The sequence below is a fragment of the Mycetocola sp. Y171 genome (assembly GCF_056713165.1).
In genome coordinates this window covers 1,015,236-1,071,691 of the sequence record NZ_JBWYGX010000002.1, presented here as the reverse complement: position 1 = coordinate 1,071,691, position 56,456 = coordinate 1,015,236, and the positions used below count along the sequence as shown (strand labels likewise).

Genomic DNA, 56,456 nt, shown 5'->3' with positions numbered 1-56,456 from the left:
GGGCCACCGAGGAGGACGACGACACGGTCGACGGCCGTTTCGGCAGGCGGGGGAAGCAGAGGATCGAAGACACCGGCCCGCTGACGAAGAAGCGGATGGAGACGATCGACGACGACTTCGCCTCGGCAGCCCAGGACTTCATCGGGCGTGCCCACGACGCAGACACGCCGTTCTTCGTCTGGATGAACACCACGCACATGCACTTCAGGACGCACCCGAAACCGGAGAGCGTCGGACAGGCGGGGCGGTGGCAGTCCGAGTACCACGACACGATGATCGATCACGACAACCTCGTGGGCGACCTGCTCGATCAGCTCGATGAACTCGGCATCGCCGATGACACCATCGTCATCTACTCCACGGACAACGGCCCGCACATGAACAGCTGGCCTGATGCAGGCATGACACCGTTCCGGAGTGAGAAGAACACCAACTGGGAGGGTGCATTCCGCGTCCCGGAGATGGTTCGCTGGCCCGGCCGCATCCCGGCCGGTGTCGTATCGAACGAGATCATCCAGCACCACGACTGGTTGCCGACGTTCCTCGCCGCCGCCGGAGACACGAGCGTCGTCGATGAACTCAAGGAGTCGAAGACGATCGGCGACACGACGTTCAAGGTACACATCGACGGCTACAACCTTCTCCCGTTCCTGACAGGCGAGGTGGACGAGAGCCCGCGCAAGGGACTGGTGTACTTCTCCGACGACGGAGACGTCGTCGCACTGCGCTTCGACAACTGGAAGATGGTGTTCATGGAGCAGCGCACGGCCGGCACCCTGGCCGTGTGGGCGGATCCGTTCGTCCCGCTGAGAATTCCGAAAGTGTTCAACCTGCGGACGGATCCGTTCGAGCGCGCCGACATCACGTCGAACACCTATTACGACTGGCTTCTCAACAACGCCTACCTGGTCTACGCAGGACAATCGATCATGACGAAGTTCCTCGTGACGTTCGTGGAATTCCCCCCGCGTCAACGCGCCGCCAGCTTCAGCATCGACCAGGCGGTGGAGAAGCTGGAGACCATGCTCGCCGGTGGGGACTGACGGAACAGCGGATGGCGTCACTCACCGAATCATCGATGACGAACCACTCTCGCGCATCCGCCGACTTCATTTGGCTCGATGGCGGCGAATTCACCATGGGCACCGACGGGCTCTACCCGGAGGAGGCACCCGCCCATCGTGTACGGGTCGGCGGATTCCGGATCAGCCCGACCGCCGTCACGAACCGGGAGTACGCCGCGTTCGTGACGGCCACCAGGTACCGGACCGTCGCCGAACGACCTCTCGACCCCGCCGATTTCCCCGGTGCTCCTGCCGAGAACCTCGTGCCGGGGTCGATGGTGTTCACCGGTACCCCTGGACCAGTCGACCTGCGACACCTGAGTCAGTGGTGGGCGTGGACACCTGGGGCGAACTGGCGGCGCCCGTTCGGGCCGGGGTCGACGATCGGGAACCGTGCGGAGCATCCTGTCGTGCACATCGCCTACCAGGATGCCGAGGAGTATGCGGAGTGGGCAAAGAGCCGCCTGCCAACGGAGGCCGAATGGGAGTTCGCAGCGCGAGGCGGGCTGGACGGAGCGCGGTACACGTGGGGCGACGAGCCCGAGCCGCCCGATCAGCCTCGCGCCAACTACTGGCACGGCGAGTTCCCCTGGCGAGCTAACCCCGGCTACGGGTCGACGGCCCCAGTGGGTTCGTTTCCCGCCAACGGCTACGGGCTGTTTGACATGTCTGGCAACGTCTGGGAGTGGACGTCGGACTGGTACCGGGGGTACGAAGCCGGGCACGGCTGTTGCGCTCCCGAGAACCCCAGGGGAGGGAGCAGGGAGGCCAGCATCGATCCTGCCGAGCAGTTCCCCGTGCCCAGGAAGGTCGTGAAGGGCGGATCGTTCCTCTGCGCCGACAGTTACTGCATGCGCTATCGCCCCGGCGCCAGGCGCCCGCAGATGGTCGACACCGGCATGAGTCACGTCGGGTTCAGGTGCGCCAGCTGAATCGCATCCGCGGCTTGTGATCACCCGGAGCGGGGGATGCCCGGTCGGTCTCCCACGCGAAGAATGACGGCAACCAGACGTTCCGTGCCTCTGCGAGGAGCGTGGCCGGGAATTCCGAGCGGAAGGGGCCGAGATGCCCAACGGTGAGGCGAAGGGCAGCGAGGTCGAAGCGCCCCCGTTCAACGGCCGTCTCGCCCTCCTGCTCGCGATGGCGATGTTCGTGCTCGTGGTCGACACATCCATCATGAACGTGTCGATCTCGGCCGTCGTGGAGGAGATCGGTGTCGCCGTGAGCGATGTGCAGTCCGCGATCGCCCTCGAGGCGCTGGTCTCCGCGGCGTTCATCCTCATCGGCAGCAAGGTGGGCGACCTCATCGGGCGCAAACGCGCATACGTGATCGGGCTGCTCGGCTACGCAGTGGGGGCCCTGGCCATGACCCTCGCTCAGTCCATCCTCCCGATCATCATCTTCTGGGCCGTCATCGGCGGACTTGGAGCATCCCTCCTCCTGCCATCGATGCAGTCGCTCATCCACGGAAATTTCCAGGGCGCACACCAGCAACGCGTCTACGCGCTCGTCGGCGCATCCGCGGCGATCGCGGCCGCTGTCGGTCCACTTATCGGCGGCTTCATCACGACGTTCCTGTCGTGGCGTGTCGCCTTCCTGCTCGAAGCCGTCATCATCGCCATCGTCCTCTCCGGGATCAAACTCGTGCACGACGTGCCGTACACGGGGAGCAGGGAGATCGACTTCGTCGGCGCTGTCCTCTCCGTCGTCGGAATGGGCGGCATCGTCCTCGGCATCCTGGTCTGGCAGGAAGGCGGGGACCGCGTCGCCCTCCTGATCGGGGTGGGCGCCATAGCCCTCGCCGGTCTCGTTCTCTGGCTGGTCAGACGCAAACGACGCGAAAAGGCGACGCTTCTGGATCCGGAGCTCTTCCGCGTGAAGACGTTCCGGTTCGGGATCTCGCAGCAGATGCTCCAGCAGATCGCGCTCGGCGGCACGATGATCGTGCTGCCGCTCTACCTCCAGATGGTGCTCGAGTACAACGCGATGCTCGCCGGCCTGTCGATCGCGCCGTTGTCGCTGACCATGTTCGGGGTAGCGATGCTCGCAGGAAAACGGGTAGGAAGACGCAGACCGGCCATCCTCGTCCTGTGGGGTTTCGCGCTCCTCGTTGTCGGCCTGGTGATCCTCATCCCGATCATCCCGCGCGCAGACAGCGGATGGTGGATGGTCGTGCCGCTCGTCATCGCCGGGGCCGGTGTCGGACTCCTCGTCTCCCAGCTCAACAACTACACGTTGTCGCCGGTCTCGGATGAGCGTGTCAGCGAGGCCGCCGGGGTCAATTCCGCTGCCGGCTCATTCGGGCTCTCGTTCGGACTGGCGTTCGCAGGGGCCATCATGCTCGCGGCCCTCGCGCCGGTCTTCAGCACCATGGCCGAGTCGAGCGCCGTTCTCCCGGCGAGCGAGCAGCAGCAGGTCGCAGAGGCCCTCGACAGGGATGCTCAGATCCTCAGCACCACTCAGCTCGAGGAGCAACTCGCCGGTCAGCCTGAGGAGATCCAGGACGAAATCATCCGGATCAACACGGACGCCCGTGCCATCGCACTCCAGATCGCGCTCCTGATCCCGATCGTCGCCGGGCTGGTCGGCTTGTTCCTGTCGACCAGGATGTTGAGGATCCCCGATCCGAAGCCGGCGGGGGACGGAGCAGGGATGCTCATCGGTTGAGGCGCTGAGGGCGTTTCGCCGCACGAACAGAGACGGCATGGCGATTTCGCGCCATGCCGTCTCTGTTCGGTGACCGGTGGTTACGACCGGGAGGGCGTGTTCTCGCGCTCCTTGGTGTCGGCGGCGTCTGCTGCCGGCCTCCGGGCATCCGCGAGCTGGGCCGCCTCGAGCTCTTCGGCTTCCTCACCGCCGATGGCCTCACCGCGGGCAACGAGACCCGCGACATCGGAGAGCTTGATCTGCTTGAGGAACAGCGACAGAAGGAACGCCAGCCCGATGAAGGGGAGGAGGTACCAGAAGACCGGCGCGAGGGCATCCGCGTATGCCGTCACGACACCGTCGCGCAGGGCATCCGGCAGCTGGCTGAGCGTCTGCGGATCGAGTGTCGCCGTGGCGTTCGCCGCGTCGGAGGCGCTCGCCCCTGCCCCGGCGAAGACGTCGGTGAGGTTGTCGGTGAGCCTGGTGGTGAAGATCGTTCCGAAGACGGCCACGCCGAGGGATGCACCTACTTCACGGAAGTAGTTGTTCGTGCTCGTCGCTGTTCCGATCATCGAGGCGTCGACGGAGTTCTGGGTGACCAGGACGACGACCTGCATGATGAGTCCGAGGCCTGCGCCGAAGACGAACAGGTAGATGCAGATGAGCCAGATCGGTGTGTCGGCGGTCAACGTCGTCATCGCGACCATGGCTGCACCGGTGATGAGCGTGCCCAGGATCGGGAAGATCTTGTACTTGCCCGTGCGGGTGATGGCCACACCGGAACCGATCGAGGTTCCGATCAGGCCGACCATCATCGGGAGCATGAGCAGACCGGATGCCGCAGCAGACGTCCCAGAGGACATCTGGAGGAAGGTCGGAACGAAGCCGATGGCAGCGAACATCCCCAGCCCGAGCGTGAGGCCGATGGCCGTAGCGTTGACGAAGATCGGGTTCTTGAAGAGCGACAAGGGGATGATCGGGTCCTTCGCCCTGGCCTCGACGAGAACGAAGATGAGTGCCGAGACAACCATTCCGATGCCGAACAGCCAGGTCTCGATCGCGTCCCAGCCGTGGTCGGAGTCGCCACCGAAGTCGGTGAAGAAGATGAGGCAGGTGGTGAACGCCGAGAGGAAGATGACACCCAGGATGTCGATCGGTGCAGTCGCCTTCTTGTTCGGCAGTTTCAGCGTGAACCATGCAACGGCGAACGCGGCGATCCCGACGGGGATGTTGATGTAGAACGCCCACTGCCAGGTCATGTGGTCGACGAAGAAACCGCCGAGGAGCGGGCCGCCGACGGCGGAGAGTCCGAAGACGGCGCCGAGGGGTCCGAGGTACTTGCCTCGCTCGGAGGCGGGCACGATGTCGGCGATGATCGCCTGCGAGAGGATCATCAGCCCGCCGCCACCGAGGCCCTGGACGGCGCGCCAGACGATGAGCTGGGTGAAGTCACCCGCGAACGCACAACCGACCGATGCGATCGTGAACAAGGCGATCGCGATGAGGAAGAGGTTGCGCCGTCCGAGCACGTCACCGAACTTGCCGTAGACAGGCATGACGATCGTCGTGGCCAACAGGTAGGCGGTGGTCAGCCAGACCTGGTGCTCGACACCGCCGAGCTGCCCGACGATCGTCGGCATTGCGGTCGAGACGATGGTCTGATCGAGGCTCGAGAGCAGCATGCCCGCGATGAGCGCGGCGAAGATGATCCAGATTCTGCGTTTGGTGAGGAGAAGCGGCGCTTCTGCTGTGGATGTCACTGGTGGGCCTTTCGGGGGAGTGGGGGAGTGAGGACCGCGCGGATGGCGGAAAGTGAGTCGGTGAGTGCTGCGCCGAAGTCTTCGGCCACGCGGGGATCCGAGATCCGGTCAGCCGTCGAACGCATGACTGTTGCGACGATGTCGATCGCGGCGCGAGCGTGCGGGTCGTCCGCGGGAACGCCCTCCCGTTCGGCGACGAGCGCGACGAGGCCGGCTTCGCGTTCCCGCCCCGCTCCGATGAACCGGGCCAGCAGCCTCGGTTCGCGTTCGAGGACCTTCATGAAGGCGATGTGCTCCGTCGCATCGTGTCCGGCCGAGCCGATGTGCTCGACCGCGAAGTCGATCAGGTCGTCCACGACCGCGGCCCAGCCCCTGGACCCCCGCGACCGGAAGTCTTCGGTGAACTTCGCCATGTCTTCGGTCTCGTCGACGCCGAGGACGGCATCTTCTTTCGATGGGAAGTAGTTGAAGAATGTGCGGCGGGAGATGCCGACCTCGGCACAGACCTCTTCGATCGTGAACCCATTGAGGCCGCGTTCAGCCGTGAGGCGCCTGCAGAGTGTCGTGACAAGGGAGGCGGTCGCCTGCTTGCGCAGAGCGGCCCGGTTCTCGGTTGCACTTTCATTCATAGAGTGCACTATTGCACTTTGTATGTGATTGTGCAAATTGTGCGCAGGAGCGACAGCCGAGCGTGAGGGAGAGCGGCGGAACGGGATGCGAAAAGGGGGGTGTGTGTCAAGTACGCTTGACATCAGCCGCGAGCTTCGCCTATCGTGTCAAGTGTACTTGACACGCAGCGGAAGGTTGCACCATGACGGCATCGCAGGACACCAGTGGCTATCGGGCCGAGATGAGGGCAACAGGGGGACTGGTGGCCTGGACTGTCGCCTGGGCTGCGAGCCTGGCTCTCGCCCGATTCGGCCCTGAGATCTGGGGGGACTTGCCGTCGGTGACGTGGGCGGCAGTGCTTCTGAACCTGGCCGTCGGGATCGGCTGGATCATCGCGTTCACTCGTTTTCTCCGGGCGCTCGACGATCTACAGCGCAAGATCGTGCAGGATGCTCTCGCGGTCACCCTGGGGGTGGGATGGGTCGCCGGATTCGGCTACGTCGCCGCAGAGGCCGCCGGCCTTGTTTCCATCGAGGTGGACGCCGCGGTTCTTCCAGCCTTCATGGGTGTCGTCTTCATGGTCGCCTTCGTCGTCGGGAAGATCCGGTACCGATGAGGAACGCCATCGCATCCCTCCGGTCGGAGCACTCGTGGACGCAGGCGGACGTGGCGCAGCGCGTCGGCGTTTCCCGGCAGACGATCAACGCGATCGAGACGGGCAAATTCGACCCGAGCCTTCCTGTGGCCTTCCGCCTCGCGCGGCTGTTCGGGCAGAGGATCGATGAGATCTTCTTCGACGAGCAGAGCGAGGATGGCTCCCTGGCCTGATCGGCGGGGAGGTGTCGTTTCGCACGGGGACTACCCCTCGAATCGCTTTGTTGACATAATGTGCATTATCGGCACAAAACCGGAAGTGGCGGGTTCCTCAGGGCTCCGCCGCGTCGCCCCTTCTGCAGACTGTCTCGCGCCGGTCGCATCCCGGCAGGAAATCGCAACGACCGAACGACCAGGCGGTCAGTCTTCGTCGTGCTGGCCGACGCGGTCGTGGCGCGGGTCGTCCGGCGTCGCGCGGGTGATTAGACGTCCGCGCGAAAGCCGTTTCACTCGCGTGAGCGCAGCCCCTCCGCGCAACGAGCCGCCACACGATTTACTTGACATAATTCGTGTGGCGAGTCTCCTCCGCTGACAGGCTCCGGCTACCCGCCGAAGTCGGCGGTATCTCCGACGTAGCGGGTGTTCTCGGCCGGAACCGGCTCCACTGCTGCGGCGGCCACCTCGGCAGCGAACTCCCCGACGTTGTAGAGCTTGCCTGCGGCATCCTTGCGCGCGCTGATGGCGCCGGGGTTCGCGCGCTCGAGCAGTGTCGCCGTGATGGTTCCCTCGATCATGTCGCCCGAGACGACGACGAACTCGATTCCCTTCTCGGCCAGTTCAGGGATGCGCGCGCGGAGGGCGTCCTCTCCCGCGCGCTTCGACAGGGCGACCGGCTCGTATTCGGGCATCGTGGACGTCGTGCGGATGAAGTGGGCCTGGTGGCTCGTGACGAAGACCACACGGGAGCCGTCGTGAAGCAGCCCCAGGGCGGAATCGAGCACGTTGACCTGGGCGTCACGGTTGAGCTGCATGGCGTAGTCGGCGGCCATGCCGCTCTCCATGCCGCCAGACGCGTTGAGGACGAGCACGTCGAGGTGACCATACTGCTCCGCGACAGTGTCGAACATCGCCTGGACGGATGCCGGGTCGGTCAGGTCGGCTCCGACCGTGATGGCGGTGCCCCCGAGCGCGCGGATCTGGTCGGCGAGCTTGATCGCCCGCGCTTCCTTGTTACGGAAGTTGATGACGACATTCGCGCCCGCCTCGGCGAAGTAGCGCACGGTGTCTGCGCCGATCCCGCGTGACGATCCGGTGACGAGGACGTTCTTGCCGGTGAGCGAACCTGCGGCGAGAGGGTTGGACACGGTAACTCCTTCGAGACGGTGGCGTTGCGGCGACGGCGGCAATCCCAGCCTCCGAGACTATCAAGAACTCCACGGCGCCGACCGCCCACCTGATAGATTCAGGAGTAACACTGGCCCCACGGGTGGCGGCTGGAAGGGGCGTGACATGGACTGGATCGTTCAGTACTCATGGGTGATCTGGCTGGTCCTGATCCTGCTCTTCGTCACCATCGAGATGCTCACTCTCGAGTTCACCTTCCTCATGCTGGCCATCGGCAGCTTTGTCGGCCTGGTCTCCGGCCTCTTCGGTGTCCCCTGGTGGGCGCAGTTCCTCATCGGCGCCGCGGCATCCGTTGTGCTCCTGCTGCTCGTCCGTCCGCCGCTGCTCCGTGCCCTCCGCAAGGGCGAAGACCCGGCCAAGAGCAACGTCGACGCCCTGCTCGGAGCCCGCGGCCTCGTCGTTCAGACCGTCTCAGGTCACGGCGGCCAGGTCAAGCTCTCGAACGGCGAGCTGTGGACCGCCGTCGTTCCCACCGACTCCCCCGCAACAAGCCTGGAACCCGGGACCGCGGTGCGCGTGCTCGCCATCGAAGGAGCGACCGCGGTGGTCGTGCCGAACTGAGAGGAAACCCGCCATGACTCCTGCTGAATTCGTGGGAACCACCATCGGATGGATCATTGCGATCGTCATCGTCATCTTCATCGTTGTGGTGCTGTTCAGGGCCATCCGGATCATCCCGCAGGCCTCGGCCGGCGTCGTCGAACGCCTGGGCAGGTATCACAAGACACTGCAGCCGGGGCTGAACATCCTCGTCCCGTTCATCGACCGGCTCCGTCCCCTGATCGACATGCGCGAACAGGTGGTGTCCTTCCCGCCGCAGCCGGTGATCACCGAGGACAACCTCGTCGTCTCCATCGACACCGTCGTCTACTTCCAGGTGACGGATGCGCGCGCTGCCACATACGAGATCGCCAACTACCTCGGCGCAGTGGAGCAGCTCACCACGACGACGCTCCGTAACGTCGTCGGTGGGCTCAACCTCGAAGAAGCTCTCACGAGCCGTGACAACATCAACGGGCAGCTGCGCGTCGTCCTCGACGAGGCGACAGGCAAGTGGGGCATCCGCGTCGGGCGTGTCGAGCTCAAGGCCATCGACCCGCCCCTCTCCATCCAGGACTCGATGGAGAAGCAGATGCGCGCCGAGCGTGATCGCCGTGCGTTGATCCTCACCGCTGAGGGAACCAAGCAGTCCGCGATCCTCACGGCTGAGGGTGCGCGGCAGGCCGCGATCCTCAGCGCCGAAGGTGATGCGAGGGCCGCCGTGCTTCGTGCGCAGGGTGAGGCCGAGGCGATCACAACCGTCTTCGACGCCATCCACCGTGGGGACCCTGACCCGAAGCTGCTGGCGTACCAGTACTTGCAGACGCTGCCGAAGCTCGCAGACGGATCGGCGAACAAGCTCTGGATCATCCCGTCCGAACTCACCGAAGCGCTCAAGGGGCTCGGCAAGGCGTTCGTCCCAGGAAAGGGAGACGACCGGCCGTACGCTCCCCCGGCCGCACCCACCCCTGACGTGCCGTCGAGCATCTTCCCGCCGGCAGCGCCGCCATCGGCCGCTCCCCCGATCCCGCCCACTCCCCCGGCCTCCGAGTAGGCCATGGACGTCGAACGCACGGCCTCGGTGTATTTCGATCCGCCGGGGCCGCGCGTCTTCGCGCACAGAGGGCTCGCAACGAACGTGCCCGAGAACACGATCGCCGCTTTCCAGGCAGCGGTGGATGCCGGCGCGGTGTATCTCGAGACGGATGCCCACGCAACAGCCGACGGGGTCGCCGTTCTCGTGCATGATCCGGAGATCGTCGTCGACGGGGTCACGCACGCCGTGCGCAACCTCACCCTGAGCCAGCTGCGACAGCTCGACCTGGGCCTCGGCCACCATGTGCCGACTCTGGCCGGTGCGCTCGTCACGTTCCCTGACATCCGGTTCAACATCGATGTGAAGTCCGAACAGGCGGCAGGCCCGGTGTCGCACGCGATCCGGGCGGAGCGGGCGACCGACCGGGTGCTCATCACCTCGTTCGACGAAGCACGACGCGCACGCGCCACCGCGTCACTTCCCGGTGTCGCCACGTCGGCGTCGTCGGAGCGCTTCAGTCGTGCATTTCTGGGCGCGCGGCTGGGTTCGGCGGCGCTCGTCCGTTCGGCACTGGGCGACATCTCGAGCGTGCAGATCCCCGAACGGCACCGCAACCTGAGACTGGTGACGGCCCGGACGGTTCGAACGTTCCACCGCGCCGGGGTCGAGGTCCACGTCTGGACCGTGAACTCCCCCGCGGACATGAGCCGGTTGCTCGACCTCGGAGTCGACGGGATCATCACCGATCGTGCCGACCTTGCCCTCCCCCTCGTGGCGGCGAGACGGCCAGGGACCAAGTCTGGGCGTTAGCTGGGAGAAAGCCCCTGACGACGGAGCCGTTCCCCAGCTTGGGGGTCTATAACTGGACTCAGCGAGCGAGAGGGGACCATAAAATGGCAGATCGTAGTTTGCGCGGAATGCGCCTCGGCGCCCAGAGCCTACAAAGCGAAGAGGGCGTCGTATTTTCAGAACGAGCACGGTCGGTGTACCTGTGCCCGGAGTGCAGCCACGAAAGCGCACTCATGTTCGCCGCCGATGCGGAAGCCCCTGACACCTGGGAGTGCCGCAACTGCGGCGCGGAAGCTGTGCTCATGGTGGGTTCTGAGCCGGTCACGATCGACCGCTCGGACCAGAAGCAGGCACGCACCCACTGGGACATGCTGCTCGAACGCCGCAGTCGTGATGAGCTCGAGGAGCTTCTCGAGGAACGACTGACGTTCCTGCGCGCCCGCCGCGGCCAGAACAAGATCGGCGCCTAGTCCGCCTTCGACACGATTCGGGCGTCAGCATTGTGCTGGCGCCCGTTTTTCGTGCGCAGGAGCAGGGCGACCGCGAGAGCGAGCAAGCCGAAGTACGACACGAACGACTCGATGTGCCCGCCGAGGATCATCGCCGGCGTCTTGTCGTTGACCAGTGGAACGTCGTAGACCATGTGGCCCGGCTCGTAGGCGGGAATCTCGGTCAGGGTCGCACCGTCAGGGCCGATCATCTGGCTGGTGCCGACGGTGGAGATGTTCACGATGCTCCGTGACGACTCGATCGCCCTCAACCGAGCGATCGCCAGCTGCTGCTGGTTCTCATCGGTGCGGCCGAAGTCGGCGTTGTTCGTCTGCGCGATGATCACCTGCGCTCCCCTGTCGACGGCCTCACGGGTCAGGGCGTCGTCGACGATGTCGAAACAGATCGAGATCCCCGCGATCACGCCGTTCACGTCGAACACGTTGTCGCGGGTTCCCGGCGTGTATTCGCGACCGACGAGCCCGATCAGGTCGGGCGCGAACGGCTCCCAGAAAGCCCGGTCAGGAACGTACTCGCCGAACGGCACCGGGTGCTTCTTGTCGTAGAAATCGACGGCTCCCTCGCCGGACTTCCAGAGCAGCGAGGTGTTGTAGAACCGACCCTCGCGTTCCTGGATCGTGCCGACGATCAGCGGTGCACCCGTCTGCGCACCGAGGTAGTCGAGAACGGATGCCGCCTGCGGCACGGTCATCGGGTCGAGGTCAGACCCGTTCTCGGGCCAGACGATCATGTCGACCTGCGTTCCGACGAGAGGCAGGGTCGCCGACGCCTGGGCGGAGAGGATGTCCCCCGGTTCCCGCTCGTCGAAGTAGCCGGCCTTGCCATTGCCCTGGACGGCCGCGATCGTCGACGTGCCGCGCTCGATAACGGGCCACGCGGGCAGGGCGATCAGCAGGGCGGCCGCGATCGCGGGAGCGAGCAGGCGGGTGGACCAGAAGGCGACCTCCGGCTCGCGGAGGAACTGGATCAGGAATGCGACGAGCCAGACCAGCACGAAGCTCAGCCCGCTGATGCCGATCCAGGCCACGAGCGGCGCGAACGGACTCTCCGACTGGCTGAGGGCGATGCGGCCCCAGGCGAACCCGCCGTACGGCCAGGTGCTGACGAGAGCCTCCCGTGCGGTCCACAATCCTGCGACAACGATCGGAAGGAGGCCCACTCGGGCCAGCGGGGTCGGCCAGACCCGCGGAATCCACCGGAACGCCAGCGTGAGAAGGAGGGCGCCGATGGCGAAGAAGATCGACTCGAGCACCGACAGTGCGACCCACGGGACGTCGCCCAGATACAGCGTGATCCAGGAGATGTGAACGAGGTAGAACGAGACGCCCGCGATGAAGCCGGTGAGCAGTGCGCCCCACGCGCTGCGCCCGATCAGGGCGACGAGGATGAGACCGACGCCGACGAGGGCGAGTGGCCAGATGCCCTTGTCGGGGAAACCGGCGTCCAGCACCGGTCCTGAGGCGGCTGCGACGATCACGGCGGCGAGGAGCGGGAGCGGCGGGCGCGTCGGGGCTGTCACGACTCCAGCCTAGATTGCCCTGGCTGAGTGTCTGATCACACGGCGCTGTATGCGACGATCCCCCTGCGGATCGCCTCGAGAGCCTTGCGGGCGTTTCGGCCCACTCCCCCGTCGGCGACGATCGAGAGCTGGTCGAGCAGGTCGATCGTCTGCTTGGTCCAGCGGACGAAATCGCCTGCGGCCATATCCGCCTCGGTGAGGACGACGTTGAGGCTCGAGCCTCTCGCCCATTTGTGCATCGCGACGCACAGCCCGGTCGCGAGCGGTTCGCTCCCAGGAAGGCGGTTCTCCTGCTCGGTGTCGTCTAGCCTCGCCCACAGGTCCTGGGTCTTGTCGAGAGCGATGCGGAATGCGCCCTTCGGGAGATACCTTTCGGCGATCGAGCCTTCGTCCCTGCGGGGCTCGAAGACGATGCAGCACGCCATCGCTGCCAGGCTGGCCGGGTCGAGGTCGTTCCAGACGCCGCGGCGGAGCGCCTCGGCGACGAGGAGATCCCGTTCGCCGTAGATCCGCTTGAGGGTGCGCCCGGCGGCGCTCAGCTCGACCTGGCCGTTCTCGTCGCGGAGAAGGTACTCGTACTCGAGGAGCACGTCAGTGACGCGGTCGAAGATCTTTGCGACGGCGCCGGTGCGGGTGGAGATCTGGCGGCTGAGCTGGTCGGTCTGCCTCTTCAGGGTGAACCAGCGCTCGGCCCACCTGGCGTGCTGCTCGCGATCGGAACAGCCGTGGCACGGGTGCGCGCGCATCCGTTTGCGGAGAGAGACGAGCTGGCGCTGGCGGCGATCGTTCTGCGACCTGGACTGGTGTTCAGGGTGAGTGCTCTTCCGTTCGAGGTCGGTCAGTTCGCGACGGATGCCCGCGTACTCGGCGAAATCGCCCAGGTGACAGGTCATCGCTTCGCGGTACTTTTCGAGGGACCCTTCCTGCTCGCGAACCTTGCGTGCCATGCCGACGACGGCCCTGTCCGCCTGGAACTGGGCGAACGAGGACTCGAGGATCTCCCTGCTCCGCTCCCGGCCGAACTGGTCGATCAGGTTCACGGCCATGTTGTAGGTGGGCTTGAAGCTGGAGTTGAGCGGGTAGCTCCTGCGGGAGGCCAGCGATGCCACCGACTGTGGGTGCAGCCCCTCCTGCCAGGCGATGACCGCGTGACCTTCGACGTCGATCCCGCGACGCCCCGCGCGCCCGGTGAGCTGGGTGTACTCCCCCGGGGTGATCGGAACCCGCGCTTCGCCGTTGAACTTCTCGAGCTTCTCGAGGACGACGGTGCGGGCAGGCATGTTGATTCCGAGCGCCAGGGTCTCGGTGGCGAAGACCGCTTTGACGAGTTTGCGCCTGAACAGCTCTTCGACGACCTCCTTGAAGGCAGGCAGCATCCCGGCGTGATGCGCTGCGATGCCTCGCTCCAGGCCGTCCAGCCACTCCCAATAGCCGAGAACTCCGAGATCCTCGTCCTGCAGCGCCGAACAGCGCTCTTCGACGATCTCCCGGATCTCATCGCGCTCGTGCGCTTCGGTGAGGCGGATGCCCGATCGGAGGACCTGCGCGACGGCCTGGTCGCATCCGACCCTGCTGAAGATGAAGAAGATGGCCGGAAGCAGGTGGTGCTCGTCGAGCAGGTCGACCACCTGCCCCCTGTCGACTCGCTGCTGGGTGCGCTGGCCCCGCTTGGCGTTGTACCTGCTGACGTCCTTGTACTGCTTCGAGTTGAGGGTGCGCCCGCCGAATTGCGCCATCCTGACCAGCTCGGGGTTCACCGAATGGGTCTCGGCCAGGCTGGGTGCGGCGAAGAGGTCGATGAGCTTGCCGCCCATCAGGACGTGCTGATCGAGAGGGACAGGGCGTTCCTCCGAGACGATGACCTCCGTGTGCCCGCGGACGGCCTGGAGCCAGTCCCCGAACTCCTCGGCGTTCGATACCGTCGCGCTGAGTGAGACCATCCGAACCTCCTGTGGGAGGTGGATGATGACTTCTTCCCAGACGGCGCCGCGGAATCGGTCGGCGAGGTAGTGCACCTCGTCCATGACGACGTACGCGAGGTCGGCGAGCAGGTCGGAGTCGGCGTACAGCATGTTGCGGAGGACCTCTGTGGTCATCACGACGATGCGGGCCCTGGCGTTGATGTTGGTGTCACCGGTGAGCAGCCCGACGGAATCGGCACCGTACTCCGCGACGAGCTCGTTGAACTTCTGGTTGCTCAGCGCCTTCATCGGCGCTGTGTAGAAGACCTTCGCCCTGCTGCGCTGCATCGCGGCATAGATCGCGAACTCGGCGATGATCGTCTTCCCTGCCCCGGTCGGTGCGGCGACGAGCACGCTGTTGCCTGCCTCGACGCTCGCACAGGCCTCGAGCTGGAACGGGTCGAGGTCGAATCGCTGCTTCGCGCGGAACGCGTCGAGCAGGGGGGTCTTGCGCTGGGCGGCCGCGTAACGCTCCGCGGGGGAAAGATTGACGGTCACACCGCCAATTCTGCATCGAATGCGAGCTGGCGCTTCGCGGCGCGGCGGTCGTGCAGGAAAGCGACACCATAGGAGGCGAAGTAGAGCAACACCATCGGGACGGCGAGGATGAACATCGAGATGACATCGGCAGCCGGTGTGGCGACGGCGCAGAACAGTGCGATCACCAGGACGGCGACCCGCCACGACTTGATGATCGTCTTGGCGCTCAGCACGCCGACGAAGTTCAGCAGGACGAGGAAGACGGGGACGACGAACGCGATCCCGACGGCAAGCACGAGCTTGAGCACGAAGTCGAAGTAGACGCCGGCGTTGAAGAAGTTGGACGCGTCGGCCGGCGTGAATCCGACCATCAGCTCGACGATGTGCGGCATGACCATCCAGCCCGCAGCGCAACCGGCGAGGAACAGCGGCACAGCGCTGAGCATAAAGCCCAGGGCGTAGCCGATCTCCTTGCGGGTCAGCCCGGGCACCAGGAATGCCCAGATCTGATAGAGCCAGATCGGGCTGGAGATGACGATGCCGATGGTGAACGCGACCTTCATGCGCAGGTCGAAAGCCCCGGTGACGTTGTCGAAGTTGAGCAGCGCCTGCCCTCGGCCCTCCGCGATCTCGGTGATCGGGGCGGCCATGGCCGAAATGGCGAAGTCGGAGACGACGAAGCCGATGATCATGGCGGCGACGATGCCGATGGCGCTGATGAACAGGCGTTTGCGCAGCTCGACCAGGTGCGCACCGAGCGACATCCGGCCTTCGGCGTTCCTGCCCTGTTTGATACGGGCGGCCACGAACCCTACGGTTTCGTCTGGGACCCGGGGGCACCCGTGGTCGGGTTCACTCCGGCCGACTGCTCGTTGGGCGCAGGGGTCGTGTCGATGGTCGCTGCCGGAGTCACCGGGGTCACGGGAGTGCCGGTGGCGTCGTCGACTTTGTCCTTGTCTTTGTCGGTCTTGATCTCAGCCTTGAAGATCTTCATCGACTGTCCGACGCTCTTCGCCAGACCGGGCAGCTTGGGAGCACCGAACAACAGAAGCACCAGGAACACGATGACGAGCAGGTGCCATCCCGTGAGGTTGCCAAAGATTCCCATGATGTGTCCTTCTAGTCAGTCGTGTATCCGGCTCAGTTTACAGTGGATTTCCGGATGTCGCGTGCCTCATTGCTCGTCAACTCGTTCAGCGTAGCGGTCGAGGGCCGCCTGCGCCCAGTCAGCCACGCGCGCACGCGCCGTGTCGGGCCCGATGACAGTGACGACACCGGAAAGGCCGGCGATGAGCCGCTTCAGTCCGTGGTGGTGGGCGACATGAAGGGTGACCCGCGACCGCCCGTTCCTGCCGTGCACCGGGGCATCCGTCGTGACGTATTCGGCGATCATGCCGATCGCATCGTCCGCCAGCTCGACGACCACGGCGAGATCCGTGTCCGAGCTCTCGAACAGGCTGTCTGTGAGAGCCACCTCCCCGGCGTGATGGCTGATCCGCTCGTCGGTCGCCACGAGGTTGCTCATCCTGTCGAGCCGGAATGTCCGCACGGCCTGGCGGAGGTGATCCCATCCCCTGAGGTACCAGTCCTGGTCGAGCGACTGGATGCGGAGGGGGTCGACGCGGCGTTTCTCGGCCTCGCCCCTGGAGTTGAGGTAGTCGAACTCGATCCTGTGCCCTGCGGCGACCGAGTCGCGGATGCGGGACAGGGTGCTGTCGACCTCACTCGAACCGACGGCGACCTCGCTCGGCCTGCCGCTCGAGCCGCGGGCGAGCTTGGACATCAGGGATCCGAGCACGTCACGGTCGGCCTGCTCGGGCAGCGAAGAGAGGTACTGCAGGCCGGCGATGAGCGCAGCGGCTTCACGGGCGGAGAACCGGGGCGAGTCGTCGATGGCCACGAGATGGGTGATGACGATCTCGTCGCTGTCCTCGAACAGGTCCCAGTCGATGTCGAACAGGTCTTCGTGCTGGTACGAGCTGGTCTCCCCCGGTACCCCTGAGACGGCGATGAGGCGCACCGATTCCCGGATCAGCTCCTCGTCCACCCCGAAGTGTCTGGCCGCCTCAGCGACGGAGACGTGCCCGTGGTCCATCAGGTACGGGACGAGGGAGAGCAGGAATGCCAGTTTGTCCCGTGCGTGCAGTGCAGCTTTAGCCACGGTTCTCCCCCGTCAGTGATCCGGTGCCCGACCGGCCGCGGTGCGAGCGGACGGTCTTCACGTGGCGGGCGATCACCGCGTCGACGAGTCGGCGTGGGGACTCGACGAGGACCTCAGGGCCGAATGCGGCGAGTTCGTCTGCGAGCACATCGACGTCGGTGTAGTGGAGTTCGAGGGTGTCGTCGGAGGAGGCCGAAGCCCGCTTGGCGAGCCGGGTTGCGGCATCCGTTCCCGGCTCCACCCGGATGACGGCGCGTTGCGACGCCCAGAGTGCGTCGAGGTCGTTGAGTGACTTCTCGGCGTAGCCGCCGCTCTCGCTGCGCTTCCAGGTGCGCTTCACCGGCACGACGGGCCCGACGATCCTGGACAGCAGGAAGGTGCGCCCGTCGTCGACGGTGAGGTCGTGGGCAGAGAGGTGCCAGCGGCCGTGATGCTGGACGAGGGCAAGGGGTGCCACCGTTCGGGTCCTGGCGCGGGACTCGCCCGGCTTGAGGTACGGGAACTCGACGACGCTGTTGAGGTCGAGTGCCTGCCTGAGCGGCTCGAAAGCACTCTCCCTGATCCGAACCCGCGGGGCGTATCCGATCACCGGTTCATCCGACTCGATTCCGAGGGACCGCAGCTTCAGGATGGCGCGGTGCGACTCGTCCGACAACGAGCCCTGGCGCCACACCGTCGCGGCCAGCGACAGCATCGCGATCTCAGCGGGCGAGAAAGTGAGCTCCTTGGGTAGATCGTATTCCCCCTTGGGAATGCGATAGCGGGTGAGCTGATTGTTGCCGGGGTCCCCTGGCGACTCGACGGTCTCGAGCGGGATGCCGAGTTCGCGGATGTCATCCTTGTCGCGCTCGAACTGGCGCTCGAGGCTGGCGTTGCCACCCGAACTCGAATAGCGCTGCCGATACCCCTGCACCGTCGAGAGGATCTCCGACTTCGTCAGGCCCTGCTCGGTCGCGAGCAGGGCGAGGACGAGGCTGAAGAGACGTTCCTCGACGGCGACGCGCTGCGCTGCTGCTTCGGTGGGTTCTGACACGACTTCATCCTAGTTGCGCGGCAGGCGCTGGGACGGTCAGGAGATGGTGCCGAGGATGTCGACGACGAACACCAGGGTCGAACCCGCCGGTACGGCGCCGCTCGCCTGGTCGCCGTATGCGAGCTTCGGCGGGATCACGACGAGGACCTGCGACCCGACCTTCTGGCCGACGAGGGCCGTCGCCAGGCCCGGGACGATCGCGTCTGCGGTGAAGACCGTCGGAACGCCCTTCTCCCATGACGAATCGAAGACGGTCCGCTCTTTCCAGAGCACGCCGGTGTAGTGGACGACCATCGAGTTGCTCGTGGTCACCTCATCGCCGTCGCCCTCCTTGAGTACCGCGACCTTGAGATCGGTCGGCGGGTCGGACTTGGGGATGGTGAGTCCTGGGGTGCCGTCCGCAGCGGTCACCACCGACGGGAACCCCGGTTCGACGATCGGGCGGTCTGCCCCGTTCGCCTTGGCCAGGAAAGCGTCCGTGATGTCGGCGACCATGATGATCGAGTCGTCTTCGCCGAGGCCTGCGGCTGCGCCGTCTGCGCCGAATGCGTCCGCGCTCGGCATGGCTACGGCGATGCGTGAGCCGACCGTCGCGCATTGCAGGCTCTCGGTCATGCCTGGAAGCAACTGCGACGGGAGGTAGACCGCGGGGTCGGTGTACGCGGCCTGCTCGATGGCTTCACCCGTCGTGCCGTTGTAGAGCGCGAAGCTCATCTTCACGAGCTGGTCGCCGTCGATGACGGTTCCGTCGCCCTCGGTCACGACAGTGCGCTCGGTCTGCTTCGCCTTCAGCGGCGTCGGGATGTCCACCGTCGGGGCCGAACCGAAGTCACCGGTCACGGTGATGAGCTGCGAAGCCTTCCCGTCGGGAGTCGTCGACTCGCAGGCATCCGCAGCAGAAGGCGCGCAGCCGGTGAGGGCGGCCGTCAACAGGCCGGCGGACAGGAGCAGTACAGGTGCCTTGCGCACGGGATCTCTCTTCGATGCTGGGAGGGCGGATGCGACGAGGTCGCGTGGCTATTTTAGTCGGTCAGGGTGCCGTCGGGTTCCGCGGCGTCGTCCACGGCATCCGGCGCGTCGTCGAAGGTGCGGGAGCGGCTGAGCTGAGCGGAGTTGTTGGCGGTGCGGACCCGCTTGCGCAGGATCTTGGCGCTCACGTTCCGTTCGCCGAGAGCACCGGGGGTCCACAGCTCGACGTCCTCGTCGCTGAAGTCGGACTTGCTCGGCCGGCGCTTCAGCTCGGGCAGGACGGCACCGTGGGCGAGCCTGCGGGCGGTGATGAGGAAGCCGGTGTGGCCGATCATGCGGTGGTCGGGCCGCACGGCGAGTCCTTCGACGTGCCAGCCCCTGACGATCGTCTCGTTGGAGTCGGGGTTGGTGAACCGGCCCGTCACCCGAATCGCCTCGGCGACACGGGAGAGCTGGGTGACGGTCGCCACGTAGCAGAGCAGGACCCCTCCCGGCTTCATCGCCGTCGCACACTCGTCGATGCACTCCCACGGGGCGAGCATGTCAAGGACGACGCGGTCGACCGATTCCGGTTCGACCGTGTGCGGGAGGGTCTCGGTGAGGTCACCGACGGAGACCCGCCAGTTCTCCGGGTCGTAGCCGAAGAAGGTGGCGACGTTGCCCCTCGCCACCTCGGCGAATTCGTCTCGGCGTTCGAAGGACTCCAGCCGCCCGGTCGGTCCGATGGCACGCAGCAGCCACAGTGACAGAGCCCCAGAGCCGACGCCCGCCTCCACGACGGTCGCTCCGGGGAAGATGTCCGCCTGACCGACGATCTGGGCGGCATCCTTCGGGTAGATGATGGCAGCGCCGCGCGGCATGGACATGACGAAGTCGACGAGCAGCGGCCGGAGAGCCAGATATTCGATGCCGTCGCTCGTGGTGATGACCGAGCCGTCCGGGAGCCCGATGATGCTGTCGTGCCCGACGATGCCGCGGTGGGTGTGGAATTCCTTGCCGTGCTCGAGCGTGATGGTGTTGCGCTTGCCCTTCGGGCCGGTGAGCTGCACCCGGTCGCCCACGCGGAACGGCCCGGAGTTCTGCGGGCATTCGTCAACGGGACGCTCGGCGTCGATCGATTCGGTCATCGTGGGGTTCCTTCGCTTCGGCCGGCGGCGACCAGGGCCGCCAGGTCGGTGCTGGTTCTGCCGGCCAGGGTCGGCCAGATGGTGTGGGTGGACGCCTCGGGGATGCTCACGGCGTGCGGGACGGCCACGGAGATCGCCCCTGAGGCGACGGCGGATGCCAGCCCGGCCCGGGAATCCTCGATGGCCACGCACTCGGCGATCGGGACTCCGAGGAGTTCGGCTGCGCGGAGGTACGGTTCCGGGTGAGGTTTGGGGTGTTCGACTTCGTCGCCGGTGACGAGGAGGTCGAAGCCGTCGAAGCCGAGGTGCCCGACGACCTGTTCGGCCATCGACCGGATCGACATGGTGACGAGGGCGGTCTTCACGCCGAGGCCGCGGAGCTCTTCGAGCAGTTCGCGCGCCCCTGGCCGGAACGGGACGCCGTCGCGGGCCAGCCGGTCCTGCACCCGGGAGGTGAGGTGGTGGACGATGTCGTCCTCGGTCATATCGACGCCGTGCGACTGCAGGACCCGCGCGGACTCCCAGAGTCCTGACCCGACGAGGGTCATGGCATCCTCGTAGGTCCAGGTGTGGCCGAAGGACTCGACGAGATCCGTCTCCGAGGAGATCCAATACGGTTCGGTATCGACGAGAGTGCCGTCCATATCCCAGAGGACGGCGGCGGGAAGCTGTGTAGTCACGGGTTTCAATGCTACCCGGTGGCGGACTGCGCCTATTCTTGGATGAACCCTCGCACCTGGCGCGGGTGGATCCACGGATTGGGGAGCTCTTGCTGAAGGGTCGACTGCTGGTTGTCGCGTTCGAGGGCTGGAACGACGCCGGAGAAGCGGCTACCGGTGCCGTCCGTGTGCTGCAGGAACAACTCGACGTCGCTCCTGTGCTCGAACTCGATCCCGAGTTGTACTACGACTACCAGTTCAACCGGCCGGTCATCGGCGTCGATGATGATTCCAGACGCCGGCTGACCTGGCCGACGGCCACCCTCTACGGTCCGTCTGCCCCGCAATCCCCTGTCGCCCCTCTTGCCGACGACGCCGAACTCAGCGTCTCTGGGGACAACGGCGGCAACGTGTACCTCCTCGTCGGCGTGGAGCCCTCACGCAGCTGGAAGGCGTTCACCGCCGAGATCGTCGACGCGGCGCTCACCGCGGACATCTCCGCCGTGGTGTTCCTCGGCGCGATGCTCGCCGATGTTCCGCACACACGGCCGATCTCGATCTTCGCGTCGAGCGAGAACCCCGAGGTCCGGTCAGAGCTGCAGATCGAGCGGAGCATGTACGAGGGTCCCGTCGGGATCCTCAGTGTCCTCGCCGAGGCAGCGGAGGACGCGGGCATTCCGACGCTCGCCATCTGGGCGTCCGTTCCCCATTACGTGCACAACGCGCCGTCGCCGAAGGCGGTTCTCGCCCTCATCGACAAGCTCGAGGAGATCGTCGACGTCGTCATCCCCCGCGGTGACCTCGTCGAGGAGGCCAGCGAATGGGAGCAGGGCATCGATGCCCTCGCCGGCGAAGACGAAGACATGGCTGCATACATCCGTCAGTTGGAGCAGGCCAGGGACACGGTGGAATCGCCTGAGGCGAGCGGCGAGGCCATCGCCAAGGAGTTCGAGCGGTACCTGCGCCGCTCGGCGGACGGCAAGGGCGACGGCAGGAACGAACCGCCGACACCCCGCTAGCCGTCGGTCAGAGCACGACGCCGAGCAGGGCGTGCACGGCCCGCTGGAGCAGTGCAGGGTCGTCGACCCCTGCGGCGACGGCTGAGTCGATCACGCTGAGGGCTTTCGGGCTGTCGAGGTCGATGCGCAGCGCTTCGCGGAGCCTGGCGAGGGCATCGACGGCGGAGGCAGGTCCTGCAGCCGTCCCGTCGCCGAGCGCTGCGCTCCACCGGGCCAGGCGGTCCTGCGCGGTCGCAAGTGCGGCATCCGTCCATTCCCAGTCCGAGCGGTAGTGGTGCGCGAGCAGGGTCAGGCGGATGGCGCGCGCGTCGATGCCGGACTCGACGAGCCGGGACACGAGCACGAGGTTGCCGAGCGACTTCGACATCTTCTCGCCCTTGTAGGCGACCATGCCGGTGTGGCTGTACACCCGCGCCAGCGGATGCCCGCTCAGAGCTGCGGCGTGCCCAGCGCTCATTTCGTGGTGCGGGAAGATGAGATCGGATCCACCACCCTGCACGGTGAAGTCGCGACCGAGTTCCATCAGGGCGATGACGGAGCACTCGATGTGCCAGCCGGGACGTCCGGAGCCGACGACACTCGCCCAGGACGGCTCGTCGTCGCGGGCCGCTCGCCAGAGCAGCGGGTCGAGGGTGTCCCGCTTGCCCGCGCGGTCGGGGTCTCCCCCACGTTCACGGAAGAATCGTGCCATGGTCTCGGCGTCGAGGTTGCTGACCTCTCCGAGGGCCCACGGGCTCATCGCTGCGGCTGCGGCGCTGTCGAAGTAGATGTCGGACCCTGCCGGGCTCTCCGGTGTCGGCACCTCGTAGGCGACACCGGCGGCGACGAGCCGGCGGACGGCCTCAGCGATCTCGTCGAGGACCTCGGTCACGGCGACGTAGTCCTCTGGCGGGAGGATGCTGAGCGCTTCCATGTCGCCGCGGAACAGTTCGACCTGGCTGGCGGCGAGTTCGCGCCAGTCCACTCCGGTCGCAGCTGCACGTTCGAGCAGCGGGTCGTCGATGTCGGTGACGTTCTGGGCGAAGTGCACGTCGAGGCCGGCGTCGAGCCACACCCTCTGCAGGGTGTCGTAGGCAAGGTAGGTCGCCGCGTGGCCCATGTGCGTGGCGTCGTACGGCGTGATGCCGCAGACATAGATCCGTGCGGTGTCACCGGTGTGCGCCTCCACGAGCCCGCGCGTGGCCGTGTCATAGATGCACGGCGCCGCTGAGAGTCCTGGAAGGGTCGGAATCTCGGGTTTGCTCCATGCCTTCACTGTCCCAGCCTAAACCGGCCGGCAGCGTGCCGAGGACGCGTCAGGCCGAGAGGACGCCGGTCCCGAGCAGGACGAAGATGATGAGGCCGAGGACGATCCGGTAGATCACGAACGGCAGGAAGCTCCGCTTCGAGATGTAGTTCATGAAGAACTTGATGACGACGAGGGCGACGAAGAACGCGACGACCGTGGCGACGAGGGTTTCCAGCGGGCCGTAGATTTCGGGCGTACAGTTCGTGGCGCCATCGACGCAGGGCGATGCGACCGACTTGTAGACCTGGTAGAAGCCGCTGCCGAGAACGGCGGGGATGGCGAGCAGGAACGCGTACCGCGCTGCTGCGGACCGCTCGTAGCCGAGGAACAGTCCCGCGGTGATGGTGCCGCCGGAGCGGGACACCCCCGGGATGAGTGCGAGGGCCTGCGCGAAACCGAAGATGATGCCGTCGCGGTAGCCGAGGTTCTGGAGTTTGAGGTTTTTGCGGCCCACCCAGTCGGCGAGCCCGAGCAGGAGGCCGAAACCGATGAGCATCGAGGCAGTGAACCAGAGCGACCGGAACGTGGTCTCGATCTGGTCCTGGAAGAGAAGCCCGAGGATGACGATCGGCAGCGAGCCGATGATGATCAGCCAGCCCATCCTGGCATCGGGGTCGTTGCGCGGGACCTTGCCGGCGAGGGAACGGAACCAGGCACGGATGATGCGGACGATGTCACCCCAGAACAGGATGATGACGGCCAGTTCGGTGCCGATCTGGGTGATCGCCGTGAAGCGGGCGCCAGGGTCTTCGCCTGTGCCGAGGAACTCCCCGACGATGCGCAGGTGGGCGCTCGATGAAACCGGGAGGAACTCGGTCAGGCCCTGTACCAGGCCGAGGATGATCGCGTTGAGAAGGTCCACGGGTGTAGTCGATCCTGCCGTTTGGGTGTCAATAGCTGCGGAGGAGGTCGGTGAGGACCTGCCTGCCAAAGACTAATGCGTCGAGCGGAACGCGTTCGTCGACGCCATGGAACATGGCCGGGAAATCGAGGTCCTCCGGCAGCCGCAGCGGGGCGAAGCCGTACCCGGTGATGCCGAGGAGCGACAGCGCCTTGTTGTCCGTCCCTGCGGGCAGCAGGTAGGGCAGAACGTCTGCGCCGGGGTCGTGGTCGGCGAGGGTCGAGCAGATCGCGTCGATGAGCGGTCCGGAGAAGTCGTTCTCCAGGCCGACGTCACGGTGGAGGATCTCGATCTCGATGTCTGGGCCGATGAGTTCCTGGACGGCCGCGAGGACGGCATCCTCTTCGCCGGGGAGGGAGCGGATGTCGACGAGAGCCTCCGCCATGTCCGGGATGACGTTGTGCTTGTAACCGGCGGTGAGGACGGTCGGGTTCGTCGTTGTCCGGAGCGAGGCCTGGATGAAACCGGATGCAGTGCCGGTCGCGAGGGCGAGTTCGTCAGGGCCGAGCGTCTGCGGCTCGACGCCGAGGATGCGGGCGACCTCCCCGAGGAGGGCTGTCGTGGTCGCGGTGAGCCGGATCGGCCAGTCCTGCCGACCGATGACCGCGACAGCCTCCGCGAGTCTGGTGACGGCGTTCTCTCGGACGACACGGGAACCGTGTGCCGCAGGGCCCCGCGCGATGAGTTTCACCCAGAGGAGCGCTTTCTCGCCTGTCTGCACGAGATACGCCCGTTTGCCGTCGATCGAGATCGAGTAGCCGCCGACCTCGCTGATCGCCTCCGTCGCTCCGTCGAAGAGTTCAGGGTGGTTCTCGACGAGGTAGTGCGAGCCGTACACACCGCCGTTCTCCTCGTCGGCGAAGAAGGCCAGGATCAGGTCGCGGGCCGGTTGCTCCCCCGCGCGGAGCAGCTCGGCGACGGCCGTAAGGATCATGGCGTCCATGTTCTTCATGTCGACGGCGCCGCGGCCCCACAGCATCCCGTCGCGGATCTCCCCGCCGAACGGGTCGACGCTCCAGTTGGCGGCGTCAGCGGGGACGACGTCGAGGTGGCCGTGCACGACGAGGGCGCCCTTGCTGCTGTCGCGGCCTGCGACCCGGGCGATCACGCTCGTACGGCCGGGCTCTGAGTCGAACAGCTGCGGTTCCAGGCCGAGGTCGCGCAGGTATGAGGCCACGTATTCGGCTGCGGCGGTCTCGCCTTTCGAGCGTCCCTCGCCGTAATTTGTGGTGTCGATGCGGATGAGGTCGCGCGCCACGCGCACGGTCTCATCGAGGGTGGCGTCGGTCTCTGGAGGGGTCGCGTCTGCGGAAAGCATGCTCACCACGCTACCGTCCCGTCCGTTTGTGTGAGGTGGAAAACAGCGTCCGAAAATCGTGCTAAAGTCTTACCTCGGCAGCAGAAATATTGGCTGCTGGAACACATGCGCGGGTGGCGGAAATGGCAGACGCGCTAGCTTGAGGTGCTAGTGCCCTTACGGGCGTGGGGGTTCAAGTCCCCCTTCGCGCACACTGTGTTGAGACAGTAGAAGAGCCGGACCAGAAATGGTCCGGCTCTTCGCTGTTTAAGCCGGGTCAGCCGGCGAATGCGCGATCGTGGGCGGATCGCCCACGATGGTCAGCGCCTGCCGCTCATCCGTTTCCGCAGCCATTCGATCCTGGACTGCAGTTGGGTGACACTGGCCTGCTGCACGGCCGGCCCTCCACACATCCGGCGGAGCTCTGCGTGGACCAGGCCGTGCGGCTCGCCGGTCGTCTTCGCATACAGCCCGACGAGGCTGTTGAGGAGGCTGCGCTGTTCTTTGAGCGTTCGGTACAGCGGCGGAGGGACGTCGGCGTCCGGGGCGACCGGCGGCTGCGGCTTCGTCGATGACCGCTTCGCCTGCCGAGCCTGCCGCTGCTTGAGGAGTTCGTGCACCTGGTCGGGCTCGAGCAGCCCTGGCAGCCCGATGAAGTCGAGTTCCTCGTCCGTCCCCGGTTCGGCGTACTGACCGAACTCGTCGCCGTCGTAGACGACGCGGTCGAAGGTGGCCGTCGAGGACATCGCCTCGTAGGCGAACTCCCCCAGAAGTGATTCTGAGGCCTTCGACTCGCGGTTGGCCTCCGCGACCATGGCGTCCTCGGGGTTCCACATGTCCCCTTCGCCCTCGCCGTCGCTCTTCCGGTCGAGCGCGTGGTCCCGCTCCAACTCGAGCTGGGTGGCCAGGGCCATCAGGCTGGGAACGTTCGGCAGGAAGACGGATGCCGTCTCACCCCGACGGCGTGCCCGCACGAACCTGCCGATGGCCTGGGCGAAGAACAGCGGGGTCGACGCGCTCGTTGCGTAGACGCCGACGGCGAGCCTTGGTACGTCGACTCCCTCACTCACCATTCTGACGGCGACCATCCACCGGCTGTCCCCCGCGGAGAATTCGTCGATCCTGTCGCTGGACTCCTTCTCGTCGGAGAGAACCACCGTCGGGCTCTCTCCGGTGATGTCCTTGAGGATCGCGGCGTACGCCCGTGCGGCGGTCTGGTCGGTCGCGATGACGAGACCACCGGCATCCGGGATGCCGTGCCTGACCTCGCTGAGGCGCCTGTCGGCGGCCTGCAGCACCTGCGGGATCCACTCCCCCTTCGGGTCGAGTGCGGTGCGCCAGGCCTGTGAGGTGATGTCCTTCGTGTTGCCCTCGCCGAGGCGGGCTTCCATCTCGTCGCCGGCCTTGGTCTTCCACCGCATGTGCCCGGCGTAGACCATGAACATGACTGGACGGACGACGCCGTCGGCCAGGGCGCGACCGTAGCCGTAGTTGTAGTCGGTGAGCGAGGTGCGAATACCCTGCTTGTCCGGGAGGTAGGACACGAACGGGATCGGCGCCGTGTCCGACCGGAACGGGGTCCCCGTGAGGGACAGCCGGCGGGTGGCGGATTCGAAGGCCTCGCGGATCGCGTCACCCCAGCTGAGTGCATCCCCTCCGTGGTGCACTTCGTCCAGGATCACGAGGGTCTTCGACGACTCCGTGATGTCCCGGTGCAGCGCTGCGCGGACAGCTACCTGCGCATAGGTGACGACGACGCCGTGGTAGTGCCGGCCGTATCGCCCTGCAGCGTTCGTGAAGGTGGGGTCCAGGCGGATGCCTGCCCGGTGTGCAGCGTCCGCCCACTGCTTCTTCAGGTGTTCGGTGGGCGCGACGACGGTGATCCTGTCGACCGTGCGGCGCGCCAGCAGTTCCGCGGCGAGTCGCAGAGCGAACGTCGTCTTTCCTGCCCCCGGTGTCGCTGCGGCGAGGAAGTCGCGAGGCTCAGTCGTGAAGTAGGACTCGATCGCCTCTTCCTGCCAGGCGCGCAGTTTGGAGACGGTTCCCCATGCGGCACGTTCAGGGAACGACGGCGAGAGGTGTTCGGCGGCGGAGGTACCGATCCGTGGGGTCGATGGGGCATCCACGCTCGCCCGCTCCCCCGAAAAGATCTCTGTACTCACTTGACGGTAATCTACCTGAGGTCATCTGGTGACCCAAACGCAGGGGGTGCCCTGGCGTGGCGGCCGGGGGTAGGCTCGCCCGGATGGAAGGAAAGTCGTGAACGACAACACACATCACCTGAACAGCTACAGCCCGATCGACGAATTCGAAGCGCATCGGCGCCCCCACCCGTGGTCACGATACGTCGCACTCGGGGACTCATTCACGGAGGGCATCGGCGACCCCGAACCGAGCCTGCCCGACGGCCACAGGGGCTGGGCAGACCGAGTGGCCGAGGTCCTCGCCCTTGATGTCGACGACTTCGCCTACGCGAACCTCGCAGTGCGTGGCAGGCTGATCGCCCAGATCGTCGCCGAGCAAGTCGAACCGGCCCTCGAACTGCGCCCGGACCTGATCTCCATCTCGGCAGGCGGCAACGACGTCATCCGCCCTGGATCTGACCCCGACGTCACGGCGGCGCGGATGGAGGATGCCATCGCCAGACTCAGCAGGGACCGTGCCACCATCGTCATATTCACCGGTGTCGACGTGGGATTCTCGCCCGTGTTCAGGGGGATTCGGGGGAAGGTCGCCATCTACAACGAGAACCTCCGCGCGATCGCCGCCAAGTACGATTGCATCGTCGCCGACCTGTGGTCGCTGACCGACGTCCAGGACAGCCGGATGTGGTCGGCCGACCGTCTGCATTTCAACCCGCTCGGACACCACACGGTCGCGAGGATGACGCTCAAAGCGCTCGGTGTGAAGAACGACCTGGAGCCGCTCAAACCTGAGCCTGTGCCGCTGTCGACGTGGCGGCAGGCCAGGGCGTCCGATCTGGTCTGGGCGAGAGCCTACCTCGTGCCCTGGGTGGTCAGACGCATCCGCCACCAGTCCTCGGGGGACTTCATCACGGCCAAACGGCCCCTGGCCGAGCGCTACACGCGGGTCGAGGACTGAGCCGACCGGCCGAAGATCAACCGAACGGGTGGGCGAGCTTCCAGCCGGCGTCGGCTCCGACGAGTTCGTCTTCCAGTTCGAGCGGAACGACGATGCTCTCTCCGTCGTGACCGAATGTCACGGTTCCCACATCGAGTCCGTCTTCGCCGAACTCGAGGGCGGATGCTTCTGGCGTCACGGTGACCGGCGTGTCCTGCCAGACCAGGACGCTGGCCGCCTCGGCGGCAACGATGTCGGTGCTCGCGCCCCACGGCGTCGTGTAGCTGCCGAATGCGTCCCCTGGAGCGACGAGTTGCACGTCATGGAATCCGCTCGTCGTGCTTGCGATCAGCGCGGTGATCGCCTCGTTCAGCTGGCGGTGGTTGGGCGCCCCGAGGATCACCCCGACGAGGGTGACCGTGTTGTCGCCGACCGTGGCTTCTGCGGCGAAGAGGAGGCAGGCTCCTGCGACCCGGGTGGTTCCCGTCTTCAGGCCGATCACCCCGTTGCTGCCGAGGAGCTTGTTGGTGTTCTTCACCTCACCGATGACGGGGAGCACCGCGGACTGCTCCTGCACGACCTCGGACAGGACCGGGTGAGCGAGGGCGAGCTTGCCGATCGCCACGAGATCGGCCGGCGTCGACGTGCTGTTCCTGCTGAGGCCGCTGGAATCGGCGAGGGTCGTTCCTGCGAGATCGTGTTCGGCGAGCCAGGCCTTCGCCGCGTCGAGGAACTCTGGCATCGAACCGTAGGCCCAGTTGGCCAGCGTGATGCTGTAGTTGTTCGCGGACGGAAGCATCATCGCCTCGAGGAGCTGCCGTTCGGTGAACACCGAACCAGCCACGACGGGCGCTGCCGAGCCGCCCTCTGCGATGACCTCCGCATAGATGCGGGTGTCATCGCTCGTCAGGGTGAGCTCGGGTCCGTTCTCGCCAGCTTTCAGCGGCATCCTGTCGAGGACGACGAGGGCGGTCACCGTCTTGGTGATGCTCGCCATCGGTGTGGGCTCCTGCACGCCATGGTCGCCGAGGACGCCGTCGATACCGACGGCTCCGATCGCGCCGTTGCCGAATCCGGGCCAGGCCAGAGCGGTCGCCGGCTGGCTGACCGGGGCGGCGGGTGGGAGCTCGGCAGCGTTCGCCGGGATGGGGCGAAGCAGGGCGACCGAGGTGTAGCCGAGTACGAGAAGGACGATTGCGAGGATTCCGAAGACAGTCACACGCCGGCGTCGGTACACCCGCCTGCGGTCGGAAACGCGGGAGTCTGGCACCGGACAATCCTAACCGCGGCCGGGAGGCAGGCCGTGACGGCGCGGCGTCCAGGTCAGGCGCGGGTGCCAGCGGGCCGTGGTCGCACCGCCCAGAGGGCGACGGCACTGGCGGATGCCACGTTCAGTGAGTCGACTCCGTGGAGCATCGGGATCATCACTGTCGAGTCAGCGGCCTCGAGGGCCTGCCTCGAGAGGCCGTCCCCTTCCGCCCCGAGGGTCAGGGCGATCCGCTCCGGGGGCTCTGCGGCGAATTCGTCGAGTGAGACGGCGCGGTCGTCCAGGGCGAGGGCGGCGACATGGAAGCCGGCTGCGTCGAGGATCCTGCGCGCCTCAGGCCACTCCGGCATCCGGGTCCACGGCACCTGCAGGACGGTTCCCATGCTGACTCGGACGCTGCGTCGGTAGAGCGGGTCTGCGCATCGCGGCGTGATGAGCACGGCGTCGGCGCCGAGTCCCGCGACCGAGCGGAAGATCGCGCCAACATTGGTGTGGTCGACGATGTCCTCGAGGATGACGACACGCGTCGCCCCGGCGATCAGCCGTTCCATCGACGGGAGTTCGGGCCGGTGCATGGCCGCGAGGGCGCCGCGGTGCATGTGATACCCGGTGAGGGATTCGAGGACGTCGGAGGATCCGACGTAGACCGGCAGGTCCGGGAACTGTTCGACGAGGGGCGCGACGTCGTCCAGCCACTGCTCCTGCAGGAGCAGCGAGCGGGGTACGTGCCCTGCGGCGATCGCCCGGGCGATCACCTTGTGAGACTCGGCGATGTACAGGCCACCCGCCGGTTCGGTGACCCGGCGGAGGGCGACGTCTGTGAGTCGCGCGTAGTCGGTGAGGCCATCGATGCTGAGGTCGGTGATGGGGACGATCTGCACGGGATTCCTTCGTCTGGGGTGGCGTAGTCTCTGAGGGAAGACCCGGCGACGGGCTGTGGCGAAACAATTCCGACATGTGGGTTGTTTACCATCGTGACAGTCGCGGGTTTCGGAGGCTACATGACCATGATCACCGGATCGACGCCTGAGGTGGACGAACGCGGGCTCGATGCAGCCTACGCGGTCCTCTCCGGTGGCACGTTCGCCGTGCTCACCGGCGCAGGGGTGAGCACCGACTCGGGGATCCCCGACTACCGGGGTGCAGGCGCCCCGAAGCGGACACCGATGACGGTGTCTCAGTTCCTCCTCAACGACGCGTCACGCAAACGCTACTGGGCAGGAAGCCACCTCGGCTGGGCCATGTTCGACGCCGCCAGGCCCAACGCCGGCCACCGGATGCTGGCGACGCTGGAGGGTGCCGGTCTCGTCAACGGTGTCGTCACCCAGAACGTCGACGGGCTGCACGTGCGCGCCGGGTCGCGCCGCGTGGTCGACCTGCACGGCTCGATGGACCGTGTCCACTGCCTGGACTGTGGCCAGACCTTCGCCCGGTCGAGCATCGCATCACGGATCGACCGCGAGAACCCGTGGCTGTCGAAGCCGGATGCGGTGACCCTGAACCCCGACGGAGACGCCGAGATCAGTCAGGTCGACGACTTCATCGCGCCGGTGTGCTCCGTCTGCGGAGGCCCGCTCAAGCCGGACGTCGTGTTCTTCGGCGAGTTCGTCCCCTCTGACAAGTTCTCCGAGGCCAGGGACCTGGTTGCGACAGCGGACGCCCTCGTCATCGCCGGGTCGTCCCTCGTCGTCAATTCGGGCATCCGTCTTCTCGAGCACGCCAGGCGCAACAAGCTGCCGATCGTGATCATCAACCGGGGTGAGACCAAAGGCGATTCGCGGGCCACCGTGAAACTGGACGCAGGGGCGTCAGAGACCCTCGCCGCCCTTGCGGAGCGTCTGCTCGGCTGAGCCCCTCACAACCGGGCGAGAATGTCCGCCTCGATCTCGGGTGCCAGCCCGACGACCGGCCGGTCTGCCCGCTGAGGCGCCACTCCCCCGATGCTGCTGAGCCAGGACCAGGTGTCCGAGACGGTGTCGGTGATCGGCCGGCAAAGGAGTCCGGCGGCGATCGCCTTCGAGACATCCGCACCGTGCATCGTGTCGTGAGCGTCGCCAGGCGGCAGCCACGCGGGAAGGTCCATCCACGGCTCAGCACCCGCTGCGGCCAGGACAGTCGGGTCGACCCAGCGCAACGTGGCAGATGACCCGGTCGCGTCGATGCAGGCCTGGAGCAGATCGCCCATCGTGGCGAAACCGACGGGGCTGACGACGTTGAACGGTCCGCCGAGGCCGCGTTCGGCGGCGGAGAGCCCCCACGCGGCGAGGTCCCGGGCGTCGATGAACTGGATCCCTGCCCCGGGCTCGCCCGGAGCGACGACGTCTCCGCCGCGGGCGATCCGGCCCAGCCACCATGGCAGCCGACCGATGTCCTCGTGCGGTCCGAGGATCAGGCCGGCACGCGCGAGCAGTGCCCGGTCGCCGAACGCCTCGATGACGGCGGCTTCCGCCCCGGCCTTGGCCCTGGCGTAGTCGTCGAACCCGGTGTCAGACGATGTCGACTCGACGACGGGAGCCCGCTCGTCGGATCCGGCCGGCGTCGGGTAGCTGTATACGGACCGGCTGGAGATGTAGAGGTAGGTGTCGGCGCGGGCGGCGAGAAACGCGGCCGAGTCCCTGACGGCCACCGGCGCCCACGACCAGGTGTCCGCCACGACATCCCAGCGGCGGTCGCCGAGGGCGGTCAGTCCCGCCTGTGTCGTGCGATCGCCGGTCAGTGCCGTCACTCCGTCGACGGGCTCGCGGGTGCCCCGGTTCAGGGTGGTCACGTTCCAGCCCCGTGCCAGGCCCTCGTCCACGAGCGCGCGCCCCACGAAACCACTGCCACCGAGAATGAGAAGGTCCATGCGTCCCATCACAGCGGATGCCGTCGTCGCGTGTACAGCGACTTCTCCGGCAGCTTAATCCGCGCGCGGGGATCCGGTTCGGGCGCGCCGGTCGGCGGTCGCCCGCCAGACCTGCCCGATCACGTCGTCGAGTTGTGCGACCGACTCCCGCCAGCTGTCCGGGGCGACGCTGGAGGCATCCTCGGTGTGCAGGGTGACGACGGGCTGGTCCGCGACGCTGTCGCTGAGGAGATTCCGCTGCTGGGCACGCGAGACCCCGACGATCACGTCGGCCGAGCGCATCATCCAGCCCCGGGTGAACCGGAACCGCCACGGCCACGTCGTCACCCGTTTCAGGAGACCTGAACCCTCAGGCAGGTGAGGGATGCCTCCGCCCGCGATGAGACCGAACCGGCGCCCGAGGCCGGCCCAGCCGGGTGCTGGCGTGAAGACGACGTCGGCGCCGATCGAGTTGAGCCGCCGGCCGGTGAGCAGTTCTGCCGGGCTGTACGGCGATGGCAGGAGCTCCCACGGAAGTGCCGGGAGCAGGTCGAGCGCCGTCGACGGGCCGACGAGAAGAACGAATGAGCGTCGTTCGGCGAGGGCGTGGACGATCCCCTGCGTCATCCGGCTGAGCTGGTCCTCAGGGTCGTTCGTCACCCACCTGCAGTCGACGAGGAGCTTCATCCTGTGGGCTCCTCGGCGAGGAAGTCGCGGATCAGCCCTGCAGCCTGCTCGGGAACCTCGTAGTGGATGAGATGCCCGACGCCCGGAAGGATCTCGAGCGTGGCATCCGGGAAACGTCGCACCAGTCGGTGCTGCGCTTCGACCGGTGTGATGTCGTCCTGGTCGGCGGCGATGAGCAGGGTGTGGTCGATGATGTCAGCGGCGAACTCACTGACGTCGTTCCCGACGGACGCTCTGAAGGCTTCGAGCACGACGGCCCTGTTGTCGAACGCGCTGAAGTAGAGGTCGTGCTGGTTGTGGATCCAGCGGCGCAGGTCCTTGTCCTTCGTCTTCGCCATGGTCACGCTCATCACCCGCACGATGGCACGATTGCGCAGCAGCGCGAAACCGAGCGGTTCGGGCAGCCAGGCGCCCATCCGGTAGTAGAAGACCGCGAGCCTGGTGAGGATGCCGCGTGGGCCGGCGAGGGCGGGCGCGGCGATCGGATTGACGAGGATCACCCGGGGCGCGCGCAGCGGTGTCGTCGCGAGGGCGGCGGACACGACGATCGAGCCGAACGAGTGGCCCAGGATCACCGGAGGTTTCGGGAGATCGACGGCCTCGACGAACTGGTTCAGCCATCCGGCGTACCCGTCGATGTCGTGTGTGACGCCGAGCGGTTCGGATTCGCCGAAGCCGGGAAGGTCGGGGCTGAGGATGTGGAAGCCGTCGAGGTGGGCCACGACCGGTTCGAGTCCGTGATGGTCGCCGCGGAATCCGTGCACCATGACGACCGTCGGGCCGTCGGATTGGGTGCCGTACTCCCAGTAGCTCGTGAGGCTTCCACCGGTGCGGACGGACCGTCGGGTGACGTGGATGCGATCGAGTCGCGAGGAGTATGGAGAACGGGGTGTCATGGGGAATTCCAGTTTAGGCTTTTCGCTCACCCGAACCGAACGATGCTCCCCATAGACTCGGAGCCACATCGCGAGGACCCACACCTCGCGCCCCCGAGACGGAATCGGAATCTCGTGACTTTCACCGCGCCCATCCAACTCCCAGGCCTCGCCCGAGACCCCCTGTGGTATCGGAGAGCGATCTTCTATGAGGTCATGGTCCGGTCGTATGTCGACAGCAACGGCGACGGCGCCGGAGACCTGCAGGGTCTGACGTCCAGGCTCGACTACCTCCAGTGGCTCGGCGTCGACGCGCTATGGCTGCCCCCGTTCTTCACGTCACCGCTGCGTGACGGTGGCTACGACGTCGCCGACTACCGATCGATCCTCCCCGAGTTCGGGACGATCGACGAGTTCAAGGACCTCGTGACGAAGGCGCACGAGCGGAACATGCGCATCATCATCGACCTTCCGATCAACCACACCTCCGACCAGCACGAGTGGTTCCAGGAATCGCGGGAGAACCCGGACGGCCCGTACGGCGACTTCTACGTGTGGAGCGACACCGACGAGAAGTGGCCGGACATCCGGATCATCTTCACCGACACGGAGGATTCCAACTGGGCGTTCGACCCGGTTCGGCGCCAGTTCTTCTTCCACCGGTTCTTCTCGCACCAGCCCGACCTCAACTTCGAGAACCCGGCCGTCCACGACGCCATGTTCGACATCATCCGGTTCTGGCTCGACATGGGTGTCGACGGTTTCCGGCTGGATGCGATCCCCTACCTCTACGAGTCGGACGAGGGCAACGGTGAGGGCGAGCCGAAGACGCACGCCTACATCAAGAAACTCCGTGCCATGGTCGACCTCGAGTATCCGGGCCGGGTGATGATCGCCGAGGCGAACCAGTGGCCGAGGGAGGTCGCGGCCTTCTTCGGGACCGACGAGGAACCCGAGTGTCACATGGCGTTCGATTTCCCGGTGATGCCCAGGATCTTCTACTCCCTCCGCTCGCAGCAGGCCGAGGAACTCGTCCGGGTGCTGTCCGAGACCACCGACGTGCCCGAATGGGCCGGCTGGGCCGTGTTCCTCCGCAACCATGACGAGCTCACGCTCGAGATGGTCAGCGAGGAGTACCGTCAGGCCATGTACGGCTGGTACGCCTACGACCCTCGGATGCGCGCCAATATCGGCATCCGCCGCCGTCTCGCTCCCCTGCTCGACAACTCGAGGGCCGAGCTGGAACTCGCCCACGCGTTGCTGTTCTCCCTCCCGGGCAGCCCGTTCATCTATTACGGCGACGAGATCGGGATGGGTGACAACATCTGGCTGGCCGACCGTGATGCCTCCAGGACGCCGATGCAGTGGACCCCAGACCGGAACGCCGGCTTCTCGTCGGCCGACCCGGGCAAACTCTACCTGCCCGTCATCCAGTCCCTCGTCTACAACTACACGCTCGTCAACGTCGAATCGCAACTGGCGCAGTCCAGGTCGCTCCTGCACTGGGTGCGCAACGTCATCCACGTGCGCAAGGGGCACCCGGCATTCGGGCTCGGCAGCGTCGAGGTCCTGACGAGCGACCACGAGTCGGTGCTCAGCTTCATCAGGAGTTACAAGGGCACCGGCGGCCACGTGGGCGGGCACATCGGAGACGAGAAGGAAGACATCCTCTGCGTCTTCAGCTTCTCGCATCACCCGATCGCGACGACGATCGTTGCTCCTGACCTGGCGGGATGCCGCCTGTTCGACCTGTTCGGCGGTGGGGAATTCCCGCCGTTCGATGAAAACGGAAAGGTGACCCTCACCATCGCTACACAGAGTTTTTACTGGCTGCACGTCGCCCATCCGGACGACTCACCGTTCTCGCAGCGGCGTCACTCGTGAGCGAGGACGTGTCGGTGGTCCGCCCTAACGTGGGCTCCGTGCAGATAACAGCCGTAACTCCGTGGTCAGAGTCCCTCGCCGTCTTCGACCTCGAGACGACGGGAATCGACGTCATCACGAGCCGGATCGTCAGCGCCAATGTGAGCCTGCTCGATGCCAGCGGAGACGTCGTCCGACGGAGCGACTGGCTCGCAGATCCCGGCATCGCGATTCCGGAGCAGGCGACGGCCGTGCACGGCATCACCACGGAGCGTGCCAGAGCCGAGGGGCTGCCTGCCCCGCTCGTCGTCGCCGAGATCGTCGCCGAGCTGCGCACCTACTTCGACGCAGGCATCCCGGTCGTCATCTACAACGCACCGTACGACCTGTCGCTCCTCTTCCACGAGTCCCTCAGGCACCATGTCTCGCCGCTCGTCGAACCGACCCCGGTCATCGACCCGCTGGTCATCGACAAGGCCGTCGACCGCTACCGCAAGGGCAAACGGACGCTCGAAGCCGCAGCGCTCCACTACGGGGTGGAACTCACCGATGCGCACGACGCAGGTGCGGATGCGATCGCGGCCGGTCGTGTCGCCCAGGCCATCGCGCGGGCCCATTCGCGTGCCCTCGCTGTCGATGCCATCGAGTTGCACCGCCTGCAGCAGGGCTGGTGCCAGGACCAGGCCGACAGCTTCCAGGACTACATGCGGCGCACGCGCGACGCCACCTTCGTGGCGTCGACCGGGTGGCCGGTGCGCTGAACGCTCCCCGCCCCGTCAGCGCCCTACTCACCTGTTCCGGACGTACTCACCCGGCGTACCTGGTGAGTACGTCCGGAACGCGTGACAACGTGCGCTGACCCGCCCGCAACGACAAAGACCCGCAACCGAAAGGCTGCGGGTCTTTGTTGAGGTTCGGGGTTTAGGCGCCGAAGCCCTTGAAGCGCTGGTTGAACTTCTCGACCCGGCCGGCCGAGTCCATGATGCGCTGCTTGCCCGTGTAGAACGGGTGCGACTCCGAGGAGATCTCAACGTCGATGACGGGGTAGACGGTGCCGTCTTCCCACTCCATGGTCTTCGAGCTGGTCACCGTGGAGCGCGTGAGGAACGTAGCGCCCGAAGCGAGGTCGCGGAAAACAACCGGGTTGTATTCGGGGTGGATGTCAGTCTTCATGAGGACTTCCTTGTGAGTCGTGGGGTGTGTTTCAGTCTCGCCTGCACGGACGGTGCGGTAAGAAAGCGTGCGGCCCATCGGGGCCAGCTACCTACTTTATCAGATGACAGCGGTTATTCGGCACGCGCGCTGTAGCGGCCGTCGCGCTCGGTGAGTTCGATCGGAAGACCGAAGGTCGCGGTCAGCGTGTCGCTGGTCAGGGCCTCGGTGATGGGGCCCGCTGCAACGACCTTGCCGTCTGCGAGAAGGAGCGCATGGGTGAAGCCTGCGGGGATCTCCTCGACGTGGTGGGTGACCATGACGATCGCGGGCGACTCCTCCGAGCGGGCGTAGCCGCTGAGCAGAGTGACGAGTTCTTCCCTTGCGCCGAGGTCGAGGCTGGCTGCAGGCTCATCGAGCAGGAGCAGTTCGGGGTCGGTCATCACGGCCCTGGCGATCTGTACCCGCTTCTGCTCCCCGTCGCTCAGCGTTCCGAAGCGGCGTTCGGCGAGGTCCTCGAGGTGCCATTCGGCAAGGACACGGCGGGCGCGCTTCTCGTCGATGTCTTCGTAATCCTCGTTCCACCTGCCGGTGACCGAGTACGCGGCCGTCATGACCACGTTGAGCACCGTCTCCTCGAACGGTACACGGCGCGCCATCGCGGTCGACGCGATACCGATCCGCGGACGGAGCTCGAAGACATCGACTTTTCCGAGTTCTGTGTCGAGGATCCCGACCGAACCGCTGGTCGGATGCATGAGGGTCGACGACAGCTGGAGGATCGTGGTCTTCCCGGCCCCGTTCGGACCAAGCACCACCCACCGCTGGTCGTCTTCGACCGTCCACGACACGGAATCCACGATCGCACGGCCATTGCGCACGACCGATACGTCACTCAACTGCAAAACGCTCGACATGGTTCTAGCCTATCCGTCCGAGGTGGCCGGCCGTGTCGTGCCTCGCCCGTCAGCGGGCGAGAACGGACCGGTACAGGTCGATGGTTTCGCGACCGATCCTCGACCAGCTGAACTCGCGTTCGGCGCGGTCCCTGCCCGCGGCTCCCATCGCCCTGGCAGCATCCGGATCGGAGACCACCTCGGTGAGTGCTGCGGCCAGGTCGGCGACGAAACGGTCGGGGTCGACAGGTGTTCCTGTGCCGTCCGTGACCTGCTCGATCGGCACGAGCCGACCGGTGACACCGTCATCGACGACTTCGGGGATGCCGCCGGTCGCGGTCCCGACGACGGCAGCGCCACAGGCCATCGCCTCGAGGTTGACGATGCCCAGCGGCTCGTAGACGGACGGGCAGACGAACGTCGTCGCCGCGGTGAGGACAGCACAGAGTTCGTGGCGTGGCAGCAGCCTGTCGATCCAGACGACACCCGAGCGTTCCTTCTGGAGCTCACGGACACCGGCTTCTACCTCCGCCATGATCTCGGGCGTGTCTGGTGCGCCGGCACACAGGACGAGCTGCACGTCCTTCGGCAGCAGCGAGGCTGCGCGCAGGAGGTACGGCAAGCCCTTCTGCCTCGTGATCCTGCCGACGAAGACCACGCTCGGGCGCTCGGGATCGATGCCGAGGGTGCGCAGGAGGTCGTCGTCCTGCACCGGCTGCCAGGCGGAGAGGTCGATCCCGTTGTAGATGGTGTGCACGCGCGACTCGTCGAGTGCCGGATAGCTGCGGAGGATGTCACGCCGCATGCCGTTGCTCACGGCGATCACGGCATCCGCGGCTTCGAACGCCGTCTTCTCGATCCAGCTGGAGACGCGGTACCCGCCACCGAGCTGTTCGGCCTTCCAGGGGCGCAGCGGCTCGAGGCTGTGGGCGGAGACGATGTGCGGGATGCCGTGAAGCAGCTTCGCGAGGTGGCCTGCGCCGTTCGCGTACCAGGTGTGCGAGTGCACGAGGTCGGCACCTTCAGCGTCCTGTGCCATCAGCAGATCGGTGCCGAGCGTCGTCAACGCTCCGTTCGCGCGGGCGAGTTCCTCGGGGACCCGATACGCGTACGTGTCCGCCTCGCCACGATCGGCGCCGAAGCAGCGAACGGTGACGTCGATCTCCCCCCGCATCGCCGACACGAGTTCCGCGACGTGCACGCCGGCTCCGCCGTAAATCTCTGGTGGGTATTCCCGGGTAAGAAGATCAACTCGCATGACACGAACGCTAGTACAGGTATGGGGTTGCCCCTAGTGTTGTGGCATGGTCGCATCGAAGAAGATCTTTGGCATTGTCCTCGCCGGCGGGGAAGGAAAACGACTCATGCCGTTGACGGCGGACCGGGCAAAACCCGCGGTTCCGTTCGCCGGGCAGTACCGGCTCATCGACTTCGCGTTGTCCAACCTGATCAACTCGGGTCTGACCCAGATCGTCGTGCTGACGCAGTACAAGTCGCACAGCCTCGACCGCCACGTGTCCCAGACCTGGCGCCTGTCCGGACTGCTGAACTCGTACATCGCCTCTGTGCCAGCACAACAGCGGCTCGGGAAGCGCTGGTTCTCCGGTTCCGCTGACGCGATCCTTCAGAGCCTCAACCTGATCCGCGACGAGAAGCCCGACATCGTCGTCGTCGTCGGCGCTGACCACGTCTACCGGATGGACTTCCGCGAGATGCTCCAGGCCCACATCGACTCCGGCCGCGGCGCAACGGTCGCAGCGATCCGGCAGCCGATCGAGCTGAGCGACCAGTTCGGCGTCATCGAACTCGACAAGGATGATCCGACGAAGATCGCCGAGTTCCTCGAGAAGCCGATCAACGCGGTCGGCCTCGCCGACGCCCCCCACGAGGTCCTCGCTTCGATGGGAAACTACATCTTCAACACGGATGCCCTCATCGACGCAGTCACCCGCGACGGCGAGCTGACGGATTCCAACCACGACATGGGCGGCGACATCGTTCCCGACTTCGTTCGCAGGGGCGACGCCGGCGTCTACGACCTCAAACGTAACGACGTCCCCGGCTCGACGGATCGTGACCGCTACTACTGGCGCGACGTCGGAACGATCGACTCGTTCTTCGACGCGCACCAGGACCTCATCTCCACCCTGCCGATCTTCAACCTGTACAACAGCGAATGGCCGATCTTCAGCCAGCAGCTCAACTCTCCCCCTGCGAAGTTCGTCCGTGACGCCAAGGGCAACCTCGGTACGACGATCGACTCGATCGTTTCGCTCGGCTCGCTGATCTCCGGAGCGCACATCGAACGCAGCGTCCTCGGAGCATGGTCGAAGATCGAGTCGGGCGCCCAGGTCGTCGACTCGGTGCTTTTCGACCGGGTCATCGTCGGACCGGATGCCACAGTGAGGCGCGCGATCCTCGACAAGGACGTCGTCGTCGAAGACGGTGCCTCGATCGGCGTCGACCACGACCGTGACAGGGCCCGCGGGTTCACGGTCACCGACTCCGGCCTGACCGTCGTCGGCAAGGGAGTCCGCGTTCCCCGATGAGCTCCACGCATTCGCCGGCGCCCGATGCGCCGGCCCGGTTCCTCGTCGTGCTCGACGCGGATTCCACCCTCATCGAGAACGAAGTCATCGAGCTGCTGGCCGAAGAGGCCGGCTCCCTCGCACTCGTCGCAGACGTGACCGAACGCGCGATGCGGGGCCAGCTGGACTTCGCCGAGAGCCTCCGGGAACGCGTGGCCACCCTCGCCGGGCTTTCGGACACGGTCTTCGCGACCGTGTCCGGCCGGATCCGGCCCACCAGGGGCGTTCATGAGCTCATCGCAGGCGTTCAGGCTGCCGGTGGACGGATCGGCGTCGTGTCCGGCGGCTTCCACGAACTCCTCGACCCGCTCGGAGCCGAACTCGGTCTCGACTCCTGGCGTGCCAACCGCCTCGACGTGTCGGGCGGCCGCCTGACCGGCTCCGTGAGCGGCCCGATCATCGACGCCCAGGCGAAGGCATCCGCCCTGCTGGAATGGGCGGCGGATGCCGGAATCCCGGCGGAGCGGACCGTCGCGGTCGGCGACGGAGCCAACGACCTCCTCATGATGGAGGCCGCTGGACTCAGCGTCGCGTTCAACGCCAAGCCGGCCGTGCGCGAGCGGGCAGACGTGGCCTGCGACCGCGTCGACCTCTCGGACATCCTGCCGCTGCTCGGTCTCAGGGGCTGACTCAGGCGGACGCGGCCTGACTCATCTGCACCGAGAGCCAGCCGCCGTCAGTGCCCCATGCCGAGGCCGCCGTCGACGGGGATCACGGCGCCGGAGATGTACCCGGCGTCGTCGCCTGCGAGCCACGTGACGGCCTTCGCCACCTCAGCAGGCGTCGCGAACCGGCCGGCAGGGATGCTCTTCTTGTATTCGGCCTGCGTCGCCTCCGGAAGCTCGGCGGTCATGTCGGTCTCGATGAACCCGGGCGCGACGACGTTGGCGGTGATCCCTCTGGCTCCGAGTTCGCGCGTGATCGACCTGGCCATGCCCACGAGGCCTGCCTTCGACGCGGCGTAGTTGACCTGACCGGGGCCACCGTAGAGTCCGACGACGCTGGAGATGAGGATGACGCGGCCGAATCGGGCCTTGAGCATTCCCTTCGAGGCCCGTTTCACCACGCGGAACGAGCCGCCCAGGTTGGTGTTCACGACGCTGTCGAAGTCGTCCTCGCTCATCCGCATGAGGAGCGTGTCCTTCGTGATGCCCGCGTTGGCGACGACGACCTCGACCGGACCGAGCTTCTGCTCGATCTCGGTGAACGCGGCGTCGATGGATGCTGCATCCGTCACGTCTGCCCTGACGGTGAGCGTTCCGGCAGGGCCCTCCCCTGAGCGCGCGGTGACGGCCACCCTGTGCCCGAGCGAGACGAACTCCTCAGCGATGGCGAAGCCGATCCCCCGGTTTCCTCCTGTGACGAGTACGGTGCGCGGGGTGATCTCAGAGTGGGGCATGTCGGCCTTCCGGTGTGGGGGGAATTCCCAGCAGGCAGCAGCGCTGAACACGCTGGGCGACCCGGCCGGGGGGACGAAACAAGCGTAGTCTTGACGTGAATGAAACAGCCATCCATTACCTCACTGCCGCAGTCGCCTGACGCCGAGCGACGGGCGCGAATGCTCAAGTACTCGATTGCCATGAGCATCCGTCTGGCGTGCCTGATCGCGATGCTCTTCGCCCAGGGCTGGTGGCTGTTCGTCTTCGCAGCAGGTGCCATCTGCCTGCCGTACATCGCGGTCGTGCTCGCCAATGTCGGCGCCCCGCGTGCGGACATGACCGTGCAGCGCCCAGGTGGCGTCGTCGTGATCCCTGAGCGGCCCGTTTCGCGTGAGGATTCAGAGGGCGAACCGGACCAGCGAGCCTCATGATCGGACTCTTCCAGGATCCGGAGCAGCTCACCTGTTCACGGGCCGGCTGCACAGCTGCGGCCGGATGGCGTATCGAGTGGCGCAACCCGAAGATCCACACCGAGGACCGCGTCAAGGTGTGGCTGGCCTGCGACGACCACAGGGACTACCTCGGTGAGTTCCTCGCCGCGCGGGAGTTCCCCGTCCGCACCGTTGCGCTGAGTCCGGGGGCGGCCGAATGAAGAACTGGAGATTCGCGTTCAGCCGTCGCTGGTTCGGTTACCTTGCGGTCGCGGTCGTCTTCGCCGTCGTGTGTGTGCTTCTCTCGAACTGGCAGCTTTCCCGGCTCGAGGAGAAACGCGTCGAGAACTCCCGGGTGATCGAGAACTACGACTCCTCCCCCGTCCCCCTCGCCGAGGTGCTCCCTGACAGGGAGAGCTGGAGCGACGGCGACACCTGGACGCCCGTGCTGATGACCGGCAGTTACCTCGAGGACGAACAGGTCCTCGTGCGGAACCGGCCGCGCAACGGTCAGCCGGGATTCGAGGTCCTCACGCCGCTGAAGCTGACCGACGGCTCCGTGTTCGTCGTCGACCGCGGCTGGCTGCCGACGGGTAACGCCCAGGACCTGCCCGATGTCATCCCGTCCCCTCCGACCGGTGAGGTGACCGTGACTGCGCGCCTGAAGCCCGGCGAACCCGCCCTGCAGGGACGCAGCGCCGCCGACGGACAGATCGCCACCGTTGAGCTCGCCCAGTTCGCCGACCGGATCGACGCCCCTGTCTACACCGAGGCGTACGGGCTGCTGGACTCAGAGGATCCGGCCCCGGCCGACGCGAGGCCGGTCGCCGCGTTCAAGCCGGAACTGGACGAGGGCTCACACCTGTCCTACGCCTTCCAGTGGCTGGTCTTCGGGCTTCTCGGCTTCGCGTTCCTCGCCTACGCGGTCCGCGAAGAGTACAGGCACCTCAACGCGGATGACCCCGCCGAACAGGCCAGGGCGGCAGAGCGGGAGCGTAAGCGTGCCGCCAGGCGCTCCGACTCGGATGTCGAGGACGACATCCTCGACGCGTCGGTCCGTTAGGCGAGCTCGATCAGTTCGAGGTAGTCCTTGTTCCAGTGGTCCTCGACGCCGTCGGGCAGGATGAGAACCCGCTCCGGGTTGAGAGCCTGAACGGCACCCTCGTCGTGGCTGACCAGGACGACAGCGCCTGTGAAATGCGCGAGGGCGTCGAGGATCTCTGCGCGGCTGGCGGGGTCGAGGTTGTTCGTGGGCTCATCGAGGAGCAGGACGTTGGCGCCCGAGACGACGATCATGGCGAGGGCCAGCCTCGTCTTCTCCCCGCCGGACAGGACGCCTGCCGGCTTGTGGGAGTCGTCTCCGGTGAACAGGAACGATCCGAGGACCTTCCTGGCCTCCGTCTCGGTGATGTTCGGCGAACTCGACACCATGTTCTCGAGGACACTGCGCTTCACGTCGAGGGTCTCGTGCTCCTGTGCGAAGTAGCCGATCCGGAGGCCGTGGCCGGGTTCGACCTGCCCGGTGTCCGGCTTGTCGACGCCGGCGAGGATGCGGAGAAGGGTCGTCTTCCCGGCTCCGTTGAGCCCGAGGACGACGACCTTGGAACCGCGATCGATGGCGAGGTCGACAGCGGTGAAGATCTCGAGCGAGCCGTAGCTCCGCGAGAGGTTCGACGCCATCAGCGGTGTCCGCCCACACGGTGCGGGGTCGGGGAAACGCAGCTTGGCGACCCGTTCGACGGCACGCACATCGTCGAGGCCGGAGAGCATCTTCTCGGCACGCGCGACCATCTGGTGGGCCGAAGCGGCCTTCGAGGCCTTGGCGCCGAACTTCGCAGCCTGGAGCTGCAGTGACGTGGCCTTCTTCTCGACGTTGACGCGTTCCTTCTTGCGACGCTCCTCGTCGGCCTCACGCTGGCGCTGGTAGTTCTTCCAGTTCATGTTGTACACGTCGATGACCTGGCGGTTGCCGTCGAGGTAGAACACCTTGTTGACGGTTTCACCGACGAGCTCGACATCGTGGGTGATGACGATGAATCCGCCGGTGTACGTCTTGAGGAACTCGCGGAGCCAGGTCACCGAGTCGGCGTCGAGGTGGTTCGTGGGCTCATCGAGGATCATCGTGCGTGCGTCCGAGAACAGGATCCTGGCCAGCTCGATCCGTCGGCGCTGACCGCCGGACAGGGTCTTCAGCTGCTGGTCGAGGATCCGGTCTGGCAGGTTCAGGTTGCTGGCGATCGACGCGGCCTCAGCCTCGGCGGCATAGCCACCGAGCATCTGGAAGCGTTCCTCGAGGTTGCCGTACTTCTTCATGGCGGCTTCGCTCGTCGCGACATCCGTCGACGCCATGCCCATCGTGGCTTCCTGCATCCCGAGGACGAGGCTGCCGAGGCCGCGGGCGTTGAGGATGCGCGTCCTCGCGAGTTCGTCCGGGTCGCCGGAGCGGGGGTCCTGGGGCAGGTAGCCGAGTTCGCCTGACCGCTCGACCTTGCCTGCTGAGGGGAGCAGCTCACCGGCGAGAACCTTGGTCAGCGTCGTCTTGCCTGCGCCGTTGCGGCCGACGAGGCCGATCTTGTCGCCGTCGGTCACCCGGAAGTTGACCTCGTCCATGAGAACTCGTGCCCCGACGCGAATTTCGAGATCGTGCACACTCAGCAAAACAAAGTCCAATTCCTGGGGGCGCGCCAAAACGGCGCTCAAAACAACGGGGTCAACCTGACAGTCTACGTTGTCGGCGGCTGAGAGCCTGCCGGTGCGGCGTCAGGGCTGTGCCGGTGGGCCAGGAGGGATGCGCGCGATCCGCCTGATCGCTTCCTCGAGAAGTTCGGGTGAACAGGCGATGTTCATGCGGGCGCACCGTGCGCCCGGGTCACCGAAGCCCGGACCGGGGCTGAGGGCGACGCGCGCCTCACTGAGGATGCGAGCTGCCGGGTCGTCGCCCCAGCCCCTGCCGCCGAAATCGAGCCAGGCGAGATAGCTCGACTTCGGGCGTCGCCAGGTCACCTCAGGCAGGTGTTCACGCAGCAGCCGGTCGAGGAGTTCGATGTTGGAGGCGAGAGCGGCGAGCACGCCGTCGAGCCAGTCCTGGCCGTCCGTGTACGCGGCGGCGCTGGCGAGCATCCCGAACTGCCCCGTGCGCCAGGTCACCTCGAACGGCATCCCATCGAGCACGGCTGCCGAGCCTTCGCCGTCCGCAACCATGACGGCACACTTGAGCCCGGCGATGTTCCAGGCTTTGCTCGCAGAGTGGACCGCGAAGCCGTGGGAGCGGGCGGTGTCCGACACGCTGAGGTATGGCGTGAAAGTCGCATCCGGCTGCGTGAGCGGAGCGTGGATCTCGTCGCTGATGACGGTGACGTCGTGGGCGGCGGCCAGATCGGCGAGGCGGGCGAGCTCCGTGCGGGAGTGCGGGTGGCCGAGCGGATTGTGCGGGTTGCACAGCACGAACGACCTGGCGCCTGACACGAACGCGGACTCCAGGGCGGCGAAATCGAGCCGGTAGCCCTCACCGCTGTCGACGAGCGGGACGGTGAGCACGGATGCGCCCGCCTCGGTCACGAGGTCGAAGAACGGCGGATAGACCGGTGGCGTGATGATGACAGGGTCGCCCGGTTTCGTCACACGGCGGAGGATCTCGACGATGCCCATGCTCACGTCGGCCGTTGAGAGCAGCGTGGCCGAGGACAGGTCCCAGTCCCAGCGCCGCTTCGCGTAGCCGCTGAACGCCGCGGGCAGCGGGTTCCTCGACGCGACGTAGCCCGCGTCGCCACGGTCGATGGCCTGGTGGAGGGCGCGACGGATCGGCTCGGCCAGCGGGTAGTCCATCTCGGCGACGAACATCGGCAGGACGTCGTCCGGGTGTTCCGCCCACTTCTCGCTCGTGCGAGAACGGAGGACGTCGATCGGGTCGGCGTGGACGCTGGTCATCCTCCGACGATAGCGGCTGGGGCCGGCTCAGATGGAGAAGCCGAGTGCCCGCATCATGTCGCGACCGTCGTCGGTGATCTTCTCGGGACCCCACGGCGGCATCCAGACCCAGTTGATCCTGAACGCCTCGACGACGCCGTCGAGCGCCTGCGCCGTCTGCTCTTCGAGGACGTCGGTGAGCGGGCACCCGGCGGAGGTCAGGGTCATGTGGATGATGAGAGCGTCGTTCTCGTCATCCCATCCGAGGTCGTAGATGAGCCCGAGGTCGACGACGTTGATGCCGAGCTCGGGGTCCATGACGTCCTTGAGGGCTTCTTCGACTTCGTCGAAGCGCTGCGGGCTCAGTGTGGTCACCATGATCTGATTTTACGCCGTCGTCGCTTCGTCGGCGAGGAACCGGTCGTATCCCTCGTCCTCGAGACGGTCGGCCAGCTCAGGGCCGCCCTGCTCCGCGATGCGCCCGTCGACGAAGACGTGCACGAAGTCCGGCTTGATGTAGCGGAGGATGCGCGTGTAGTGGGTGATCAGCAACACACCGAGGTGGGTGTTCTCCTTGGCCCGGTTTACGCCCTCGGAGACGATCTTCAGGGCGTCGACGTCGAGGCCGGAGTCGGTCTCGTCGAGGACGGCGAAGGTCGGCCTGAGCAGCTCGAGCTGGAGGATCTCGTGGCGCTTCTTCTCTCCACCGGAGAAGCCCTCGTTGACGTTGCGCTCGGCGAACGTCGAGTCCATCCGAAGGTTCTTCATGGAGCTCTTGACGTCCTTGATCCAGTGACGGATGGGGGGCGCTTCGCCGTCGATCGCGGTCTTCGCGGTGCGGAGGAAGTTCGTCACCGTGACACCGGGGATCTCGACCGGGTACTGCATGGCCAGGAAGAGGCCGGCGCGTGCGCGCTCGTCCACGGTCATCGCGAGGACGTCCTGGCCGTCGAGGGTGATCGATCCAGAGTCGACCTTGTACTTCGGGTGACCGGCGATCGTGTACGCAAGGGTGGACTTGCCCGAACCGTTCGGGCCCATGATCGCGTGGGTCTCACCTTTGTTGATGGTGAGGTCGACGCCGCGCAGGATGGGCTTCTGTCCCTGGTCGGTCTCGACGCTGACGTGCAGGTCGCGGATTTCAAGTACAGCCATGAGCTAGATCTCTTTCGTTACGGTCGGGTCGATGTAGATGTCTCCGTCGGTCACTTCCACGTGGAAGACCGGGACGGGTTCGTATGCGGGCAGCGACAGCGGCTTGCCCGTGAGCAGGGAGAACTGGGAACCGTGCGCCCAGCATTCGAGGGTGTCGCCCTCGACGAAACCTTCGGCCAGGGAGATGTCCCCGTGCGTGCAGGTGTCGCCGATGGCGTGCACGTCGCCGCTGCCGTCGAGGACGAGGGCGATCGGCGTGCCGCCGACGACGACGCGTTTCGCCTCGTTCACCTTCAGGTCGCTGAGGGCGCAGACACGTTCCGCCACGGTCACCTGCCGTCCGTCGACAGGCTGGTTCCGTTCAATTCTTCCTCGATGGCGATCTCGAGGCGCTCCTGCAGTTCGGTGTCACCGATCTGCTGGACGATCTCGGTGAGGAACCCGCGCACGACGAGGCGGCGTGCCTCGTCCTCTCGGATGCCGCGAGCCTGCAGGTAGAACAGCTGCTCGTCGTCGAAACGGCCGGTGGCACTGGCGTGGCCGGCGCCGGCGATGTCGCCGGTTTCGATCTCGAGGTTGGGTACGGAGTCGGCCCGTGTGCCATCCGTGAGCACGAGGTTGCGGTTCTGCTCGTAGCTGTCCGTTCCCGTCGCGCTCTGGCGGATGAGGACGTCGCCGATCCACACGGTACGTGCCCCTTCGCCCTGCAGTGCGCCCTTGTAGGTGACACGGCTGCGGGTGTGCGGTGCGTCGTGGTCGACGTAGACCTGCTGCTCGAGGTGCTGGCCGGCGTCGGCGAAGTACAGTCCGAGTGCTTCGACCTCTCCCCCTTGCGCGTTGAGGTGCGTGGACGGGTTCACCCGGACGACGTTTCCGCCGAGGGTCACGACGACGTGCTTGATGCGAGCGTCCCGACCGACCGTTGTGAAGTGTGAGGCCAGGTGTACGGCGTCGTCGTCCCACTGCTGCACAGTGACGACGGTGAGGTTGGCACCGTCTCCGACGATGATCTCGACGTTCTCGGTCAGGCGCGCCTGTCCGGTGTTTGCGAGGATGACGAGGCCGGTGCTGAACGCCTTCGCTTCGATGAGAACGTGCGCGGCACGGGCACCACGACCGAGTCCGGAGCGCGCGACGCGCACCGTCTTCGACTCTTCACCTGAGACGGTGATCGCGAGGGCACGCTCGAACTGGCTCCACGCGTTGGCTGACGCGCGCTCCTCGGGTGTTCCGGCGCTGCCGATCCGCTTGTCGCCGCGGTCGACCCAGGAGACGTCGACTCCGTCGACGGCCGTGGCGGCGAACTCATACTCGCCGCCGTCGAGCGGACCGTCGATGAGATCGGCCACACGGTCGATCGGCGTGAGCTTCCAAACCGCTTCACGACCGGTGACGGCCGGGAAATCTTCGACTGCCGCCGATGCGAAGCGTTCGGAACGGGTCTGGATCGGGACGAGTCCCCATCCACCGTCGGTGTGCTTTTTGTAGCCCAGTTGCCCGGTGTTCTCGAGCTTCGTGGTGGTTGCTTCCGGCGGGGAGATCGTCATTTAGCCGACCGATCCTTCCATGCCCATTTCGATGAGCTTGTTGAGTTCGAGTGCGTATTCCATCGGGAGTTCCCTGGCGATGGGCTCGATGAACCCGCGGACGATCATCGCCATGGCCTCGTCCTCAGGCATGCCCCGGCTCATCAGGTAGAAGAGCTGCTCTTCGCTGACCTTGGAGACGGTGGCCTCGTGCCCGAGCTGGACGTCATCCACACGGATGTCGATGGCGGGGTAGGTGTCACTCCTCGAGATGGTGTCGACGAGCAGGGCGTCGCATCGCACGGTGTTCGCCGAGTGGTGCGCGTTGGCATCCACCCGCACCTCACCGCGGTAGCCGGCGCGGCCGCCTCCACGCGCGATCGACTTGGAGACGATCGACGACTGCGTGTAGGGGGCCATGTGGATCATCTTCGCGCCGGCGTCCTGGTGCTGTCCCGGACCGGCGAAAGCGACGGAGAGGGTCTCGCCCTTGGCGTGCTCTCCCATGAGGAAGATCGACGGGTACTTCATGGTGACCTTGGAACCGATGTTGCCGTCGATCCACTCCATGGTCGCGCCCTCTGCGGCCGTGGCGCGCTTGGTGACGAGGTTGTACACGTTGTTCGACCAGTTCTGGATCGTCGTGTAGCGGACGCGGGCGTTCTTCTTCACGATGATCTCGACCACGGCGGAGTGCAGTGAGTCCGACTTGTAGATCGGAGCGGTGCAGCCCTCGATGTAGTGGACGTAGCTGCCTTCGTCGGCGATGATCAGGGTGCGCTCGAACTGGCCCATGTTCTCGGTGTTGATCCGGAAGTAGGCCTGGAGCGGGATCTCGACGTGCACGCCGGGCGGCACGTAGACGAAGGAGCCTCCTGACCAGACGGCCGTGTTCAGCGCGGCGAACTTGTTGTCGCCTGCGGGGATGACGGTGCCGAAGTACTCCTCGAAGAACTCCGGGTGCTCCTTGAGTGCGGTGTCCGTGTCCATGAAGATGACGCCCTGGCGGGCGAGGTCCTCGTTGATCTGGTGGTAGACGACCTCAGACTCGTACTGGGCGGCGACGCCGGAGACGAGGCGCTGGCGTTCTGCTTCGGGGATCCCCAGCTTCTCGTACGTGTTCTTGATGTCGTCGGGGAGGTCGTCCCAGGTCTGCGCCTGCTTCTCGGTGGAGCGGACGAAATACTTGATGTTGTCGAAGTCGATCTCGGAGAGGTCTGCTCCCCAGGCCGGCATCGGCTTGCGCTCGAACAGGGCGAGGCCCTTGAGGCGCCGTTGCAGCATCCAGTCGGGTTCCGACTTGAGGTTGGAGATGTCGGTGACGACCTCGGGCGAGACACCACGACGGGCCGACGCGCCAGCGGCGTCAGAGTCTGCCCATCCGAATTCGTACTGCCCAAGGCTTGCGAGTTCGGGGCGGTCAATCAGAACATCTGACATGTCAACCTCTTTCCTTCTCAGCTGCGTAACAGGATTTCTGCGCGTCGCATTCCCGCGCACGCCCCAGCAACGATGATTGCTCAGGAATGTGCAGGCGGCTGATTTGCGTATCTACAATTGTTCAAGGACGGGGGCCGCGCTGCTCCCGCGCCGTTCGCTGGCGAGTGCCAGAACTGATTGCTTGAACCTCATGATTCTACAGGTTGTGCAGACAAATAGCAGCAGGGCAGTGACCAGTCACAGCAACAACACAAGTGAGGAACGTTCGAGAGTGAACAAGATCGGCACGTCGGCCAGACGCTTCTGGAACTGGCTTCCCACCCACGTCGACCGCCGCGTCCGCGTGGTGGCGTGGTTGAACCTGGTCGCCCAGACGGTTCTCGTCGGAACCGGAGGCGCTGTGCGGTTGACGGGATCAGGCCTCGGCTGTCCGACCTGGCCGAGGTGCACCGCAGAATCCTTCGTCAGCACGCCGGAGATGGGAATCCACGGCGTCATCGAATTCGGCAACCGGACGCTCTTCTTCGTGTTGCAGGTGATCGCGATCTTCGCTCTCCTCTTCGTGCTCAAGTACCGCGCCGAGCGCAGGGATCTCTTCGTTCTCACCCTGATCCCCGCGTGCAGCGTCCTGCTCCAGGCGGTAGTCGGTGGCATCACGGTGCTCAGCGGTCTCAACCCCTACGTCGTCGGATTCCACTTCGTTCTCAGTGTCGCCCTCGTGGTCCTCGCCGCCGTTCTGGTGTTCCGCGTCTACAACGGGAACGGACCGCGCACGAGGATCGCGCCGGTCTGGCTCGTGGTGACCACCCACGTGGCCTCGTTCTTCGTCGCTGTGACCATCATCGTCGGGATCCTCACCACGGGGTCAGGGCCGCACGCCGGTGACAAGGGCGCGGCGCGCAACGGACTCGACCCTGAGGTCCTGCAGCACGTGCATTCCTGGCCGGCGTACATCACCCTCGCCCTCACGCTCGTGATCGTCGCAGCCGCTTGGCTCGTCCCCGTGCCTCGCCTCCGGCTGCCGTCCTTCGTGCTGCTCGTGGTCGAAGGGGTCCAGATCGTCGTCGGTGTCGCGCAGGCGCGGATGGGCCTCCCCGAGATCCTCGTCGGCCTGCACATGGTGCTTGCCTGCGTCCTCGCCGCAGCGATGACCGTGACGGTGCTGAACCTCAAGGCATCTTCCCCCGTCGCGGCCGAGCAGAAGCCGGTCGAGGCGCTGCAGGCGTCATAAACCTCTCGGCCACTCGGTCGCCGTGTGAGGTTCGTGACCCGTTTCGTGGAGCTCTACCGCAGCTCCCGGACGGCGTCGACGATCCGCCTGACCCGAGCAGGGAATCCGGCGGGAACGTCGGCAGGAAGAGCATCGACGGGCCACCACCTCACGTCGTCGCTCTCGTCGCTCGGGACAGGCAGGGACGCGGCAGGGGCCATGGCGGCGAACCCGATGTCCCAGTGCACCGTGCAGCGGCCGAACCGGGTGCTGAGCGCGTGCCTGTCGACATCGAGAGGTCCCTCGGAGACAGGGGCGACGCCGACTCCCCCTTCCTCGACCGCCTCACGGAACGCCGCTGCAGACACCGACCGGTCTGCTGCCTCGATGTGTCCTCCGAGCTGCACCCAGAACCGACCCTTCCTGTGGAAACACAGCAGGACGCCGGTGAGGTCGGGGGTCAGGACGAAACAACTGGCGGTGAGGTGCTCACCGTCACTGTCCCTGTCTGCTGCGGCCGGTCCACGCTCGCTCAGGAATACCAGGTAGTCGTCCCGCAGGAGCACCTGGTCACGGGCAGCCGGATGCCAGGACGCGAGCTGGTCCGTCAGCGCCTGGACGATCGAAGGATCGTGTGTCACCGTTGCCGTGTTCCGAGAGGATCAGAAGGGCAGGAGCGGGTCGATTCCGACAGCGAGGAACAGCAGCGTGAGGTAGCTGATCGAGCCGTGGAACACCCGCATCGGCGAGACCTTCTCGTGCCGGATGGCCAGGTTGTAGAGGCGGTGCGTCTCGTAGATGAACCAGCCGCCTGAGGCGACGGCAACGACCGTGTACAGGAGTCCCATCGACGCGACGGGGATCAGCAGGAGGGAGCACGCCACCGTCGCCCAGGCGTAGAGGATGACCTGCAGGCCGACTTGCGCGCGGCCGCGGACGACCGCGAGCATCGGGACGCCGACGGACTTGTAGTCGTCGCGGTATTTCATCGACAGCGGCCAATAGTGGGGCGGTGTCCAGAGGAAGACCACGCCGAAGAGGATGAACGGCGCCCAGCTCAGCGAGTTGGCCACTGCCGCCCAGCCGATCAGCACGGGGAAGCAGCCGGCGATCCCGCCCCAGATGATGTTCTGCGACGTCCAGCGCTTGAGCCAGAGCGTGTAGATGACCACGTAGAAGAAGATCGCGCCGACCGAGAGCGCGGCGGTGAGCGGGTTCGTCGTGACGTAGAGCCAGACGGTCGACACGACCGCGAGAACCCACGAGAAGACGAGTGCTTCCCTGGGAGTGAGGACTCCGGTGACGAGCGGGCGGTTGCTCGTCCTCTTCATCACCTTGTCGATGTCACGGTCGATGTAGCAGTTGAACGCGCCGGCCGATCCGGCGCTCAGGGCTCCGCCGACGACCGTTGCGAGGACGAGCCACAGGTTGGGGATCCCGCCGTGCGCGAGAATCATCACCGGGACTGTCGTCACGAGCAGCAGTTCCATCACGCGGGGTTTGGTGAGGGAGACGTATCCCCTGACCTTGTCGACGGCGCTCACACGTGCTGGTGTGACGCGGTCTTCTACAGCAATGTTCATCGCTCCTCTAACCGGTGGATTGCCCCCTCATTCTAGGCGATGCTCTCCGCAGACGGCCTCCAGGATGCTCCGCACGGCCGGTTCGTCGTAATCATCACGGTGTCGACATGCCCTTTCCGTATACTGGGAGTGCTCGCCAAACCGTTCGAGGCGCCCACTCCCCCTGTTCGTTCAGGGGTGAGATGTGTCCGGCGGAGCCAATGAAGCCAATGTGCGTGTTTCGCGCTCAGTCGGCGGGTCAGAGATGGCCCGACGATTCCGATCAGAAGGGTCACTAAAGTGGCAGCTTTGCAATGGGATTCCATTGACAACACGGCGGTAGACACCGCCCGCCTCCTTGCAGCGGATGCGGTAGAGAAGGTCGGCAACGGCCACCCGGGAACGGCCATGAGCCTTGCTCCTGCCGCTTACCTGCTCTTCCAGAAGGTCATGCGCCGTGACCCGAGCGACCAGCACTGGCTCGGACGGGACCGCTTCGTGCTGTCCGTCGGTCACAGCTCGCTGACGCAGTACGTCCAGCTCTACCTCGGCGGATACGGGCTGGAGCTCGAAGACCTCAAGGCGCTCCGCACCTGGGGTTCGCTCACGCCCGGCCACCCGGAATACGGTCACACCGACGGCGTCGAGATCACCACGGGGCCGCTCGGCCAGGGACTCGCCTCTGCGGTCGGCTTCGCGTACGCCTCGCGCTTCGAGCGCGGCCTGCTCGACCCGGACACCGCACAGGGCAAGAGCCCCTTCGATCACTTCGTCTACGTGATCGCCGGCGACGGCGACCTGCAGGAAGGCATCACGAGCGAGGCATCCTCGCTCGCGGGCCACCAGCAGCTCGGCAATCTCATCGCCATCTACGACAGCAACCAGATCTCGATCGAGGACGACACGAACATCGCCTTCACCGAGGACGTCGCCAAGCGCTACGAGGCGTACCACTGGCACGTCCAGACGGTCGACTGGAAGAAGACCGGCGAGTACGTCGAAGACCTCCACGCACTCAACGACGCGATCGAAGCGGCCAAGGCCGAGACCGACCGTCCGTCGCTCATCATCCTCCGCACGATCATCGGCTGGCCCAGCCCGAAGAAGCAGAACACCGGAAAGATCCACGGTTCGGCTCTCGGCGCAGACGAACTCGCCGCGGTGAAGGAAGTCCTCGGCTTCGACCCGGCAGAGAGCTTCGTCGTCGCGGACGAGGTCCTCGCCCACACCCGCAAGGCCGTCGAACGTGGGCGTGCTGACCGTGAAGAGTGGCAGAAGGGCTTCGACGCCTGGTCAACGGCGAACCCGGACAAGGCAGCCCTTCTCGAGCGCCTCCTCTCCGGCGAGCTGCCCGACGGTGTCGAAGACGCCCTCCCTGTCTTCGAACCGGGCAAGGACGTGTCGACCCGTGCGGCATCCGGCAAGGTCCTCAATGCCCTCGGCCCCGTCATCCCCGAGCTCTGGGGCGGCTCAGCCGACCTCGCCGAGTCCAACAACACGACCATCGAGGGTGCTGCATCGTTCGTTCCGAGCGAGCACTCGACCCACGAGTGGACAGGCAACAAGCACGGCCGTGTGCTGCATTTCGGTATTCGTGAGCACGCGATGGGCGCCATCCTCAACGGCATCGCCCTTCACGGTCCGACCCGCTCGTACGGTGGAACGTTCCTGATCTTCAGCGACTACATGCGTCCGGCCGTCCGTCTGGCCGCGCTGATGAACGTGCCGTCGATCTTCGTCTGGACTCACGACTCCGTCGCACTCGGCGAAGACGGCCCGACGCACCAGCCGATCGAGCAGCTGGCAACGCTCCGTGCGATCCCGAACCTCGCCGTCGTCCGCCCCGGCGACGCGAACGAGGTCGGTTACGCCTGGCAGGAGATCCTCGCCCGCCGGGGTGGCCCTGCAGGCATCGCCCTGACCCGTCAGAACATCCCCGTGTTCGAGCGTGGCGAAGGTGAAGCCTCCGGTGAGACCTTCGCGGCGGCATCGAACGTGTCCAAGGGCGCGTACATCCTCGCCGAGGCGCCGAACGGCACGCCAGACGTGATCCTCATCGCCACCGGCTCAGAGGTGCACCTCGCTGTCGAAGCGCGTGAAGCGCTCAAGGCCGACGGCGTGAACGCCCGTGTCGTCTCGGTCCCCTGCCTCGAATGGTTCGAAGAGCAGGATGCCGCGTACCAGGAGAAGGTCCTCCCCCGTGCGATCACCGCCCGGGTATCGGTTGAGGCCGGACTTGCGTTGACCTGGAGGGACATCGTCGGAGACGCCGGCCGCTCCGTGTCGATCGAGCACTTCGGAGCATCCGCCGACTACAAGACGCTGTTCCGCGAGTTCGGCATCACCACTGAAGCCGTCGTCGCCGCCGCAAAAGAATCGCTCGGCAAGTAGCGCCGGGCACAAGGAGAAGAACATGACTGAATCCACCCCCACCGCCCAGCTCTCCGCCGCCGGCGTCAGCATCTGGCTCGACGACCTGTCCAGAGGCCGCATGGACTCCGGCAGCCTGCAGCAGCTCATCGACACCCGCAACGTCGTCGGCGTCACCACCAACCCGACGATCTTCGCCGGTGCCCTCAGCAACGGCGAGAGCTACGCGGAGCAGGTCTCCGAGCTCGCAGCTGCGGGCAAGGATGTCACCGAGTCGGTCTTCGAGATCACCACGGCTGACGTCTCCCGTGCAGCAGACATCTTCCGGCCGGTCTACGACGCCTCCAACGGCTTCGACGGCCGGGTCTCGATCGAGGTCGAGCCGAACCTCGCCCACGACGCCGCAGGCACCATCAGCGAGGCGAAGCAGCTGTGGGCGAAGATCGACAAGCCCAACGTGATGATCAAGATCCCGGCGACCATCGCCGGCCTCGAGGCCATCACCGCCACGATCGCCGCGGGCATCAGCGTCAACGTGACCCTGATCTTCAGCCTGCAGCGTTACCGCGAGGTCATGAACGCGTACCTCACCGGTCTCGAGCAGGCGAAGGCGGCAGGGATCGACCTGTCGACCATCCACTCGGTCGCCTCCTTCTTCGTGTCGCGCGTCGACACCGAGATCGACAAGCGGCTCACGGCCATCGGCACCGACGAGGCACTCGGCCTCAAGAGCAAGGCCGGCGTCGCGAACGCGCAGCTCGCCTATGAAGCGTTCGAGCAGATGTTCGCGTCCGAGCGGGCCGCTGGCCTTCTCGCGGCTGGCGCCAACAAGCAGCGCCCGCTCTGGGCCTCGACCGGTGTGAAGGACCCGAGCCTTC

The 56,456-nt window shown here is 66.1% G+C and carries 56 protein-coding genes and 1 tRNA gene (2 of these 57 cut by a window edge); 22 read left to right on the top strand and 35 right to left on the bottom strand.

What is annotated here, in order from left to right:
* The 3 genes from AC1M2K_RS14805 to AC1M2K_RS14795 form a co-directional block, all read left to right on the top strand.
* A protein-coding gene (locus tag AC1M2K_RS14805) for an arylsulfatase (RefSeq protein WP_480241532.1) crosses the window boundary here: on the top strand, positions 1-1,043 show its 3' portion. Its footprint begins 499 nt before the window's first position; the window shows 1,043 of its 1,542 coding nt (coding positions 500-1,542); the start codon falls outside the window, past its left edge; it ends in the stop codon at positions 1,041-1,043.
* Positions 1,044-1,054: 11 nt separating this feature from the next.
* A complete protein-coding gene (locus AC1M2K_RS14800; protein WP_480241531.1) occupies positions 1,055-1,996 on the top strand; it encodes a formylglycine-generating enzyme family protein in 942 nt (313 codons plus the stop codon).
* Positions 1,997-2,129: 133 nt separating this feature from the next.
* Positions 2,130-3,731 (top strand): MFS transporter, encoded by a 1,602-nt coding sequence (locus AC1M2K_RS14795; RefSeq protein WP_480241530.1) that lies wholly within the window; start codon positions 2,130-2,132, stop codon positions 3,729-3,731.
* 80 nt (positions 3,732-3,811) lie between these two features.
* Here the strand turns inward: AC1M2K_RS14795 and AC1M2K_RS14790 are convergent, their stop codons facing one another.
* The 3 genes from AC1M2K_RS14790 to AC1M2K_RS14780 all read right to left on the bottom strand — a co-directional run bounded on the left by AC1M2K_RS14790 (position 3,812) and on the right by AC1M2K_RS14780 (position 6,472).
* A complete protein-coding gene (locus AC1M2K_RS14790; protein ID WP_480241529.1) occupies positions 3,812-5,470 on the bottom strand; it encodes an MDR family MFS transporter in 1,659 nt (552 codons plus the stop codon).
* On the bottom strand, positions 5,467-6,099 hold the full coding sequence (locus AC1M2K_RS14785) for a TetR/AcrR family transcriptional regulator (protein ID WP_480236401.1): 633 nt from the start codon (positions 6,097-6,099) through the stop codon (positions 5,467-5,469). The genes AC1M2K_RS14790 and AC1M2K_RS14785 overlap by 4 nt, the downstream gene beginning before the upstream one ends.
* Positions 6,100-6,307: 208 nt before the next feature.
* Positions 6,308-6,472 (bottom strand): hypothetical protein, encoded by a 165-nt coding sequence (locus tag AC1M2K_RS14780; protein WP_480241528.1) that lies wholly within the window; start codon positions 6,470-6,472, stop codon positions 6,308-6,310.
* Positions 6,473-6,556: 84 nt separating this feature from the next.
* On the opposite strand from AC1M2K_RS14780, the gene AC1M2K_RS14775 reads away from it, so the two are divergent.
* Positions 6,557-6,907, top strand: coding sequence for a helix-turn-helix transcriptional regulator (locus tag AC1M2K_RS14775; protein WP_480241527.1), 351 nt, complete (start codon positions 6,557-6,559; stop codon positions 6,905-6,907).
* A gap of 368 nt (positions 6,908-7,275) precedes the next feature.
* Here AC1M2K_RS14775 and AC1M2K_RS14770 read toward each other — a convergent pair whose 3' ends face one another.
* Positions 7,276-8,037 carry an SDR family oxidoreductase gene (locus AC1M2K_RS14770; protein WP_480241526.1) on the bottom strand — a complete coding sequence of 254 codons (762 nt, stop codon included), beginning with the start codon at positions 8,035-8,037 and terminating at the stop codon, positions 7,276-7,278.
* A gap of 145 nt (positions 8,038-8,182) precedes the next feature.
* Between AC1M2K_RS14770 and AC1M2K_RS14765 the strand changes: the two genes are divergently transcribed.
* From AC1M2K_RS14765 to AC1M2K_RS14750, 4 genes are all read left to right on the top strand, one after another.
* Positions 8,183-8,638 (top strand): NfeD family protein, encoded by a 456-nt coding sequence (locus AC1M2K_RS14765; protein ID WP_480236405.1) that lies wholly within the window; start codon positions 8,183-8,185, stop codon positions 8,636-8,638.
* A 13-nt stretch (positions 8,639-8,651) separates the two neighbouring features.
* A complete protein-coding gene (locus AC1M2K_RS14760; RefSeq protein WP_480241525.1) occupies positions 8,652-9,671 on the top strand; it encodes an SPFH domain-containing protein in 1,020 nt (339 codons plus the stop codon).
* A gap of 3 nt (positions 9,672-9,674) precedes the next feature.
* Positions 9,675-10,463, top strand: a complete 789-nt coding sequence (locus tag AC1M2K_RS14755; RefSeq protein WP_480241524.1) for a glycerophosphodiester phosphodiesterase family protein — start codon at positions 9,675-9,677, stop codon at positions 10,461-10,463.
* An 83-nt stretch (positions 10,464-10,546) separates the two neighbouring features.
* Complete coding sequence (locus AC1M2K_RS14750) at positions 10,547-10,912, top strand: RNA polymerase-binding protein RbpA (protein ID WP_480236408.1); 366 nt, start codon at positions 10,547-10,549, stop codon at positions 10,910-10,912.
* Here AC1M2K_RS14750 and lnt read toward each other — a convergent pair.
* The 9 genes from lnt to AC1M2K_RS14705 all read right to left on the bottom strand — a co-directional run bounded on the left by lnt (position 10,909) and on the right by AC1M2K_RS14705 (position 20,882).
* The gene (gene lnt / locus AC1M2K_RS14745; protein WP_480241523.1) at positions 10,909-12,471 is read right to left on the bottom strand and encodes an apolipoprotein N-acyltransferase; all 1,563 of its coding nucleotides are present in this window, start codon (positions 12,469-12,471) and stop codon (positions 10,909-10,911) included. The genes AC1M2K_RS14750 and lnt overlap by 4 nt on opposite strands.
* A 35-nt stretch (positions 12,472-12,506) precedes the next feature.
* Positions 12,507-14,930, bottom strand: a complete 2,424-nt coding sequence (locus tag AC1M2K_RS14740) for a DEAD/DEAH box helicase (RefSeq protein ID WP_480241522.1) — start codon at positions 14,928-14,930, stop codon at positions 12,507-12,509.
* Positions 14,927-15,676, bottom strand: coding sequence for a twin-arginine translocase subunit TatC (tatC, locus tag AC1M2K_RS14735; RefSeq protein WP_480237338.1), 750 nt, complete (start codon positions 15,674-15,676; stop codon positions 14,927-14,929). Before tatC ends, AC1M2K_RS14740 begins: the two co-directional genes overlap by 4 nt.
* Positions 15,677-15,723: 47 nt before the next feature.
* Entirely contained in the window at positions 15,724-16,020 is a 297-nt protein-coding gene (locus AC1M2K_RS14730) for a twin-arginine translocase TatA/TatE family subunit (RefSeq protein ID WP_480241521.1), read from the bottom strand.
* Positions 16,021-16,086: 66 nt separating this feature from the next.
* Positions 16,087-17,073, bottom strand: coding sequence for a helix-turn-helix transcriptional regulator (locus AC1M2K_RS14725; protein ID WP_480241520.1), 987 nt, complete (start codon positions 17,071-17,073; stop codon positions 16,087-16,089).
* Positions 17,066-18,106 carry a helix-turn-helix transcriptional regulator gene (locus AC1M2K_RS14720; protein ID WP_480241519.1) on the bottom strand — a complete coding sequence of 347 codons (1,041 nt, stop codon included), beginning with the start codon at positions 18,104-18,106 and terminating at the stop codon, positions 17,066-17,068. The genes AC1M2K_RS14725 and AC1M2K_RS14720 overlap by 8 nt, the downstream gene beginning before the upstream one ends.
* Positions 18,107-18,142: 36 nt before the next feature.
* Complete coding sequence (locus tag AC1M2K_RS14715) at positions 18,143-19,075, bottom strand: FKBP-type peptidyl-prolyl cis-trans isomerase (protein ID WP_480236414.1); 933 nt, start codon at positions 19,073-19,075, stop codon at positions 18,143-18,145.
* Between the two features lie 53 nt (positions 19,076-19,128).
* Positions 19,129-20,202 carry a tRNA (adenine-N1)-methyltransferase gene (locus AC1M2K_RS14710; RefSeq protein ID WP_480241518.1) on the bottom strand — a complete coding sequence of 358 codons (1,074 nt, stop codon included), beginning with the start codon at positions 20,200-20,202 and terminating at the stop codon, positions 19,129-19,131.
* Positions 20,199-20,882 (bottom strand): HAD family hydrolase, encoded by a 684-nt coding sequence (locus AC1M2K_RS14705; protein WP_480236416.1) that lies wholly within the window; start codon positions 20,880-20,882, stop codon positions 20,199-20,201. Before AC1M2K_RS14705 ends, AC1M2K_RS14710 begins: the two co-directional genes overlap by 4 nt.
* 89 nt (positions 20,883-20,971) lie before the next feature.
* Here AC1M2K_RS14705 and AC1M2K_RS14700 point away from each other — a divergent pair, with 89 nt between their 5' ends.
* Entirely contained in the window at positions 20,972-21,880 is a 909-nt protein-coding gene (locus tag AC1M2K_RS14700) for a proteasome assembly chaperone family protein (protein WP_480236417.1), read from the top strand.
* 7 nt (positions 21,881-21,887) lie between these two features.
* Here AC1M2K_RS14700 and mshC read toward each other — a convergent pair whose 3' ends face one another.
* From mshC to AC1M2K_RS14685, 3 genes are read right to left on the bottom strand one after another with little or no spacing between them, the layout of a single operon-like run.
* The gene (mshC, locus tag AC1M2K_RS14695; protein WP_480241517.1) at positions 21,888-23,135 is read right to left on the bottom strand and encodes a cysteine--1-D-myo-inosityl 2-amino-2-deoxy-alpha-D-glucopyranoside ligase; all 1,248 of its coding nucleotides are present in this window, start codon (positions 23,133-23,135) and stop codon (positions 21,888-21,890) included.
* Between the two features lie 40 nt (positions 23,136-23,175).
* Complete coding sequence (locus AC1M2K_RS14690) at positions 23,176-24,030, bottom strand: undecaprenyl-diphosphate phosphatase (RefSeq protein ID WP_480241516.1); 855 nt, start codon at positions 24,028-24,030, stop codon at positions 23,176-23,178.
* Positions 24,031-24,058: 28 nt separating this feature from the next.
* A complete protein-coding gene (locus AC1M2K_RS14685; RefSeq protein ID WP_480241515.1) occupies positions 24,059-25,387 on the bottom strand; it encodes a M20/M25/M40 family metallo-hydrolase in 1,329 nt (442 codons plus the stop codon).
* A 107-nt stretch (positions 25,388-25,494) separates the two neighbouring features.
* Here AC1M2K_RS14685 and AC1M2K_RS14680 point away from each other — a divergent pair.
* A tRNA-Leu gene (locus AC1M2K_RS14680) sits at positions 25,495-25,578 on the top strand.
* Positions 25,579-25,686: 108 nt separating this feature from the next.
* Here AC1M2K_RS14680 and AC1M2K_RS14675 read toward each other — a convergent pair.
* A complete protein-coding gene (locus tag AC1M2K_RS14675; RefSeq protein WP_480236421.1) occupies positions 25,687-27,528 on the bottom strand; it encodes a DEAD/DEAH box helicase in 1,842 nt (613 codons plus the stop codon).
* 118 nt (positions 27,529-27,646) lie between these two features.
* Here AC1M2K_RS14675 and AC1M2K_RS14670 point away from each other — a divergent pair, with 118 nt between their 5' ends.
* Positions 27,647-28,468: an SGNH/GDSL hydrolase family protein gene (locus AC1M2K_RS14670; RefSeq protein WP_480241747.1), complete on the top strand. Its 822-nt coding sequence runs from the start codon at positions 27,647-27,649 to the stop codon at positions 28,466-28,468.
* A gap of 16 nt (positions 28,469-28,484) precedes the next feature.
* Here the strand turns inward: AC1M2K_RS14670 and AC1M2K_RS14665 are convergent, their stop codons facing one another.
* The gene (locus AC1M2K_RS14665; RefSeq protein WP_480241514.1) at positions 28,485-29,717 is read right to left on the bottom strand and encodes a D-alanyl-D-alanine carboxypeptidase family protein; all 1,233 of its coding nucleotides are present in this window, start codon (positions 29,715-29,717) and stop codon (positions 28,485-28,487) included.
* A gap of 53 nt (positions 29,718-29,770) precedes the next feature.
* Positions 29,771-30,595: a TrmH family RNA methyltransferase gene (locus AC1M2K_RS14660; protein WP_480236423.1), complete on the bottom strand. Its 825-nt coding sequence runs from the start codon at positions 30,593-30,595 to the stop codon at positions 29,771-29,773.
* A gap of 120 nt (positions 30,596-30,715) precedes the next feature.
* Between AC1M2K_RS14660 and AC1M2K_RS14655 the strand changes: the two genes are divergently transcribed.
* The gene (locus tag AC1M2K_RS14655; RefSeq protein WP_480236424.1) at positions 30,716-31,564 is read left to right on the top strand and encodes a Sir2 family NAD-dependent protein deacetylase; all 849 of its coding nucleotides are present in this window, start codon (positions 30,716-30,718) and stop codon (positions 31,562-31,564) included.
* 5 nt (positions 31,565-31,569) lie between these two features.
* Here the strand turns inward: AC1M2K_RS14655 and AC1M2K_RS14650 are convergent, their stop codons facing one another.
* The 3 genes from AC1M2K_RS14650 to AC1M2K_RS14640 are packed head-to-tail and all read right to left on the bottom strand — an operon-like array spanning position 31,570 to position 34,121.
* On the bottom strand, positions 31,570-32,559 hold the full coding sequence (locus AC1M2K_RS14650) for an NAD-dependent epimerase/dehydratase family protein (protein WP_480241513.1): 990 nt from the start codon (positions 32,557-32,559) through the stop codon (positions 31,570-31,572).
* 54 nt (positions 32,560-32,613) lie between these two features.
* A complete protein-coding gene (locus tag AC1M2K_RS14645) occupies positions 32,614-33,225 on the bottom strand; it encodes a hypothetical protein (RefSeq protein WP_480241512.1) in 612 nt (203 codons plus the stop codon).
* Positions 33,222-34,121, bottom strand: a complete 900-nt coding sequence (locus AC1M2K_RS14640) for an alpha/beta fold hydrolase (RefSeq protein ID WP_480236427.1) — start codon at positions 34,119-34,121, stop codon at positions 33,222-33,224. Before AC1M2K_RS14640 ends, AC1M2K_RS14645 begins: the two co-directional genes overlap by 4 nt.
* Before the next feature lie 114 nt (positions 34,122-34,235).
* Between AC1M2K_RS14640 and treS the strand changes: the two genes are divergently transcribed.
* Positions 34,236-35,984: a maltose alpha-D-glucosyltransferase gene (gene treS, locus AC1M2K_RS14635; RefSeq protein WP_480241511.1), complete on the top strand. Its 1,749-nt coding sequence runs from the start codon at positions 34,236-34,238 to the stop codon at positions 35,982-35,984.
* Between the two features lie 44 nt (positions 35,985-36,028).
* Positions 36,029-36,724, top strand: a complete 696-nt coding sequence (locus AC1M2K_RS14630) for an exonuclease domain-containing protein (protein WP_480241746.1) — start codon at positions 36,029-36,031, stop codon at positions 36,722-36,724.
* A gap of 160 nt (positions 36,725-36,884) precedes the next feature.
* Here the strand turns inward: AC1M2K_RS14630 and AC1M2K_RS14625 are convergent, their stop codons facing one another.
* From AC1M2K_RS14625 to glgA, 3 genes are all read right to left on the bottom strand, one after another.
* On the bottom strand, positions 36,885-37,136 hold the full coding sequence (locus tag AC1M2K_RS14625) for a type B 50S ribosomal protein L31 (RefSeq protein ID WP_480241510.1): 252 nt from the start codon (positions 37,134-37,136) through the stop codon (positions 36,885-36,887).
* Positions 37,137-37,249: 113 nt separating this feature from the next.
* A complete protein-coding gene (locus tag AC1M2K_RS14620) occupies positions 37,250-38,032 on the bottom strand; it encodes an ABC transporter ATP-binding protein (protein WP_480236430.1) in 783 nt (260 codons plus the stop codon).
* A 49-nt stretch (positions 38,033-38,081) separates the two neighbouring features.
* A complete protein-coding gene (gene glgA, locus AC1M2K_RS14615; RefSeq protein WP_480241509.1) occupies positions 38,082-39,269 on the bottom strand; it encodes a glycogen synthase in 1,188 nt (395 codons plus the stop codon).
* A 46-nt stretch (positions 39,270-39,315) separates the two neighbouring features.
* On the opposite strand from glgA, the gene AC1M2K_RS14610 reads away from it, so the two are divergent.
* Together AC1M2K_RS14610 and serB are read left to right on the top strand one after the other, a co-directional pair.
* Entirely contained in the window at positions 39,316-40,560 is a 1,245-nt protein-coding gene (locus AC1M2K_RS14610) for a glucose-1-phosphate adenylyltransferase (RefSeq protein WP_480241508.1), read from the top strand.
* Entirely contained in the window at positions 40,557-41,228 is a 672-nt protein-coding gene (serB, locus tag AC1M2K_RS14605; protein WP_480241507.1) for a phosphoserine phosphatase SerB, read from the top strand. Before AC1M2K_RS14610 ends, serB begins: the two co-directional genes overlap by 4 nt.
* Positions 41,229-41,275: 47 nt before the next feature.
* Here the strand turns inward: serB and AC1M2K_RS14600 are convergent, their stop codons facing one another.
* Complete coding sequence (locus AC1M2K_RS14600) at positions 41,276-41,998, bottom strand: beta-ketoacyl-ACP reductase (RefSeq protein WP_480241506.1); 723 nt, start codon at positions 41,996-41,998, stop codon at positions 41,276-41,278.
* A gap of 99 nt (positions 41,999-42,097) precedes the next feature.
* Between AC1M2K_RS14600 and AC1M2K_RS14595 the strand changes: the two genes are divergently transcribed.
* The 3 genes from AC1M2K_RS14595 to AC1M2K_RS14585 are packed head-to-tail and all read left to right on the top strand — an operon-like array spanning position 42,098 to position 43,472.
* Positions 42,098-42,409, top strand: a complete 312-nt coding sequence (locus tag AC1M2K_RS14595) for a DUF3099 domain-containing protein (RefSeq protein WP_480236435.1) — start codon at positions 42,098-42,100, stop codon at positions 42,407-42,409.
* Positions 42,406-42,630 carry a hypothetical protein gene (locus tag AC1M2K_RS14590; protein ID WP_480236436.1) on the top strand — a complete coding sequence of 75 codons (225 nt, stop codon included), beginning with the start codon at positions 42,406-42,408 and terminating at the stop codon, positions 42,628-42,630. The genes AC1M2K_RS14595 and AC1M2K_RS14590 overlap by 4 nt, the downstream gene beginning before the upstream one ends.
* Positions 42,627-43,472 carry an SURF1 family cytochrome oxidase biogenesis protein gene (locus tag AC1M2K_RS14585; RefSeq protein WP_480236437.1) on the top strand — a complete coding sequence of 282 codons (846 nt, stop codon included), beginning with the start codon at positions 42,627-42,629 and terminating at the stop codon, positions 43,470-43,472. The genes AC1M2K_RS14590 and AC1M2K_RS14585 overlap by 4 nt, the downstream gene beginning before the upstream one ends.
* Here AC1M2K_RS14585 and AC1M2K_RS14580 read toward each other — a convergent pair.
* The 7 genes from AC1M2K_RS14580 to sufB form a co-directional block, all read right to left on the bottom strand.
* Entirely contained in the window at positions 43,469-45,067 is a 1,599-nt protein-coding gene (locus AC1M2K_RS14580; protein WP_480236438.1) for an ABC-F family ATP-binding cassette domain-containing protein, read from the bottom strand. The genes AC1M2K_RS14585 and AC1M2K_RS14580 overlap by 4 nt on opposite strands.
* 102 nt (positions 45,068-45,169) lie before the next feature.
* Positions 45,170-46,336 carry a MalY/PatB family protein gene (locus tag AC1M2K_RS14575; protein WP_480241505.1) on the bottom strand — a complete coding sequence of 389 codons (1,167 nt, stop codon included), beginning with the start codon at positions 46,334-46,336 and terminating at the stop codon, positions 45,170-45,172.
* 27 nt (positions 46,337-46,363) lie between these two features.
* Positions 46,364-46,693: a metal-sulfur cluster assembly factor gene (locus tag AC1M2K_RS14570; protein ID WP_480236440.1), complete on the bottom strand. Its 330-nt coding sequence runs from the start codon at positions 46,691-46,693 to the stop codon at positions 46,364-46,366.
* 9 nt (positions 46,694-46,702) lie between these two features.
* Entirely contained in the window at positions 46,703-47,470 is a 768-nt protein-coding gene (sufC, locus tag AC1M2K_RS14565) for a Fe-S cluster assembly ATPase SufC (RefSeq protein ID WP_480236441.1), read from the bottom strand.
* 3 nt (positions 47,471-47,473) lie between these two features.
* Positions 47,474-47,797 carry a non-heme iron oxygenase ferredoxin subunit gene (locus AC1M2K_RS14560; RefSeq protein WP_480237341.1) on the bottom strand — a complete coding sequence of 108 codons (324 nt, stop codon included), beginning with the start codon at positions 47,795-47,797 and terminating at the stop codon, positions 47,474-47,476.
* A gap of 2 nt (positions 47,798-47,799) precedes the next feature.
* The gene (gene sufD / locus AC1M2K_RS14555) at positions 47,800-49,011 is read right to left on the bottom strand and encodes a Fe-S cluster assembly protein SufD (protein ID WP_480241745.1); all 1,212 of its coding nucleotides are present in this window, start codon (positions 49,009-49,011) and stop codon (positions 47,800-47,802) included.
* Positions 49,012-49,017: 6 nt separating this feature from the next.
* Positions 49,018-50,436, bottom strand: a complete 1,419-nt coding sequence (gene sufB, locus AC1M2K_RS14550; RefSeq protein WP_480236442.1) for a Fe-S cluster assembly protein SufB — start codon at positions 50,434-50,436, stop codon at positions 49,018-49,020.
* 271 nt (positions 50,437-50,707) lie between these two features.
* On the opposite strand from sufB, the gene AC1M2K_RS14545 reads away from it, so the two are divergent.
* On the top strand, positions 50,708-51,667 hold the full coding sequence (locus tag AC1M2K_RS14545; RefSeq protein WP_480241504.1) for a COX15/CtaA family protein: 960 nt from the start codon (positions 50,708-50,710) through the stop codon (positions 51,665-51,667).
* 53 nt (positions 51,668-51,720) lie between these two features.
* On the opposite strand, the gene AC1M2K_RS14540 is transcribed toward AC1M2K_RS14545, so the two are convergent.
* Positions 51,721-52,287 (bottom strand): NUDIX hydrolase, encoded by a 567-nt coding sequence (locus tag AC1M2K_RS14540; RefSeq protein ID WP_480241503.1) that lies wholly within the window; start codon positions 52,285-52,287, stop codon positions 51,721-51,723.
* Positions 52,288-52,308: 21 nt separating this feature from the next.
* A complete protein-coding gene (locus AC1M2K_RS14535; protein ID WP_480241502.1) occupies positions 52,309-53,229 on the bottom strand; it encodes a heme o synthase in 921 nt (306 codons plus the stop codon).
* 279 nt (positions 53,230-53,508) lie between these two features.
* Between AC1M2K_RS14535 and tkt the strand changes: the two genes are divergently transcribed.
* Positions 53,509-55,599: a transketolase gene (tkt, locus tag AC1M2K_RS14530; protein ID WP_480241501.1), complete on the top strand. Its 2,091-nt coding sequence runs from the start codon at positions 53,509-53,511 to the stop codon at positions 55,597-55,599.
* Between the two features lie 22 nt (positions 55,600-55,621).
* A protein-coding gene (gene tal, locus AC1M2K_RS14525; RefSeq protein WP_480241500.1) for a transaldolase crosses the window boundary here: on the top strand, positions 55,622-56,456 show its 5' portion. 278 nt of this gene lie beyond the right edge of the window; only the first 835 of its 1,113 coding nucleotides appear in the window; it begins with the start codon at positions 55,622-55,624; its stop codon lies off the right edge, out of view.

Coding starts and splice junctions, on each gene's coding strand:
- AC1M2K_RS14610 (WP_480241508.1), top strand. CDS start 39,316: ATGGTCGCATCGAAGAAGATCTTTGGCATTGTCCTCGCCGGCGGGGAA.
- AC1M2K_RS14620 (WP_480236430.1), bottom strand. CDS start 38,032: ATGTCGAGCGTTTTGCAGTTGAGTGACGTATCGGTCGTGCGCAATGGC.
- AC1M2K_RS14650 (WP_480241513.1), bottom strand. CDS start 32,559: ATGGACCTTCTCATTCTCGGTGGCAGTGGTTTCGTGGGGCGCGCGCTC.
- AC1M2K_RS14795 (WP_480241530.1), top strand. CDS start 2,130: ATGCCCAACGGTGAGGCGAAGGGCAGCGAGGTCGAAGCGCCCCCGTTC.
- AC1M2K_RS14585 (WP_480236437.1), top strand. CDS start 42,627: ATGAAGAACTGGAGATTCGCGTTCAGCCGTCGCTGGTTCGGTTACCTT.
- AC1M2K_RS14775 (WP_480241527.1), top strand. CDS start 6,557: ATGGGTCGCCGGATTCGGCTACGTCGCCGCAGAGGCCGCCGGCCTTGT.
- AC1M2K_RS14640 (WP_480236427.1), bottom strand. CDS start 34,121: ATGACACCCCGTTCTCCATACTCCTCGCGACTCGATCGCATCCACGTC.
- AC1M2K_RS14575 (WP_480241505.1), bottom strand. CDS start 46,336: ATGACCAGCGTCCACGCCGACCCGATCGACGTCCTCCGTTCTCGCACG.
- AC1M2K_RS14710 (WP_480241518.1), bottom strand. CDS start 20,202: ATGACCGAATCGATCGACGCCGAGCGTCCCGTTGACGAATGCCCGCAG.
- AC1M2K_RS14750 (WP_480236408.1), top strand. CDS start 10,547: ATGGCAGATCGTAGTTTGCGCGGAATGCGCCTCGGCGCCCAGAGCCTA.
- glgA (WP_480241509.1), bottom strand. CDS start 39,269: ATGCGAGTTGATCTTCTTACCCGGGAATACCCACCAGAGATTTACGGC.
- AC1M2K_RS14625 (WP_480241510.1), bottom strand. CDS start 37,136: ATGAAGACTGACATCCACCCCGAATACAACCCGGTTGTTTTCCGCGAC.
- AC1M2K_RS14785 (WP_480236401.1), bottom strand. CDS start 6,099: ATGAATGAAAGTGCAACCGAGAACCGGGCCGCTCTGCGCAAGCAGGCG.
- AC1M2K_RS14730 (WP_480241521.1), bottom strand. CDS start 16,020: ATGGGAATCTTTGGCAACCTCACGGGATGGCACCTGCTCGTCATCGTG.
- AC1M2K_RS14645 (WP_480241512.1), bottom strand. CDS start 33,225: ATGAAGCTCCTCGTCGACTGCAGGTGGGTGACGAACGACCCTGAGGAC.
- sufC (WP_480236441.1), bottom strand. CDS start 47,470: ATGGCTGTACTTGAAATCCGCGACCTGCACGTCAGCGTCGAGACCGAC.
- serB (WP_480241507.1), top strand. CDS start 40,557: ATGAGCTCCACGCATTCGCCGGCGCCCGATGCGCCGGCCCGGTTCCTC.
- AC1M2K_RS14590 (WP_480236436.1), top strand. CDS start 42,406: ATGATCGGACTCTTCCAGGATCCGGAGCAGCTCACCTGTTCACGGGCC.
- AC1M2K_RS14600 (WP_480241506.1), bottom strand. CDS start 41,998: ATGCCCCACTCTGAGATCACCCCGCGCACCGTACTCGTCACAGGAGGA.
- AC1M2K_RS14655 (WP_480236424.1), top strand. CDS start 30,716: ATGACCATGATCACCGGATCGACGCCTGAGGTGGACGAACGCGGGCTC.
- sufB (WP_480236442.1), bottom strand. CDS start 50,436: ATGTCAGATGTTCTGATTGACCGCCCCGAACTCGCAAGCCTTGGGCAG.
- AC1M2K_RS14685 (WP_480241515.1), bottom strand. CDS start 25,387: ATGCTTTCCGCAGACGCGACCCCTCCAGAGACCGACGCCACCCTCGAT.
- AC1M2K_RS14535 (WP_480241502.1), bottom strand. CDS start 53,229: ATGAACATTGCTGTAGAAGACCGCGTCACACCAGCACGTGTGAGCGCC.
- AC1M2K_RS14760 (WP_480241525.1), top strand. CDS start 8,652: ATGACTCCTGCTGAATTCGTGGGAACCACCATCGGATGGATCATTGCG.
- tatC (WP_480237338.1), bottom strand. CDS start 15,676: ATGTCGCTCGGTGCGCACCTGGTCGAGCTGCGCAAACGCCTGTTCATC.
- AC1M2K_RS14800 (WP_480241531.1), top strand. CDS start 1,055: ATGGCGTCACTCACCGAATCATCGATGACGAACCACTCTCGCGCATCC.
- AC1M2K_RS14570 (WP_480236440.1), bottom strand. CDS start 46,693: ATGGTGACCACACTGAGCCCGCAGCGCTTCGACGAAGTCGAAGAAGCC.
- AC1M2K_RS14595 (WP_480236435.1), top strand. CDS start 42,098: ATGAAACAGCCATCCATTACCTCACTGCCGCAGTCGCCTGACGCCGAG.
- AC1M2K_RS14765 (WP_480236405.1), top strand. CDS start 8,183: ATGGACTGGATCGTTCAGTACTCATGGGTGATCTGGCTGGTCCTGATC.
- AC1M2K_RS14755 (WP_480241524.1), top strand. CDS start 9,675: ATGGACGTCGAACGCACGGCCTCGGTGTATTTCGATCCGCCGGGGCCG.
- AC1M2K_RS14780 (WP_480241528.1), bottom strand. CDS start 6,472: ATGATCCAGCCGATCCCGACGGCCAGGTTCAGAAGCACTGCCGCCCAC.